Origin of the sequence: Amycolatopsis sp. PS_44_ISF1 (genome assembly GCF_032335455.1) — a bacterium.
Lineage (GTDB): Bacteria > Actinomycetota > Actinomycetes > Mycobacteriales > Pseudonocardiaceae > Amycolatopsis.
Genome location: NZ_JANUXO010000003.1, coordinates 171748 through 227362 on the forward strand (window position 1 = coordinate 171748; position 55615 = coordinate 227362).

Genomic DNA, 55615 nt, shown 5'->3' on the forward strand with positions numbered 1-55615 from the left:
GCGCCCGGTCCCAGCAGCTCACGCAGCCGCGAGCCCCAGCCCACATCGGTCAGCCGGCCCAGCACCTGACCCGGCTCGGCCTGCTCGCCCGCCGCGATCCGGCCCGACAGCGGCACGTCGAGGCCGCTCATCCCGCTCGGCCACTGCTTGCGCGCGGACACCGCGACGCCCGGCCGGTCCAGGCGTTCGCGCGTCGCGCCCGCGACTTCCTCCGACACCGAGGTGTCCCAGTGCTGCCCCGTGCAGTTGTCGCACCGGCCGCACGGCGCGGCGTCCGGGTCGTCGAGCTGGCGGCGCAGGTACTCCATCCGGCAGCCGGTGGTCGCGAGATAGCCGAGCATCGCGTCCTGCTCGGCCGTGCGCGCGGAGCTCACCCTCGCGTACCGCTCGCGGTCGTACTCCCACGGCTGCCCGGTGCTCTCCCAGCCGCCGCGCACCCGGCGCACGGCGCCGTCGACGTCCAGCACCTTCAGCACCATCTCCAGCCGGGAGCGCGACAGCTCCACCGTCGGCTCCAGGGCCGCTGTCGAAAGTGGACGGTCGGCGTACGCCAGCGACTCCAGCACCTGCGAGACCCGCAGCTCGTCCGGGAACGCCAGCGAGCCGAAGTACGCCCAGATGGCCCGGTCCTCGCGTCCCGGCAGCAGCACGACCTCGGCCCGCTCGACCCCGCGCCCGGCGCGCCCGACCTGCTGGTAGTACGCGATCGGCGAGGACGGCGCGCCCAGGTGCACCACGAATCCCAGGTCCGGCTTGTCGAACCCCATGCCCAGGGCCGAGGTCGCGACCAGCGCCTTGACCCGGTTGCCCAGCAGGTCGTCCTCCGCGGCCTGCCGGTCGGCCGGGTCGGTCTTGCCGGTGTAGGCCGCGACCGGGTAGCCCCGCTCGCCCAGTAGCGCCGCCACGTCGTGGGCCGCCGCGACGGTGAGCGTGTAGATGATCCCGGACCCGGGCAGCTCCGCCAGGTGCTCGGCGAGCCAGGCCAGGCGGGCCTGGTCGGTGGGCAGCTCCGCCACCGCCAGCCGCAGGCTTTCCCGGTCGAGCGGGCCGCGCAGCACGAGCGTGTCGCCGCCGTTGCCGATGCCCAGCTGATCGGCCACGTCGGTGGCGACGCGGTCGTTCGCTGTCGCGGTGGTGGCCAGTACCGGCACGCCGTCGGGCAGCTCACCCAGCAACGTGCGCAGGCGCCGGTAGTCCGGCCGGAAGTCGTGGCCCCAGTCGGAGATGCAGTGCGCCTCGTCGACCACCAGCAGGCCGGCGCTCGCGGTGAGCTTGGGCAGCACGGTGTCGCGGAAGTCCGGGTTGTTCAACCGCTCGGGGCTGACCAGCAGCACGTCGATCTCGCCCGCGACCACGGCGGCCTGCACCTGGTCCCACTCCTGCGCGTTCGCGGAGTTGATCGTCGCCGCCTGGATCCCGGCGCGCGCGGCGGCCGAGATCTGGTTGCGCATCAGCGCGAGCAGCGGCGAGACGATCACGGTCGGGCCCGCGCCCTGCTCCCGCAGCAGCGCCGTGGCCAGGAAGTACACGGCCGACTTGCCCCAGCCGGTGCGTTGCACGACGAGCGCGCGCCGGTGGTGCGCGACCAGGGCCTCGATCGCCGTCCACTGGTCCTCGCGCAGTTTCGCGTTGTCGCCGGCGAGCGCGCGGAGCAGGGTGTCGGCGCGTTCGCGCAGGGCTTCGGTGGTGTCCACGTCCCCGGTCTACCCCATCCCCCCGACAGATCGGGAGCCGGTGGTGACGTGAGCGGACCGTTCACCCACCGTATTGTGACGCCAATCACTACTGGTACTCACGTAAGGCCGTACGGGTTCGTCACTCTCCTGGGTGGCCGGTCCTTCTCGGGGGAGGAGACGGGTCGCCCGGCGATGGACCCCCTTGACCGCCGGGAGCGGAGCGCGGCCGGCCCCACCGGGGGGCGGGGAGGCCGGCCGCGCGCCGCGTAGGGGACATCGCAGCGCAGCGGCAGGACTACGCGCGCCCGCGCGTATAGGCTCGGGTGCTATGTCACCACGCCGCATCGGGGTCATGGGCGGCACTTTCGACCCTGTGCACCACGGCCACCTCGTCGCGGCCAGTGAGGTCCAGTCGCGCTTCGCCCTGGACGAGGTCATCTTCGTGCCCACCGGCCAGCCGTGGCAGAAGACCGCGCGCCGCATCACCCGTGCCGAGGACCGGTACCTGATGACGGTGATCGCCACCGCGTCGAACCCGGTGTTCTCGGTCAGCCGCGTGGACATCGACCGCAGCGGCCGGACCTACACCGTGGACACGCTCCGGGACCTGCACGAGGAGTACCCGGACGACCAGCTGTTCTTCATCACCGGCGCCGACGCGCTGGAACAGATCCTCACCTGGCACAAGGCCGACGAGCTGTTCGACTTCGCGCACTTCATCGGCGTCACGAGGCCCGGCTACCGGCTCAACTCCCGGCACCTGCCCAGCGGGAAGGTCAGCCTGGTCGAGGTGACGGCCATGGCCATCTCGTCCACCGCGTGCCGCGAACGGGTGGAGGGCGGGGAGCCGGTCTGGTACCTCGTGCCCGACGGCGTGGTGCGCTACATCGCCAAGAAGGACCTCTACCGCAAGGACCAGGGTGAGTGATCGAAGGCGCCCGGGTACCCTCGTCGGGCATACCCCGAATCCCGAAGGAGCATTGTGGCAGCGACGTCCCAGGCACGAGAGCTGGCCGTGGCGGCCGCACACGCGGCAGCCGACAAGAAGGCCAGCGACGTCGTCGTGCTGGACGTGTCCGACCAGCTCGTGATCACCGACGCCTTCGTGATCGCCTCCGCGCCCAACGAGCGCCAGGTCGGCGCGATCGTCGACAACGTCGAGGAGCAGCTGAGGATCGGCGGGCACAAACCGGTCCGCCGCGAGGGCGCCCGGGAGGGCCGCTGGGTCCTGCTCGACTACGTCGACGTGGTCGTGCACGTCCAGCACCAGGAGGAGCGCTCGTTCTACGGCCTGGAGCGGCTGTGGAAGGACTGCCCGCGCATCGAGGTCGAGGGTCTCGACCAGCCCCCGGCCGAAGAAGCCGACGACGACGCGGACGGCCTGGACACGTGAGCCCCCGACGGCTGCTCCTCTGGCGCCACGGCGAGACCGACTACAACGCCGCCGGCCGCATGCAGGGGCACCTGGACTCCGCGCTGACCCCGGTCGGCTGGAATCAGGCGCGGTTCGCCGTCCCCGCCCTCGCGCGGTTCGCCCCGGACCTGGTGATCGCCTCGGACCTGCGCCGCGCGACCGACACCGCCACCGTGCTGACCGAGGCCGTCGGCGTCCCGCTGCGCATCGACAAGCGGCTGCGCGAGACGCACCTGGGCGAGTGGCAGGGGATGACCGGGCCCGAGGTCGACGCCGCCTACCCCGGCGAGCGGGACCGCTGGCGGACCGACGCGGCCTGGGCGCCCCCCGGCGGGGAGTCGCGGGTGGACGTCGCCGGGCGCGCGGGCGAGGTCGTCAACGACCTGCTGCAGCCGAACTCCGACGTCGGCGACGCGGTGCTGCTCGCCTCGCACGGCGGCCTGATCGTCGCGCTCACCGCGAAGCTGCTGGAGCTGCCGGTCGGGATCTGGCCGTCGCTGGGCGGCATCATGAACTGCCATTGGGTGGAGCTGGGCCGCCGTGACGGCAAGTGGCGGCTGCACGCGTACAACGCGGGCATCACCGGCTGACCGATGTCGCCACACCTGCTCGTCTTCGGGGATTCACTGAGCTTCCACGGTCCCGAAGGACCTTGTCCCGCGGACGAGCCGCGCCTGTGGCCGAACGTCGCCGCCACCGGTCTGGGCGGTCGATCGGACCTGGTCGCGGGCATCGGCTGGACCGCCCGCGACGTCTGGTGGGCGCTGACCGGGGATCCGCGCGTGTGGGCCGACCTGCCCCGGGTCGACGTCGTGGTACTCGCGATCGGGAGCATGGACACCCTGCCCTCGCCACTGCCGACCTACCTGCGCACGGGGCTGCGCTACCTGCGGCCGGACGGCGTGCGCCGGGTTGTCCGGGGTGCTTACCTCGCCGCGCAGCCGAAGCTCTCCATCGCGCTGCGTGGCCGTCCGGCGGTCCTGCCCGCGAAGCTGACGGTGCACTACCTCGACCAGGCGGTGATCGCGTTGCGCGCACTGCGGCCGGACCTGCCGATCTTCGGAATGCTGCCGTCGGTGCACCGCGCTGACGCGTACGGCGGCGTACACACCGCGCGTCCGGGCGCGGAGACGGCGATGGCCTCGTGGTCCGCGCGGGCCGAAGTCCCGCTGCTCGACCTCGCCGGTGTCGTCGGCGAGCACGTGCTGAGCGGCGCGGGCAACCCGGACGGCATGCACTGGGGCTGGGCCGGCCACGCGGCGGTCGGCGCGGCGATGGCGGAACTGATGGCCCCGGCGCTGAGCGACGTAGGCTGACGGCGTGTCGGTCGCCGTGGTCACGGACTCCACCGCCCACCTGCCCGAAGGCTTCGCCGAACGGCACGCGGTACGGGTGGTGCCCCTGCACGTCCTCGTCGACGGCGCGGTTTCCCTGGACGGCGAGGAAATGGGCCCGATCGCGCTCGCGGAGGCGCTGGGGGAGCGCAAGATCGTCACCACGTCGAGGCCGACGCCGGCCGAGTTCGCCGCCGAGTTCCGCGCGGCGCTGGCCGCGGGCGCGGATTCGGTGGTGTCCGTGCACCTCTCCCGGGAGCTGTCGGGCACCTGGGAGGCCGCGGTGCTGGCGGCCCAGGAGGTCGGCCAGGACCGCGTGCGCGTGGTCGACTCGCGCACCACGGCGATGGGCCTGGGTTTCGCCGCGCTGCACGCCGCGGCCCTGGCCGCCGACGGTGGTTCTCCGGCCGCGGTCGAGGCCGCCGCCGTCGACGCCGCCCGGCGGTCGTCGACGCTGTTCGTCGTGGAGACCCTCGAACACCTCCGTCGCGGCGGCCGGATCGGCCCGGCGGCGGCGCTGCTGGGCACCGCGCTGGCGGTGAAACCGGTGCTGCACATGGCCGATGGCCGCATCCTGCCCCTGGAGAAGGTCCGCACGATGAACCGCGCGATGGGCCGCCTGGTGGAGCTGGCCGTCCAGGCCGCGGGCGACGGACCGGTCGAACTGGCCGTGCACCACCTCGCTTCCCCGCAACGCGCCGTCGAACTGGCGAACCGGCTGGAGGAGAAGATCCCGGGCTGCTCGGGCGGGTGCGTCGTTTCGGAGGTCGGCGCGGTGATCGGCGCGCACACCGGACCGGGCGTGCTGGGTGTGGTGGTTCAGCGGGCTTCTTAGTGAAGCCCGCTTGCCTATGTGACCGTTCGGTTCGCCTCTCATCACGACTGGTCTGCCCTAGACAGCCCGCTCCTCACCACAACAAGTCGGCCACTGGCCCGCAGCCGCCCGGTGCCCGGCCGAAACCCGGGCCACGCCGATCCGGACCGCCACCCCGGAACCCGCTGACCAGTTCCGCGCGGCGGCGTCGAGTCACTGCAGTCAAGCCGTCCTGCCGTGGTCCACCCGCATCCACCGGCAAAGCCCCGGCCGTCGAGCCTCTCACCCCACACCGACAAAAACCGCACCCGAACCCCACCCCGGGCCGAGTTGTCCCCAGCAGACCGGTTGTCCACAACCCCGGCCCTCAGACCTCGCACCCCACCGACACCCCGCCCTAACGTCGATCGTGTGTTCGAGCAGACCGCCCGAGATCCGGGCTCCCCCGTGAATGCCAGGTTCGCCTGGCTGGCCGACCAGCTGGCCGCAGGCCCGACGACGGCCGGGCCCGGTGGCCGGCTCGTACGTCGCTGGCTGCCGGCCGGGACCTCTCTCCCCGGCCGGTCCGGCCTGCGAGCCCATCCCGTCCTGCCCGGCCTTCCCACCCTCCCCGGCCCACGTGCCCTGCCCGCTCTTTCTGGACGTCGCTGGGTCTTCGTCGCGGCGGCGCTTGCAGCCGTGGTGACCCTGGCCCTGGCTGGAGTCGCGATCTTCGGCGGCAGCACACCCGCCGCGGAGGCGCCGCCGCCACTGCCACCCGCCCGGGCGCAGGTCTCGGCCCCCAGCTCGGGAAAGCTCGTCATCAGCGTGGTCGGTCACGTGCGCAACCCCGGGCTGATCAAGGTCCCGTCCGGCTCACGGGTCGACGACGCGGTGCGCGCCGCGGGTGGCGCCGTGCCGGGTACCGACCTGACCGGCCTCAACCTGGCCCGCAAGCTCACCGACGGCGAACAACTGGCGGTCGGCGTGACCGCGGCGGCCCCCTCCGGCGCGGCCGGCGCCGCTGCGTCCCCCGGGAAGGTCGACCTCAACTCGGCCACCCCCGAGCAGCTCGACACCCTGCCCGGGGTCGGCGAAGTCACGGCCAAGCGCATCGTCGACTGGCGCACCCAACACGGCGGCTTCGCCAGTGTCGAACAGCTCCGCGACGTCGACGGCATCGGCGCGAGCAAGTTCGACAAGCTGCGGGAGCAGGTGAGCGTCGGATGACCGGGCCCGAGGTCGTCCCGGCTTGGCGAGACCCGGACTTGCGCCTGGTTCCGGCCGCGGTGGCCGCCTGGGGTGGAACGCTCGCCGGGCTGCGGCTGGGCTGGTGGGCCGCATTGGCGACCGGCGCGGTGGCGGTGGTCCTGTCGGTGGTCCTGCTGGTGCGAGGCCGGTCGCGGTGGCTGGGAGCCGCCGGCGCACTCCTGCTGCTCGGGCTGATCGTGGCCGGGCCCAGCGCGCTGCGGATCCGGGCGGCTGAGCGGGACGCGCTCGGGACGGAGGCGCGGCAGGGGCGAACCGCGGTGGTGCGGGTGGAGGTCAGCGAACGGCCGCGGCCGATCCACCGCGCGGGATACGCCGACCAGCAGGCGGGAACCCGTTCCGTGGTCGTCGAAACCCTGGTGCGATCGGCCACAGTGGACGGTCGACCGGTTGCCTCCAGCGGGCGCCTGCTGGTGCTCGCGCCCACGGCCGGGTGGGCGGGCTTGCTACCCGGGCAGGGGGTGACGGTGTCCGGGCGGCTGGACCCGGCGCGCGGCGGCGACCTCACCGTGGCGGTGCTGTTCGTGCGCGACGCCCCGGCCGAAATCGGCGAGGCGCCCTGGTGGCAACGTGCGGCCGCGGCGCTGAGATCCGGTTTGCACCAGTTGTGCACCGTCCTTCCAGACGAACCCGCGGGCCTGCTGCCGGGCCTCGTACTGGGTGACACGAGCACACTCCCGCCTCAGATCGAGCGCGAGTTCAAGGAGTCCGGGCTCACCCACCTGATGGCGGTGAGCGGCGGAAACGTCGCCGTCGTCTGCGGCGCGGTCCTCCTGCTGTTCCGCTTGCTGCGCGCAGGTCCGCGGCTGTCGGCGTTCGCGGCGGGTTCTTGCCTGCTCGGGTTTCTCGTGCTCGTCGGCCCGGCGCCGAGTGTGCTTCGCGCTGGGCTGATGGGTGGGGTCGGGCTGCTCGCGCTGGCGCTCGGCCGGCGCGGGTCTGCCCTGCCTGCGCTTGCCTTCACGGTGTGCCTGCTCGTGGCGTGGGACCCGGCGATGGCCGCGGACTTCGGCTTCGCCCTCTCCGTGTTCGCGACCGCGGGGCTGGTCCTGCTCGCGCCCCGGTGGGCGGACTCCTTGGTCCGGAAGGGAATCCCGGCCGGGTACGCGGAGGGGCTCGCGGTTCCGCTCGCGGCGTTCGTCGTCACGGCTCCCGTGATCGCGGGCATGGCGGGCACGGTGAGCCTGGTTTCGGTGGTCACGAACGTGCTGGCCGCGCCGGTGGTGGCACCGGTGACGGTGTTCGGCGTGCTGGCCACCGTCGTCGGCCCCTGGTGGCCCGGGGCCGGGCGGCTGCTGGTCCACCTCGCCGACCCGGAGGCACGCTGGCTGATCACCGTGGCCCGGCACGGCGCCCGTGCGCCGGGAGCCGCGCTCGCCTGGCCCGGCGGCTGGTGGGGCGGGCTGTGCGCGGCCGCGCTGCTGGTGGTCGTGGTCTTCGCGCTGCGGTTCCGGCGGATGCGACTGCTGGTCGCGGTGGTGCTGGTCGCGGTGCTGCTGACCGTCGTGCCGGCCCGGGTGCTGGCGCCGGGCTGGCCGCCGCCGGGCTGGGCCATGGTGGAGTGCGATGTCGGGCAGGGCGACGCCCTGGTGCTGGCCACGGCCGAGCCCGGGCGGGCGGTGGTCGTCGACACCGGGCCCGAGCCCGGGCCGGTCGACGAATGCCTGCGACGGCTCGGAATCGACCGGGTACCGCTGGTAGTGCTCTCCCATTTGCACGCCGACCACGTCGGCGGGCTGTCGTCGGTGTTCGAGGGCCGGGCCGTCGGGGCGATCGCGGTCGGGCCCGGCCGTGCGCCGGGCTGGGCGTGGCAGCAGGTCTCACGCGAGGCGGCGCAGCACGGTGTGCCGCTGCTGGAACTGAGCCAGGGACAGCGGTTGTCCTGGCCGGGGCTCGCTCTTGACGTGCTCGGCCCGCGTTACGTCACCGCGCGCTCGCCCGCGCTTCAGGACGGCACGATGATCAACAACAGCTCGGTGGTGCTCCGCGCGCAGACCCCGGCGGGCCGGGTCCTGCTGCCCGGTGACGTGGAGCTGGCGGCGCAGGTCGATCTCTTGGCGGAAGGAGCAGACCTGCGGGCCGACGTGCTGAAGGTGCCGCACCACGGATCGAGGTTCTCCCTGCCCGGCTTCCTTTCGGCGGCGGCACCGCGGGCGGCGCTGGTGAGCGTGGGCGCGGGCAACAGCTACGGTCATCCGAGCCAGTCCACTATGGACGTGCTGAAGACCTTGGGCGCGCTGGTGACCCGGACCGATGTGGACGGTGACACCGCGGTCCTGCCCGGGACCGACGGACCCTCGGTCAGCCGCCGGGGCGAGCCCCGTGGGCCACCCCGTTAGCGGGCTCCCCGCCGCGGCAGACCCGGGCTGGGCTGGAGACCGAGGTCTCGTCTCCGGCCCAGCCGGGCTTCACGCTGGGGCTGGCCCGCACGAACGCGCGGGGCCAAGACTCAGAAGCCGAGTGCCTGGCTGACCGCTTCGGCGGACGGGGGAACGGTTGCCTTCGGGCCGACATGGTTCTCGATGGCGTCCAGCGTCTTGAGACCGTCGCCGGTGATGAGCAGCACGGTCTCGGCGTCGGGGTCGAGCTTGCCGGTCTCCACCAGCTTCTTCGCGGTGGCGACGGTGACACCGCCTGCGGTCTCGGTGAAGATGCCTTCGGTACGGGCGAGCAGCCGGATGCCCTCGACGACCTCCTCGTCGCTGACGTCCTCGATCGAGCCGCCGGTGCGGTTGACCACGTCGAGCACGTACGGGCCGTCGGCCGGGTTGCCGATCGCGAGCGAGCGGGCGATGGTGTCCGGCCTGACCGGCTGGACCACGTCGTGGCCGGCGCGGAAGGCGGCCGAAACGGGGGAGCAGCCGGTGGCCTGGGCCCCGAACACCTTGTACGGGCTGGCTTCCACCAGGCCGAGCTGGCCGAGCTCGCGGAAGCCCTTGTCCACCTTGGTCAGCTGCGAGCCGGAGGCGATCGGGACCACGATCTGCTCGGGGATGCGCCAGCCGAGCTGCTCGGCGACCTCGAAGGCGAGCGTCTTCGAACCCTCGGAGTAGTAGGGGCGGACGTTGACGTTCACGAACGCCCACGAAGCGTGCTCGGCGGCCAGCTGGGTGGCGAGGCGGTTGACGTCGTCGTAGTTGCCGTCGACCGCGATCAGCGCGCCGTCGTACACCGCGGTGGTGAGGATCTTGGCGCGCTCCAAGGTCTTCGGGATCAGCACGACCGACTGCCAGCCGGCCCGCGCGGCCGCGGCGGCCACCGCGTTGGCCAGATTTCCGGTGGAGGGGCAGGCCAGCACCTCGAAACCGAACTCGCGGGCGGCGGCCAGCGCGACGGCGACCACCCGGTCCTTGAACGAGTGCGTCGGGTTGCCGGTGTCGTCCTTGACCCACACCCGCTTGAGGCCCAGGGCCTTCGCCAGCCGGTCCGCGCGGACGAGCCGGGTGCCGCCGGGCTCGGTGTTGGGGATCTCCTCGACGTTCGAGGGGACGGGGAGGAGCTTCTTGTAGCGCCAGATGTTGTTCGGCCCGGCCTCGATGTCCTCGCGGCGCACGCGGCCGAAATCGTAGGCGACCTCGAGCGGGGAGAAGTCCTCGGCGGAGACGAATTCCGGGGCGAGCGGCTGCCGGTGGCCCTCTTCCTTCGACACCAGTTCGACGGCGGGACCCAGGTCCACGGTCTTGCCGGCGGAGGTCTTGCCGAGGGTAACGGTCATCACGAGGTTCCTTTCCTCATCTGCCCCGCCGAAGCGGGCCGGAATTGGCACCGTGGTCGTCAGCTATCCCGCGATCGCGGGATGACAGGCTGTACGCCGGTTGCCGGGGCTTCGTCGGGCCGTTCCCTCTGCCCCTCTGGATGAGCGGTATTCGGTTGTCGGCGCGGCCCTGCCGGGCGCTGCCTCGGCTACACCGTACGACATGGTGATCGCCTCGTGCCATGGTGGCCGCCCACCTCACCGGGACGGCCCGGCCGCCGGACGGGTGAGAGGATGGCCCGGTGACCATCGCCCCCGCGCCGCTCCAGCTCGTCCTCGGCGAGGAAGAACTGCTCATCGAACGGGCCGTCCGGGCCGCGCTGGACGCCGCAAGAACGGCCGATCCCACGGCCGACCTGACCCGTAACCGGGTGTCCGAACTCACACCGCCGGTGCTGGCCGAGCTGGTGAGCCCTTCGCTGTTCAGTGAAGGGCGGGTGATCGTGCTCGATTCGGCGCAGGACATCTCCCAAGACCTGGCCGACGCCGTGCTGGCGTATATCGCTTCGCCGGCGGAAGGCATCGTGCTGGTGGTCGTGCACAGCGGCGGAGGCCGCAGCAAGGCGGCGAAGGCGCTTCCCGCGGCGTTAAAAAAGGCGGGCGCGGAGATCATCGAGTGCCCGAAGCTGACCAAACCAGCCGAGCGCGAAGCGTTCGTGCGCAACGAGGTGCGCCGCTCCGGCGGAAAGATCGACGCCGCGGGCGTGATGGCCCTGCTCGACACCGTCGGCTCGGACCTGCGGGAGCTGGCCTCCGCCGCGACGCAACTGGTCGCCGACTCCGGGGGCGTGGTGGACGAGCAGGCGGTCCGCCGCTACCACACCGGCCGCGCCGACGTGACCGGCTTCGCAGTCGCGGAGAAGGCCGTGTCAGGCGACCGCGGGGCGGCGCTGGAGTCGCTGCGCTGGGCGATGCAGCTGGGCGTCCCGCACGTACTGGTGGCCGACGCGCTGGCCGACGCGGTCCGCACCATCGCCCGCGTCTCGGCCGCCGGCCGCGGCAACCCGAACCAGATGGCCGGCGAGCTGGGCATGCCGCCTTGGAAGATCCGCAAGGCCCAGGGCCAGTCCCGCGGCTGGGGCCAGGACGGCCTCGCCACCGCGATGCGCGTCGTGGCCCGCCTGAACGCCGAGGTCAAGGGCGCCGCCGCCGACGCGGGCTACGCACTGGAACGCGCGGTCACCGACGTGGTCGCCGCCAAGGGCGAACGCTGATCCGTCCGACCCGAGCGGCCCGATCCGCTTCACCGCCCGGCCAAGCCGGTCGTGCCGAGCCGGGTGGGCCTGGCCGGGCCATCGGGGTGAGCTGGGCTGAGCCCGACCGGGCTGGTCGACCGGGCTATTTCGGCTGGCTGGGGCGGGGCTCGGCCGCGCTGGCGCACCGGGCTGCCCGGGCTTTGCCTAGCCGGGCTGACTTACCGAGTTAGCCGCGCCGGGTTGGCTGGGCGAGGATCGGCCGGGCTGGCGTACCGGGCTGCTTGGTCTGGCCGGGCTGGCTTGTCGGGCTGGCTGGGCCAGGGCTCGGCCGGGCTGGTTCAGCGGGCTGCCTGGTCTTGGTCCGGTCGGGCTGACTTACCGAGGTAGTCGCGCCGGGTTGGTCGGGCCGGGTTGGCTGGGCCGGGGCCTCGGCCGGGCTGCCGGGCCCGGCCTGGCAGGGACTTGCCCGAGCCGGCGGCTGGGCTGGGACTGCCCGGGCTGGCGTACCGGATCGGCTGGGCCGAGGCTGGCCGAGTTGGCATACCGAGTTGGCCTGGTCTGGCTCACCGGGTTGACCGGGCCGGACTGGTGGGGCCTGATCGGGCTGACTGGGCTTGGCCGGTCTGGACTGGCTGGTCCGGATGGGGTCGAGCTGGGTGGGCCGGGCCGACGACTCGGCAATCGCGCAGCCCGCTCATCAACGGAGCCCGGTCGTCTGCGGCTGCGCGCTGCTCGCCTTCGGTCGATTCCCGATCTGCTCGCCGATGAGCGGCCCGCCCCCGGCTCAGATCGGTCCTGTCCGCAGGGTGTCCACCGCCCAGCGCGGAGAGCTACCGGCCGCAGGCGCTCCCCAGGTTTCCGATCCCGGCCGACCGGTGACCGGTGAACGCACGAAAAGGGCCCGGCGACCACTGGTCACCGGGCCCTTTTCCGGAGAAAAATCAGAGCGAGTTCACGCGCTTCGCGATCGCGGACTTCTTGTTCGCGGCCTGGTTGGCGTGGATGACGCCCTTGGTCACGGCCTTGTCCAGCTTCTTCGCGGCGTCGCGCTGGGCCTCGATGGCCTTGGCCTTGTCGCCGGAGTCGGCGGCGTCGCGGAACTTGCGGATCGCGGTCTTCACCGAGGAGCGGATCGACAGGTTGCGCTGGCGGGCCTTCTCGTTGGTGGTGATGCGCTTGATCTGGGACTTGATGTTGGCCATGGGGGCGCTCCTAGGTCGGTCTCGGTGAGGGTGCTGCCGCGTCGAAGATCGAAAGTGGCCCCGAGCGCCCATCGAGTGGGCACGGCCGGGTTTCCTCCAGGACGGAATGCCGCACGGCAACAGTGGGAAATGCTAACAGCCCTGCTCCGGGCGCCCGCAGGCGGCCCGCGGGCGCCGGTTCGGCTACGGTGGGAGACGTTAGTGCCTAGGGTTCCGCCGACCGGCCCGCGGCCCGCCCCGCGCGGGCCCACCCCACAACGAGGGCCGGGGGGACTGGTCCGAGCGGCACCGTCGGCGGGTCAAGATGGCCTGCCGTTCATCTGACGGGACAAAAGCCTGGAGGACCCGGTCTTCCGCACGCGCGGAAGACGCCCAAGGGGTCCGGTGAACACCACAGCTCTGTCCCTCGTCCTGGTCGCCGCGTTCCTGCACGCGGTGTGGAACCTCGCGGCCAAGCGCGTCACCTTCGGCGGGCCGCGATTCGTCTGGCTCTACAACACCGTTTCCGCCGTCGTGATGCTGCCGGTGATCGCTGTGGCGCTGGCCATCGAGCCCGAGCGTCCACAGTGGAGCTGGCTGGTCGCCGCCGCGGTCACGGCGGTGATGCACATCGCGTACGGCATCGTCCTCCAGCGCGGTTACGCCGTCGGCGACCTCTCCCTGGTCTATCCCCTCGCGCGCGGCACCGGGCCGTTGCTGTCGGTGCTCTTCGCGGTACTGGTGCTGAACGAGCACCCCGGGGTGCTCGGCCTGATCGGCGCGTTCCTGGTGATCGCCGGGGTGCTGGTGATCAGCGTCGGCGGCGGTACGGCGGACCGGGCCGCGCGTCGTGCCGGGGTCTTCTACGGCGTGCTCACCGGCGCCACCATCGCCGCGTACACGCTGTGGGACGCCCACTCCGTGACGACGCTGGGCGTCCCGCCGCTGGTCTACTTCGGCGGCGGCGCGGTCGGGCAGAGCCTGCTGCTGTCCCGCACGGCCTACCGGGGCCGCGCCGAAGCCGGCCGGCTGTGGAAGGAGCACCGCAAGGAGGTGCTGATCGTCGGGCTGCTTTCACCGGCGGCATACCTGCTGGTGCTCTACGCGCTGCGGATCGCGCCGGTCAGCCTGGTGGCCCCGGCGCGGGAGCTGTCGATCGTGGTCGGCGGGGTCGCCGCGTGGCTGATGCTCGGCGAGCGCAACGCCGTGCGCCGGCTGATCGGCTCGCTGGTGGTGCTGGCCGGGATCGCCGCGATTGCGGTGGCCTGAGCCGCTCGGGTAGGCAGTAGTCATGGAAGTACTGAGCAGCCGGGTGCTGATCCACCCCCGCGACCTGGAGGCCACCACCGCGTTCTACCGCGACACGCTGGGGCTGGCGATCGACAAGGAGTTCCCCGGGGGCATGGTCTTCTTCGCCGGTGGCGGGTCGATCGAGGTGGTCGGGCGGGCCGAGGCCGGGCCGACGCCCGATGTAGCGCTGTGGCTGCAGGTCCGTGACCTGCCGGCCGCGCTGGCCGAGCTGTCCGGGCGGGGGGTCATCCCGGTCCGCGGAGCGCAGCGTGAGCCGTGGGGGCTCGACGAGGCCTGGATCGAAGACCCCGATGGCACGCGCATCGTGCTGGTGGAGGTGCCTCCCGGCCATCCGCTGCGGACCGACCCGCGCTAGCCGGGCGGGCGGTCAAGCGGGCTTTACCGCCTTGAGCTGGGCGGCCAGCGGGGCGAAGCCCGGGGGCTGCCAGGTCCAGGTCTGGAGGTCGGTGAAGCCCGCGGCGGCGGCCTCGTCGGCCAGCTCGTGCCGGGACACCGGCAGCCCCTTCTCGTGCGCCGAAAGCAGCATCCTGCCACCCGGGCGCAGGACCCGGAACAGCTCGGCGAACGCGGCCGCGCGGTCCTCCCACAGCTCCACGTTGTTGACGGTCAGGACCACGTCGGCGGAGGCGTCGGCCGAGCCGGTGCGGGCGGCCGAGCCGTCGCGCAGCTCCACGCGGTTGCCGCAGCGTTCGAGGCACAGGGCGCGCATCTCGGCCGAGGGCTCGACCCCGATGACCTCGCCCGCCAGCCGTCCGGCGGCGTCCAGGCCGATGCCGGGACCCGGGCCGACGACCAGCACGATCTCGTCCGGTTCCAGCCGGGCCAGGTCGACGACGCGGTGTTCGGTGCCGGCGTTGCCGCGCGCCATGACCCACCCGCCGAGGCGCCCGAGCAGGCCGGCGGGGTGGCCGAACGCCCGGTCGAACGCGGTGTCGAGAGTGCCCGTGGCGGTCCGGGGAGCCGGCGCGGGCTGATGCGGAATGCTCATGATTCGAGGTCACCACGAGTCACGGCCGGCTCGCATCGGGGATGACCCCCACCCGCACCCGGAGCTCCATGGGACCATGGAAGGTGGCCAACCCCGATCGACGTTCCCGAGGACCCCACGAGTGACAGCGCCCAAGACGTTCGCCGACACCACCTTCACGCCGCCGGAGCTCATCCGCAACTTCTGCATCATCGCCCACATCGACCACGGCAAGTCGACGCTGGCGGACCGCATGCTGCAGCTCACCGGTGTCGTCGAGGCCCGGGCGATGCGCGCTCAGTACCTCGACCGGATGGACATCGAGCGTGAGCGCGGCATCACGATCAAGGCGCAGAACGTGCGCCTGCCCTGGCAGGTGGGCGGGCAGGACCACGTGCTGCACATGATCGACACCCCCGGCCACGTCGACTTCACCTACGAGGTCTCCCGCGCGCTCGAAGCGTGCGAAGGGGCGATCCTGCTGGTGGACGCGGCGCAGGGGATCGAGGCCCAGACCCTGGCGAACCTGTACCTGGCGCTGGAGAACAACCTCACCATCATCCCGGTGCTGAACAAGATCGACCTGCCCTCGGCCGACCCGGACAAGTACGCGGGTGAGATCGCGCACATCATCGGCTGCGAGCCCGAGGACGTGCTGCGGGTCTCGGCCAAGACCGGCGTGGGCGTCGACGCGCTGCTCGACGAGGTCGTCAAGCAGGTCCCGGCGCCGGTCGGCGACTCCGCCGCGCCCGCGCGGGCGATGATCTTCGACTCGGTCTACGACACCTACCGCGGCGTGGTGACCTACATCCGGGTGGTCGACGGCCGGATCACCCCGCGCGAGAAGATCCGGATGATGTCCACCGGCGCCACGCACGAGCTGCTGGAGGTCGGGATCATCTCGCCCGAGCCGAAGCCCAGCAAGGGCCTCGGCGTCGGCGAGGTGGGCTACCTGATCACCGGTGTGAAGGACGTCCGCCAGTCGAAGGTGGGCGACACCGTCACCTCCGAGCGCCACGGCGCGACCGAGGCGCTGGCGGGCTACCGCGAGCCGAAGCCGATGGTCTACTCCGGGCTGTACCCGGTGGACGGTTCGGACTACCCGGAGCTGCGCGAGGCGCTGGAGAAGCTCCAGCTGAACGACGCCGCGCTGGCCTACGAGCCGGAGACCTCCGTGGCGCTGGGCTTCGGCTTCCGCTGCGGCTTCCTCGGCCTGCTGCACCTGGAGATCACCCGCGACCGGCTGGAGCGCGAGTTCGGCCTCGACCTGATCTCCACGGCGCCGAACGTGGTCTACCGGGTGGTGCTGGAGGACCGCAGCGAGGTCGTGGTCACCAACCCGTCGGACTGGCCGTCCGGGCTGAAGATTTCGGACGTGTTCGAGCCGGTGTCCAAGGTGAGCATCCTGGCGCCGGCGGAGTTCGTCGGCACGATCATGGAGCTGTGCCAGACCAAGCGCGGGCAGCTGCTCGGCATGGACTACCTGTCCGAGGACCGGGTGGAGCTGCGCTACAACCTGCCGCTCGCGGAGATCATCTTCGACTTCTTCGACACGCTGAAGTCGCGGACGCGCGGGTACGCGTCGCTGGACTACGAAGAGGCGGGCGAGCAGGCCTCGGAACTGGTGAAGGTCGACATCCTGCTGCAGGGCGAGACGGTGGACGCCTTCTCCGCCATCGTGCACAAGGACGCCGCGTACGCCTACGGCAACCGGATGGCGACGCGGCTGCGCGAGCTGATCCCGCGCCAGCAGTTCGAGGTGCCGATCCAGGCGGCGGTGGGCTCGCGGATCATCGCGCGCGAGACCATCCGCGCGATCCGCAAGGACGTGCTCGCCAAGTGTTACGGCGGGGACATCTCGCGGAAGCGGAAGCTGCTGGAGAAGCAGAAGGAAGGCAAGAAGCGGATGAAGACCGTGGGCCGCGTGGAGGTGCCGCAGGAGGCGTTCGTCGCGGCACTGTCCACTGAGGACAACGGGAACCGCAAGAAGTAAGCCGAGTCGACCACACGTTCGAGTGAAGGAAGCCGCCCGCCTCGCCGCGGGCGGCTTTCCTGTCGGTGCCACCTGGTCTCCTCTGGTGTGACCGACGGAAGGAGAGCACCATGACGGTCATGACGGACACCCGGCGTCCCGAGGGGGCGGGTCCCATGACGGTGCGCGACCTCGAGGAGATGCCGGATGACGGCCGCCGCCGCGAGCTCATCGACGGGGTGCTGGTCGTGAGCCCCGCACCCGGGCTGAGACACCAGACCATCGCCTACCGGCTGTATCCCGTGCTGGACGCGGCCTGCCCACTCGGGTACTTCGTCGCCGGGGCCCCGTTCGCGGTGCGCATCGGCGACCACCTCGAGCTGCAGCCGGACCTGCTGGTCGGGCGCGGGGAGGGGTTCACCGAGCAGGACCTCCCGGAGCCACCGGTGCTCGCGGTCGAGGTGCTCTCGCCCAGCACCGCCATCCACGACCTGAACACGAAGAAGGCGGTCTACGAGCGCCTCGGTGTGCCGAGCTACTGGGTCGTCGACCCGGTGGAACCGGCGCTGGCCGTGTTCGAACTCGACGGCGACGGCGTCTACCAGCAGGTGGCGAAGGCCGCGGTCGACGAGGTGTTCGAGGCCCGCAATCCTTTCCCGGTCCGCGTGGTGCCCTCGGAACTGCTCGGCCGCCTCGGCTGAGGGCGGTCCGCGGGCTGGGGGCCAAGGGTTGGGGCGACGGCTGTCCAGCGCCATGACTGTGCGGGCCGAAGTGGACCGGGTCCGCACAGTCATGGTGGGAGAGCCGCGGTGCCGGTGACTGTTCTCGTGCTGGTGTCCAGCCTCCTCTGATCGGGGAAGGTCGTGCGAAATGGGAGGTGGAGGCGGGGACCGGCCCTTGTCGGAGGTCCCCCTGTCGGCGGACGCGACGGTCGGTGCGCAGGTTTCGGGTGCCGCTGGGCTGGTGCCCGAGTCGCTGGTGGACGCGGTGGTTGGTGGCTGGGCTGCCAGTGGACGTGGCGGTGGTAGCCGGGCTGCTGGTGAACGCTGGGGTTGGTGCCCGCTGGGGTAGTGCCCGGGTTGCGAGTGGACGGGCGGTGGTAGCTGGGCGGTTGGCGCCCGTTTGGCGGTGCCCCGGTTGCGGGTGGTTGCGGCGGTTGGTGCCTGCGGGGCGATGCCCGGGTCGCTGGTGGACGCGGTGGTGGTGGCCGGATTGCGAGCGATTGCAGCCCGGGTCCCCGGGTCCCCGGTCGAGTCGGTGGTCCCCAGGTTGCCGGTGGATGCGGCGGTGGTCCCCGGGTGGCCGGTCGAGTCGGTGGTCGGTGGTGTGAGTTGGCGGTGGGTCTAGCGGCCGGTCGCCTGGGCGGGGAGCCGGTTCAGCGGTTGCGGATGATGCGGTCCGCGCTGACGAAGACCGCGGCACGGCGTTCGGTGGCCATTACGCGGTCGTATTCGGCCCAGTCGTCGTGGGTGCCGGTGGCGGCTTGGAAGACCGCACGCAGCAGGTCCGGCAGACCGGCGGGGTCGAAGGCCGGGTCGGGTCGTCCGGGCCGATCAGGTGGGTCCGGCCGGTCACCGAGGCCCAGTCCCAGCCGCGGCGGAAGGTGATCGTCGCGTTGCCGGCGCGGCGGAGGAGGGTCAGTTTGCGGGCGTCGCCGCGGGCGATGAAGCCGAGGGACGGGGTGCCGGACACCGGGTCGTCGATCAGGCCGGCGTTCACGACGGAGGAGTGCACGGTGCCGTCCGCGCGGACGGTGGAGATGGTGGCGAGCCCGTTCTCCTGCCCGGCGAGCGCGCGGGTGTGCTTGAGGTCAGCGGTCATGACTAAGCCTAACCCCTCACGCGTTCTCGGCCGGTGTGCGTCCCATCCTGCGAGCTAGGCTCGGGGCATGTTCGAACACCTTGAATTCCCGGTGATCGTGGCGCCGATGGCGGGTGGTCCGACCACGCCCGAGCTGGTCGCCGCGGTGACCTCGGCCGGTGGCTTCGGGTTTCTGGCCGCGGGGTACCTCACGGCGGAGGCACTCGCGGCCAAGGTCGATGAAACGGCGCGTCGGACCGGCGGGCGGTTCGGCGTCAACCTCTTCGTGCCGGGCGGCCGGTCGGAGGTGGACCTCACCGCGCACCGCGAGCGGATGCAGGTCGAGGCGCGGCGTTACGGCGTCGAGCCGGGGGAGCCGCACTGGGACGACGACGAGTACTCCGCCAAGCTCGACCTGGTGGTGGCCCAGCGGGTGCCCGTGGTGTCGTTCACCTTCGGGGCGCCGACGACGGCGGAAGCCGGCCGGGTGCACGAGGCGGGCGGGCGGGTCGTGGTCACCGTGACCAGTCCGCAGGAGGCCGACATCGCCGTTGCGCGCGGTGCGGACGCCTTGGTGGTGCAGGGTTTCGAGGCGGGCGGGCACCGCGCGCTGTTCACCGACGACGCGGCCGACCCGGCCGGCGGCCAGGTGTACGGCCTGCTCTCGCTGCTGCGGCTGATCGGTGCCCGCACGAGCGTGCCGTTGATCGCGACGGGTGGGCTGGTGCACGGCGCCGACGTCGCGGCCGTGCTCGCCGCCGGGGCGTCTGCTGCGCAATTGGGCACGGCGTTCCTGCGGGCCGACGAGGCCGGGACGGCGGCGACGCAGCGCCGGGTGCTGGCCGAGGGGGACCGGGCGACGGCGTTCACCCGCGCGTTCAGCGGCCGGCCGGCCCGGGGGCTGGTGAACCGGGTGCTGAGCAGCCTGTCTGTCGGCGCACCGGCCGCGTACCCCCAGCTGCACCACCTCAGCAAGCCGGTCCGCGCGGCCGCGGGCCAGGCCGGGGACCCCGAGGCGATGTCCCTGTGGGCCGGCCAGGCCTATCCGCTGGCCACCGGCGGCCCGGCGGCCACGATCTTCGGCCGCCTCCGCGACGAGGCCCGCACCGCGGCGGCCCGGCTCGACCGGCTCCGCTGACCCGCGCACCGGCAACTCCGAGTGCGGCCGATGGCGGACCGGGCCCGAACCGGCCGGGCCACGCGGAAAAAGGCCCTGCGGAGAGGGCCGCGCGGAGAAGGACTGCGCGGAGAGGACCACGCGGAGAGGACCACGCGGAGAGGAGCCGCGCGGGAAGGACCGCGTGGAAAAGGACCGCGCTGGAGGGCCGCGCTGAGGAGAACCACACGGGAAGGGCCGCGGGGTAGGACCACGCGGGAAGGGCCGCGGGGTAGGACCACGCGGAGAAGGGCCATACGGGAACGGCCGCATGGAAAAGGGCCGCATGGAAAAAGGGCCGCGCTGAGAAGGGCTGCACCGAAGAGGGCCGCGCGGAAGGACCGCATGGAAAGGGCCGTGCGGAGAGGAGAAGAGTCGCGCGGAGGACCACAGGAAGAGGACCGCGCAGAAAAAGGCCGCCCCCGGAAAAATCCGGAGGCGGCCCCACCAGGAAACCGGTCAGTCCGAAGTGGATTCCGTACGCGGCTCGACCGGCCGGTTCAGCAGCGAGTGACGGCGGCTGTAGCTGAAGTAGATGCCCATGCCGATGATGAACCAGACGGCGAAGCGCACCCAGGTCTGCCACTGCAGGAAGGTGATCAGCCAGAGCGAGAACACCACGCCGATGATGGGCACCACCGGCATGCCCGGGGTCTTGAACGTACGGGGCAGCTCGGGATGCTTGTACCGCAGCACGATCACCGCGATGCAGACCACCACGAAGGCCAGCAGGATGCCGATGTTGGTCAGCTCCGCGGCCTCCTCGATCGGCAGCACGCCGGCGATCACCGCGGACGCGATGCCCAGCACCCAGGTCATCCGGTGCGGCACCTGGCGGGTCTTGTGGGTGCCGGAGAACCACTTCGGCAGCAGCCCGTCGCGGCTCATGGAGAAGCCGACGCGGGTGGCGCCCATCAGGAAGGTGAACAGCACGGTCAGGATGCCGATGATGGCGCCGACCGCGATCACCGCGCCCAGCCACTTCAGGCCGACGGAGGCGAAGGCGCTGGAGAACGCGCTCTCGGGGTCGATGTCCTTGAAGTTCACCATGCCGGTAAGCACCAGGCAGGCCAGCACGTACAGCACCATCGAGATGGCCAGCGAGTACAGAATCGCCTTCGGCATGTGCTTCTGGGAGTCCTGGGACTCCTCGGCGGCGGTGGACATCGCGTCGTAGCCGAACACCGCGAAGAACACCGTCGCGGCCCCGGTGAACGCGCCGCTGAGGCCGAACGGGAAGAAGTTGCTGTAGTTGCCCGTCTTGATGTGGAACGCGCCGACCACGATGACCAGCAGCACCAGCGCGACCTTCAGGTACACCAGCAGCGTCTCGAACCGGGCGGCGTTCTTCATCCCCTGGTTGAGCACGAACGCGATGATCAGGCACAGCAGCACGGCGAACAGGTTCACCTTGTAGGAGCCGGACGCGACCCCGGCCGGTTCCGTCCCGGGCGCGCCGAGCATCCACTGCGGCAGCGAGATGTGCAGGAAGCCGAGCAGGTCGTTGAAGTAGCCGGAGATGCCGATGGCGACCACCGAGACGATCGCGGTGTACTCCAGCAGCAGGTCCCAGCCGATGAACCAGCCGACGATCTCGCCGAGCACCGCGTAGCCGTAGGTGTAGGCCGAGCCGGCGCGCGGGATCAGCCCGGCGAACTCGGCGTAGGAGAACGCCGCGGCCGCGCTCGCGATGCCCGCGATCAGGAACGAGATCAGCACGGCCGGTCCGGCGGTCTTGTTGGCCACCGCGCCCGCGAGCGAGAAGATCCCGGCGCCGATGATGCCGCCGACCCCGATCGCGGTCAGCTGGCGGAGCCCGAGCGTCCGTTGTAGACCGCCGGCGGCGCTGGGGTCGATGGTCTCGATGGGTTTGCGCCGGAATATCCCGGAACCTGTGCCCAGGATGCGGGGAGCGGACATCGGTGTCTCCTCATGCGGTTGCCAGCGGATCCCGGGTCGACGGGCTCTGGGAGCGCACCGTACTAGGCGCTGTCCCCCCTGTCACCGATGCCGGGTGCGATGGACCGGATGGTGCCCGATCAGCCGGTCTCGGTGTTCGCCGGTACCCCGGTGGGGACCTCGGCCCGGTCCTGGGCGGCGGTGATCCGGATCGCGCCGGCGGCGAAGAAGGTGAGCAGCTCCGCGATCTCCGGCGGGTCGTCCAGCTGCGGGCAGTGGCCCCAGTCCTCCCGCACCAGCAGCCGGCTGTGCGGTACGAGGGTGTGCAGCCGCCGCCCGGAGGCGGAGGTGACCAGCTTGTCCTTGCCGCAGGCCACCACGAGCAGCGGCACCTGGACCCGGTCGAGCTGGTAGGCCTCGGCCAGCTCGGCGACGAGCTGACGGGCCTCCTCGAGCCGGGCGGTGGTGGCGCGGTAGTCCGGGAAGAGCCCGGTGAACCGCCGGATCTGGCTGATGTCGGCCCTGGCCGCGTCGGCGTAGAGCAGCCGCGGGACCACCTGCTCGGCCACCGCGCGGACCACGAAACCCGGCACGGGCACGGGTAGCGCGGAGAACAGGCGAAGCGGCAGCGGGTTGCGCGCGACCGCGCGGACCAGCCAGGAGTCGAGGAACCCGGGCGCGGCGATCGAGACCACTCCGGTGATCGGCAGCCGCGGGTTCTGCGCCGCCCGCAGGCTCATCGTGCCGCCGAGGGAGTTGCCCGCGAGCACCACCGGGCCGAGCACGGCCTGTTCGCGCACCACGGCGGCGGTGAACGCGTCGAGCTGCGGCAGGATCGGCCCGGGCCGCAGCGGTTGCGCCTCGCCGAAGCCGGGCAGGTCGACCGCGACCGCGGCGAATCCCGCCGCGGCGAACTCGGCCAGGACGGGACGCCACGTGTCGGCGCTGTCGCAGTAGCCGTGGAGGAGGACGAGCCGGGGCGCGCGGGGCTTTTCGGCCGCGCGTTTGCGGATGCGCTTCGGGCCTTCGGCTTCGACCACCGGCGGGCCCACCTCGAGCACGCGGGTGCGCACTCCGGCGAAGCGCCGGAATGAGACCCGCACCGGATCCGGTTCGCTACTGGGCCGGCCGCCCCGATCAGCGGGGGCGGGCCGCTTCGTCGCGGTCATGTCCTACAGGTTAACCGTCGAAGGTCGACTTCTGGTGGAATTTCGCGGATAACAAGCTGATTGCGAACCAGGGGTGTTGACGATTTACCAGACGTCCCGTAGAACCCCCTGGCCTGGGCGATCCGTGGCGGAAAGGCCCAGGCCAGGAGGCTCAGCGGGTGAAGACGATCTTGCCCGCGGTCTCTCCGTCGAGCATCGCGCGAAAGCCCTCGGCCGCGTTTTCCAGCGGAAGTTCGCGGCCGATCAGGGGCTTGATGCCCTTGAGGTCGAGGTAGCTCAGCAGATCGGCCAGCTCGTCGCGGGTGCCCATGGTGGACCCGGTGAGGCGCAGTTGCAGGAAGAACACCCGCTGCAGGTCCGCCGACGGGTCCGGTCCGCTGGTGGCGCCCGACACCACGACGATCCCGCCCGGTTTGAGCGACTTGAGGGAGTGGGCCCAGGTGGCCTTGCCGACCGTCTCGAACACCGCGTCGACCCGTTCCGGCAGCCGGGCGCCGGATTCGAACGCCTGGTGCGCGCCGACGCTTTCGGCCAGTGCGCGCTTCTCCTCGCTGCGGCCGGTGACCCACACGCGGAACCCGGCGGCGCGGCCGAGGGCGATCAGCGCGGTCGACACCCCGCCGGAGGCGCCCTGCACCAGCATCGTCTGGCCGGGCCGGAGCCCGGACTTCACGAACAGCATCCGGTACGCGGTGAGCCACGCCGTGCCCATGGTGGCGGCCTCGGGGAAGCTCAGCCCGCCCGGCTTCGGCACCACGTTGCGGGCCGGCACCACGATCTGCTCGGCGAAGGCGCCTTGGTGGACCTCGGTGAGCAGCGAGCGCTTCGGGTCCAGGGTGTCGTCGCCCTGCCAGCCCGGGGCGTTGACCACCGAGTGCAGCACGACCTCGGACCCGTCGTCGAGCGTCCCGGCGCCGTCGCAGCCCAGGATCATCGGGAACTTGTCCGGCTTGATCCCGACCCCGCGCAGCGTCCACAGGTCGTGCATGTTGAGGCTGGCCGCCTTGACGTGCACGCGGACCCAGCCCGGCGGCACCTCGGGCTCCGGCCGCTCGCCGACGACCAGCGAGTCGAGCGGGGAATCGGCGTTGGGTTCCTTCGCGTAAACAGCGAACATGAGGGCAACCTACCGCCCCTGGGCGGGGCGGCGCAGCACCGCGCGCGTAGGCTCACACCCGTGGTGAACGGGCTGGCCGACTGGTGGGACGGGGTCGAGCTGTGGCTCGCCCAGGCCTGGTTCCCGGTGCAGTTCGTGCTGGTGATGGTCGTGGTGGTGCCGCTGTGCCTGCTCGCGGCCTGGGCCATCGACAAGCTGGTGGGGCGGCTGGCGCACTGGTTCGGCCCGGCTCACGACGACGACCGCCCCTCCTCCTAGGCTGACCCACCATGGTCAACCGCAGGCGGATCACCGCCGCACTCGTCGGTCTCCTGGTCCTGGTGTTCGGGGGCTGGCTGGTCAAGGACGCCCTCGACGGTTCGTCTCCCGCCCCGGCGCCGGGCAGTTCCAGCTCGGCCAGCGGCGGCGCGTCCGGGGCGAAGCTGCCCGGCGCCGACTCCGGGCTGCGCGTCCAGGCCCTGTCCAGCCTGCCCGCCCAGGCGCGGGACACGTGGAAGCTGATCCAGTCCGGGGGGCCGTACCCGTATCCCCGCAACGACGGGGTGGTGTTCGAGAACCGCGAGAAAGTGCTGCCGCGCCGGCAGTCCGGGTACTACCACGAGTTCACGGTGAAGACCCCCGGCAGTCCCGACCGCGGGCCGCGGCGGCTGGTCAGCGGGCAGGCGAAAGAGCTGTTCTACACCGGCGACCACTACGCGTCGTTCGTGGTCGTGGACCCGGGCCGATGACGGCGGGCAGCGAGGCGAAGGCCGCCGCGGAAGCGGCTCTCGCGCGGGGGGCGCACCCGCACCAGGTCGACGGCGGGCGGACGCCGGACAAGGCGGGGGCGCTGGACGCGATCGCCGAGGCGATGTCCTTCCCGAGCTACTTCGGGCGCAATCTGGACGCGTTGTACGACCTGCTGACGGACCTGTCCTGGCTTCCGGCCGGGGAGCACGTGCTGATCTGGACCGGGTCCGAGCGGCTGCGCGGGGCGGAGCCCCAGGCCTACCTGGCCATCCGCAGCGTGCTTTCGGACGCGCAGCGGGCGCTGGCCGCCGACGCGACCCTGGGGGCTCGGCGGCTGACCGTGGTGCTGGCCGCCTCCTGAACGAGGTCCCGGGCCGGTGACGGCCCGGGACCCGCGCGCCTCAGTCCTCGGCGGGGACCCAGTTCGGCTTGCGCTTCTGGGCGAAGGCCAGGATTCCCTCCTGGCCCTCCTCGCCGGCGAAGAAGCCGGTGGACAGCTCGTTCATCGCGGCGAAGCCCTCGCTGGGGGTGGCCGGCCGGGGCCGGCTGAGCAGGGCCTTGGTGGCGGCCAGGGCCCGGGGGCCGCCCAGGGTCAGGGACTTCAGGTACGAATCGGCCTTCGCGTCCAGTTCCCCGGCGGGGACGGCGGCGTTCAGCAGGCCGATCTCGACCGCGCGGCGGGCGTCGAACACCTCGCCGGTGAGGAACAGCTCGTGGGCGGCACGGGGGTTCAGGCGCGGCAGCACGGTCAGCGAGATGATCGCCGGGACGACGCCGATCCGGACCTCGGAGAAAGCGAACGTGGCCTCGGGCACCGCTACCGCGATGTCGCACGCGGCGACCATGCCGATGCCGCCGGCGCGGGCGGGACCGGCCAGCCGGGCGACCACCGGCTTGGGGCTGGTCCAGAGCTGGTCCAGGATCTTCGGGAACTCGTTGACCCCCTGCGCCCCCGCGCCCGCGCCCCGGGCCTCCTTGAGGTCCATGCCCGCGCAGAAGACCGGACCGGTGTGGGTCAGCAGCACCACCCGCACGGCGTCGTCCTCGCGGGCGCTCTCCAGGGCGGCGCTGAGCTCGCGGCGCAGCTGCGCGGACAGCGCGTTGCGGTTGTGCGGGGAGTCGAGGGTGATCGTGGCGGTGCCGCCCACCACGTCGTAGTGCACCAGTTCGTCAGCCATGCGATCACCCTCGCACACCGGCGCGCTCCTCCGGTGTGACCTGCGTCCGGCCGAGGGTCCCGACCGGAGTCCGCCGGGCCCGGCGCGGCCGCTCGCTACCGGGCCGGTACGCGGTTTTGGGCGGCTTCGTAGCGGCGCAGCACGGCGGTGGCGACGCGCGGGTCCGGGCCGAGTGGCTCGGCCAGGAAGACCTCGCGATCGGCCTCGCGGGCCAGCGCGGCGATGCGGTCGGGCAGCCGCCCGGGCGCCAGGAACCAGGACGCGAGCGCGACCCGCCCCACCCCGCGGGCCCGCAGCCGCCGGACCGCCGAGGGCACGTCCGGCTCGGCCGCGCTGGCGAACGCCTCGGTCACCGGGATCCCCAGCCGGGCCTCCCACCGGGCGGCCAGACCGGCCACGGCCGCGTTCGCGCCCGCGTCGGACGAGCCCACGGCGCTCACCACCAGCCCGCTGCCCGGTCCGAGGCCCGCCCCGGCCAGCCGGTCGAGTGCGACCTGCTCCAGCACCGGGTCGACGCCGAGCACGTCGGACACCCGCACGTCGAAGCCCGGGCAGTCCGCCCGGACCCCGGCGACCAGCGCGGGCAGGTCCACCCGCGCGTGGAAGGCGCTGCCCAGCAGCAGCGGCACCACCACGGCGCGGCGGTGCCCCCGCTGGTGCAGCCGGCGCAGCACGTCGGTGACGAGCGGTTCCGAAAGGTCCAGGAACGACTCGTGCACCTCGGTTCCCGGCGCCTGCTCGCGCACGCGCTCCACGAGCTCCCGCACGGTCGCGGCCGAACGGGGGTCGCGGCTGCCGTGCGCGACCGGCACCAGGGGAGTGCTCACGGGAACCGTTCACCGGCCAGCCCGGCGGCGAGGGTGTCGCCGTCCTTGGGGTCGATCACCAGGAAGGCGCCGGTGCGGGGGTTGTCGGTGTAGTCGTCGATCCCGAGTCGTTCGGCCAGGCGGATGTCCACCTGGCCGATGTCGTTGAGGGCCAGCGTGCCGGGTGAGTCCACACTGGACAGGGTTTGCTCGTCGAAGCGGGCGGTGAGGCCGGTGACGATGGCCTGGACGGTGCGGGCGCCGTGTTTCACCAGCACGCGCGCGCCGGGTTTCGCCGGGGTGGAGGAGAGCCAGCAGAGGGTGGCGGTGAGTTCGTCGGTGACGCGGGGCGGGCGGTCGGCCGCGGCGATGAGGTCGCCGCGGGAGATGTCGACGTCGTCGGTCAGCAGCAGGGTGACCGACGCCCCGGCGCCGGCTTCGGCGAGTGGCCCGTCGGCGGTGTCGATGCGCTCGACCCGCGTGCGGATCCCGTGCGGGAGGACGACGATCTCGTCGCCGGGCCGCACGGTGCCGGAGGCGATCTGCCCGGCGTAGCCGCGGTAATCGGGGTATTCGGGGGTGCGGGGGCGGATGACGTACTGGACCGGGAAGCGGAACGCGGCCTCGTGCGGGTCCGGGGCGACCGGCACCTGCTCCAGGTGCTCCAGCAGGGTGGTCCCGGAATACCACGGGGTCCGCCCGGACCCAGTGGCCACGTTGTCGCCCTGCAGCGCCGAAACCGGGATGGCGGTGACCGATGCGGCGGGGTAGCCCAGCGATCCGGCGTGGGCGGCGAACTCTTCGGCGATCGCCGCGAAGATGGCTCCGTCGTAGCCGACGAGGTCGATCTTGTTGACCGCCAGCACCAGCCGGGGGACGCCGAGCAGGGCGAGGACGGCGGCGTGGCGGCGGGTCTGCTCGATCACGCCCTTGCGCGCGTCGACCAGCAGGACGGCGAGCTGGGCGGTGGAGGCGCCGGTGACGGTGTTGCGGGTGTACTGCACGTGGCCGGGGGTGTCGGCCAGCACGAACGAGCGCTTGGGCGTCGCGAAGTACCGGTAGGCCACATCGATGGTGATGCCCTGCTCCCGCTCGGACCGCAGCCCGTCGACGAGCAGGGAGAGGTCGGGAGTGGACAGTCCTTTGTCGACCGAAGCGCGGGTGACGGCGTCGAGCTGGTCGGCCAGGACGGACTTGGTGTCGTAGAGCAGGCGGCCGACCAGGGTGGACTTGCCGTCGTCGACACTGCCCGCCGTGGCCAGGCGCAGGAGGCTGGACATCAGAAGTAACCCTCTCGTTTCCGGTCTTCCATCGCTGCCTCCGACATCCGGTCGTCCGCCCGCGTCGCCCCGCGCTCGGTCAGCCGGGACGCCGAGACCTCGGCGATCACCTCGGAAACCGTAGCCGCCGTGGATTCGACCGCTCCTGTGCACGAACCGTCGCCCACCGTGCGGTAGCGGACGGTCAGGTCCCGGACCGCTTCGCCGGGACGGGGGCCACCCCACGGGCCTTCGGTGAGCCACATGCCGTCCCGCTGGTAGACCGGGCGCCGGTGGGCGTAGTAGATCGAGGGCAGCTCGACCTCTTCCCGGGCGATGTAGTTCCACACGTCGGCCTCGGTCCAGTTCGACAGCGGGAACACGCGGACCTGCTCGCCGGGGCGGTGGCGGCCGTTGTAGAGGTTCCACAGCTCCGGGCGCTGGCGCCGCGGCTCCCACTGGCCGAACGCGTTGCGCAGGCTGAAGATCCGCTCTTTCGCCCGCGCCCGCTCCTCGTCCCGGCGGCCCCCGCCGAACACCGCGTCGAACTTGTGCTCCGCGATCGTGTCCAGCAGCGGCGTGGTCTGCAGCGGGTTGCGCAGACCATCGGCGCGCTCTTCGAGGCGGCCGTCGTCGATCCAGTCCTGCACCTTCGCCACCACCAGGCGCAGGTGGTGGCGCTCGACCACCCGGTCGCGGAACTCGATCACCTCGTCGAAGTTGTGCCCGGTGTCCACGTGCAGCAGCGGGAACGGCACCGGCGCCGGCCAGAACGCCTTGATCGCCAGGTGCAGCAGCAACGTCGAGTCCTTGCCGCCGGAGAACAGGATCACCGGTCGGTCGAACTCGCCCGCCACCTCGCGGAAGATGTGGATGGCCTCCGACTCCAGCGCGGCCAGGTGGTCCCGTCCCGCGATCGCGGGCTCCAGAGTGGTCATGTTCGCTTCCGTGTCCGTCATCAGCCGTGCAGTCCGCACTCGGTCTTCGCCTGGCCGGCCCAGCGGCCGCTGCGCGGGTCCTGCCCCGGCTCGACCTTGGCCGTGCACGGGGCGCAGCCGATGGACGGGTAGCCGACCGCGACCAGCGGGTTCTCCAGGATGGCGTGCTCGCGGATGTAGCCCGCGAACTCCTCGTCGGTCCACGGCGCGATCGGGTTGACCTTGACCAGGCCGTTGCGCTCGTCCCAGGTGACGATCGGGGTGTTCGCGCGGGTCGGCGCGTCGACCCGGCGGACACCGGTGACCCAGGCGGAGTAGCCGCCGAGGGTCCGGCGCAGCGGTACCACCTTCCGCAGGTTGCAGCACAGCGTCGGGTCGCGGTCGTGCAGCTTCGCGCCGTACTCGGCGTCCTGTTCGGCGACGCTCTGCTCAGCCCGGGCGTTCACGATGCGCACGTCCGGGTACACCGTCTGCACCGCGTCACGGGTGCCGATGGTCTCCGCGAAGTGGTAGCCGGTCTCCAGGAACAGCACGTCCACATCGGACTTGACCCGGGTGGCCAGGTCGATCAGCACCGCGTCCTGCATGTTGGACGCCACGATGAAGTCGTCGCCGAACGTCTCGGCCGTCCAGCGCAGCGCCTGCTCGGCGGTGGCGTCGGCCAGCTCCCGCGAGGCTCGTTCGGCCAGGGTCCGGTGATCCCGGTAATCCGCTGTGGCGGTCATCCGCGTGACACCTCCGGTAGGGACAGTCCGTGGAACTTCACCGAGAACGTCCGGCGGCAGCCGGTGCACAGCCAGCCGCCGGTCTCCTCGGGACGCAGGTCCTCGTCGCCGCAGAACGGGCAGTAGTACGGCACCGCGCGCTCGGTCGAGGTCACTGCAGCACGCTTTCCTCGGCCCGGGCGACCCACTGCGCGAACCGCTCGCCGCTTTCCCGGCCTTCGAGGTAGGCGCGGACCACCCGCTCGACGTAGCCGGTCAGCTCGCTCGCGGTGACCTTGTGCCCGCGCAGCTTCCGGCCGAACCCGGCGTCGAGGCCGAGCCCGCCGCCGAGGTGCACCTGGAAGCCCTCGACCTGCCGGCCCTCGGCGTCGGTGACGATCTGGCCCTTGAGGCCGATGTCCGCGGTCTGGATCCGGGCGCAGGAGTTGGGGCAGCCGTTGAGGTGCACGCTCACCGGGGCGTCGAGATCGCCCTGGAGGCCGGCCAGCCGCGTCTCCAGCTCGGCCACCAGCGCCCGGGCCCGGGCCTTGGTCTCGACGATCGCCAGCTTGCAGAACTCCAGCCCGGTGCACGCCATCACACCGCGCCGCCACGGTGAGGGCCGGGTGTGCAGGCCCAGCTCGGCCAGCTCGCGCTCCAGGGCCGGCACCTCGGACCCGGCCACGTCGAGGACCACGAGCTTCTGCTGCGGGGTCAGCCGAACCCGGTCGGAGCCCGCGCGCTCGGCCGCCTTGGCCACGGCCAGCAGGGTTTCGCCGTTCACGCGCCCGGCGACCGGCGCGGCCCCGACGTAGTAACGGCCGTCGACCTGCTCGTGCACGCCGACGTGGTCGATCGGGGCGGGCGGCACCTCGGGCGCGGGGCCGTCGACGAGCTTGCGCTCGAGGTACTCGGATTCGAGGACTTCGCGGAACCTCTCCGCACCCCAGTCCTTGACCAGGAACTTGATCCGGGCCCGCGCGCGCAGCCGCCGGTAGCCGTAGTCGCGGAAGACGCTGATCACGCCCTCCCAGACGTCGGGCACCTCCTCGCGCGGCACCCAGGCACCGAGCCGCTGCCCGATCATCGGGTTGGTCGACAGTCCGCCGCCGACCCACAGGTCGAAGCCGGGACCGTGCTCGGGGTGGTGCACCCCGACGAACGCGATGTCGTGGATCTCGTGCGCCACGTCGGCCTGGCCGGAGATCGCGGTCTTGAACTTGCGCGGCAGGTTCGAGTAGCGCGGGTCGCCGAGGTAGCGGCGCTTGATCTCCTCGATCGCCGGGGTGCCGTCGATCACCTCGTCCTCGGCGATGCCGGCGACGGGGGAGCCGAGGATGACGCGCGGGCTGTCGCCGCAGGCCTCCATCGTGGTCATGCCGGCGTTCTCCAGCTTCTGCCAGATCGTCGGCACGTCCTCGATCCGGATCCAGTGGTACTGGACGTTCTGCCGGTCGGTGAGGTCGGCGGTGCCGCGGGCGTGGGTCTGCGAGATCTCGGCCAGCACGGCGAGCTGCCGGGTGGTGAGCACGCCGCCGTCGAGCCGGACGCGGAGCATGAAGTACCGGTCGTCGAGCTCTTCGGGTTCCAGCGTGGCGGTGCGGCCGCCGTCGATGCCCGGCTTGCGCTGGGTGTAGAGGCCGAACCAGCGGAACCGGCCGCGCAGGTCACCGGGGTCGATCGAATCGAAGCCCCGGTGGGCGTAGATGTTCTCGATCCGCGCGCGGACGTTGAGCGGGTCGTCGTCCTTCTTGGCGCGTTCGTTCGGGTTCAGCGGTTCCCGGTAGCCGAGCGCCCACTGGCCCTCGCCGCGCTTCGGCCGGGCGCGGGGCGCGGGGGTTTCACGCGTGGGTGAGGCCATGGGGCGGGTCCTCCGGGGGCGGTCGTGGCACCGGTCACCGCACGGGCCCCCTCGATCAGGGCGGGCCGGTGCGCGGCGGTCCGGCGCCGGCGGTCCAGACGTGGTGGGCTGGTCGGGCGTCGGGAGTCAGCGGAGCGGCCGGCAGAGCGCGCTGGCCACGCGCACCAAGTCGACGTGGCGGCGCGCCACGAGCGGAACACCGGCGGGACTCACACCCGTGAGCGTGCCACGCGTCCACCATGTGGTCCAGGCTTGCCCGGATGGTGGGAGCAGCCCCATCTTGAGGGGACAATGCGACCGGGTGGGGCCGGTACAAGCCCGCCCGGCGCCGGACCGGCCGGGAGCGCGGTGGGCCGCGGTGGACAATGGACGTCGTGCCCGCGACCAGCCAGACCACCGAGCCCGTAGCCGCCGGACTGCCCCGCAGCGCCCTCGAAGGACTGGGGACCCGGCCGTTCGGCGTCTACGTGCACGTGCCGTTCTGCGCCACCCGCTGCGGGTACTGCGACTTCAACACCTACACCGCCGGCGAGCTCGGCTCCGCGGCCTCGCCGCGGTCGTGGCTGGACGGGCTGCGCCGGGAGCTGGAGCTGGCCGCGCGGGTGCTGGAGGCGCCGCCCGCGGCGGAGACCGTGTTCGTCGGCGGCGGGACGCCCTCGCTGCTCGGGGCGGACGGGCTCGGCGAGGTGCTCGACATCGTGCGCGGGGTGTTCGGGCTGGCGCCCGGCGCCGAGGTGACCACCGAGTCCAACCCGGAGTCGACTTCGCCGGAGTTCTTCGCCGGGATCCGCGCGGCCGGTTACACCCGGGTGTCGCTGGGCATGCAGAGCGCGGCCCGGCACGTGCTCCAGGTGCTCGACCGCGTCCACACGCCGGGACGGCCGGTGGACGCCGCCCGTGAGGCGCGGGCCGCGGGCTTCGAGCACGTGAACCTCGACGTGATCTACGGCACTCCGGGCGAGCGCACGGAGGACCTGCGGGCCTCGCTGGACGCCGTGCTCGCCGCCGGGGTCGACCACGTTTCGGCGTACGCGCTGATCGTCGAGGAGGGCACCGCGCTCGCCCGCCGGGTCCGCCGCGGCGAGCTGCCCGCCCCGGACGACGAGGTGCTGGCCACCGGCTACGAGCTGATCGACGCCACCCTCGCCGCCGCGGGCCTGGGCTGGTACGAGGTCTCGAACTGGGCGTCTTCGGACGCCGCGCGCTGCCGGCACAACCTCGGCTACTGGCAGGGCGGCGACTGGTGGGGCGCCGGGCCCGGCGCGCACAGCCACGTCGGCGGCGTGCGCTGGTGGAACGTCAAGCACCCGGCGCGGTACGCGGCCCGGCTCGCCGAGGGCGAAAGCCCCGAAGCGGGCCGTGAACTGCTGACGGGTGAAGACCGGCACCTGGAACGGATCATGCTCGAACTCCGGGTCGCCGAAGGGCTTCCCCTCGACGCGCTCGATGCCGCGGGGGTGGCGCAGGCGCGGGCCGCCGCGGCCGAGGGGCTGCTGGATCAGTCCGCTTTGGACGGTCGCGGTCGCGCCGTGCTGACCGACCGCGGCCGGCTGCTCGCCGACGGCGTCGTGCGCCGCCTGGCGGGCTGACCGACGCCGGATCACGCGGGAATTTTCGCCTCGCGGGCATAAACGCGGCCGATAGTTGGTTGGTGCAAGTGTCCACGAGTGAGGGAGTCGCGCATGCCGCAGGCGGTCAGGTACAGCGAACACGGCGGGATCGACGTGCTGCGGGTCGCGGACGTGCCCCGGCCCCACCCCGGTCCCGGCGAAGTCCTGGTCGAGGTCAAGGCCGCCGGCATCAACCCCGGCGAGGCCGCGATCCGCGAGGGCGCGTTCGCCGGGCAGTGGCCGTCCACCTTCCCCTCCGGGCAGGGCAGTGACCTGGCCGGGGTCGTGGCCGAGCTGGGGCCCGGTACCGAAGACATCCAGGTGGGCGACGAAGTCCTCGGCTTCGTGGACACCCGCGCCAGCCACGCCGAGTACGTCGTGGCCGAGGCCGCGAAGCTGGTCCCGAAGCCCAGCGGGCTCTCCTGGGAGGCCGCCGGCGCGCTGGCCGTGGCCGGCACCACCGCGTACGCCGCCGTGCGCGCCGTCGGTGTCCGGGAAGGCGACATCCTGGTCGTCTCCGGAGCGGCGGGCGGCGTCGGCTCGCTGACGGTGCAGCTGGCCAAGCTCACCGGCGCGACCGTGATCGGTCTCGCGAGCGAAGCCAACCACGCGTGGCTGCGTGAACAGGACGTGATCCCGGTGGCCTACGGCGAGGGCGTCGAGGAGCGGATTCGCGTGGCCGCCGACGGCGAGGTGGACTCCTTCATCGACACCTACGGCGACGGCTACGTGGAGCTGGCCCTGCGGCTGGGCGTCTACACCGGGCGCATCAACACGGTGATCGACTTCGCCGCCGTGGAGAAGTACCGGGTCAAGGCCGAGGGCAACGCGGCCGCCGCGAACGCCGAAGTCCTGCGCGACCTGGCCGCGCTGGCGGGCAAGGGCCTGCTCGAAGTCCCGGTCGCCGCCGTCTACCCGCTGGCGCAGGTGCAGGACGCGTTCCGCGAGCTGGAGCGGCGCCACACCCGCGGCAAGCTCGTGCTCAAGCCCTGACCAGGGTCTTCATCCCGGTCACGACCACCTCCGGCGCGAACTCGAAGCGGGCCACGCTCGCCTCGGCGGTGAAGAATTCCCCGGGCGCGTAGCCAGGACTCCCCGATCCGACGTCCGCGTACAGCGACGCCACCGAGGGCTCGGTTTCGCGGTGCCGCCGACGGAACTGGAGCCGGAACCGGTCTAGTCGAACCGGGTGGGAGGCGCGTACGGTGGAGGCGATATTAGGTAAGCCTTACTGAAGAGGATGGTTTCCGATGGCCGATGCTCCGGCGCGCAAGGGGAGGCCGGCGGTGCGGCTCCAGGTCCTCCGCAAGGAGCGCCTCAGCCCGCACATGATCCGCATCGTCGCGGGCGGCGACGGCCTGCGGGACTTTTCGCCGAACGAGTTCACCGACGCCTACGTGAAGGTCGTGTTCAAGGTGCCCGGGGTCGAGTACCCGGAGCCGTTCGACCTGCAGCAGGTCCGCGCCGAGCTGCCGCGCGAGCACGCGCCGCGACTGCGCACCTACACCGTCCGCTCCTACGACGAGGCCGCCGGTGAGCTGGTGATCGACTTCGTCGTGCACGGGGACGAGGGGCTGGCCGGCCCGTGGGCGCTGCGCGCCGAGCCCGGTGACGAGCTGCTGCTGGCCGGACCCGGTGGCGGTTACGCGCCGAGCGCCGACGCGGACTGGCACCTGCTGGTCGGGGACGAGGCCGCGTTGCCGGCCATCGCCGCCGCGCTCGAGGCCATGCCGGCCGGTGCGCCCGCGCGGGTTTTCGTGCTGGTCGCCGACTCGGCCGAGGAGCAGCCGCTGGCCACCAAGGCCGACGCGCAGATCACCTGGCTGCACCGGGCCGAGGGCGGCGACCTCACCGCGGCGGTGAAGGCGCTGTCCTGGCGGGAGGGCGACGTGCAGGCGTTCGTGCACGGTGAGGCCGGGTTCGTCCGCGAGCTGCGCCGGTACCTGCTCGACGAGCGTGCCGTCTCGCGCGAGTCGCTTTCCCTGTCCGGGTACTGGCGCGAGGGCAAGGACGACGAGGCCTGGCGCGAGGAGAAGGCGGCCGAGCGGGCCCGCGAAAAAGCGTAATCTCGCCGCATGGCGACTGAGATCAAGGTGGACACCGATCCGGCCGAGGCCGGGTTCGACCGTGGGCGGCTGCACCGCATCGACCGGCATTTCGACCGGTACGTCGACGACGGGCGGCTGCCCGGCTACCTCGCCGTGGTGAGCCGGCACGGCCGGATCGTGCACGTCGCCGCCCACGGCCACCGCGATCTCGAAGCGGGCGCCCCGGTGGAGACCGACACGATCTGGCGCATCTTCTCGATGTCGAAGCCGATCACCTCGGTGGCGGCGATGACCTTCGTCGAAGAGGGCCTGATCGACCTCACCGACCCGATCTCCCGCTGGCTGCCGGAGTTCGCCGGGCCACGCGTCCACACCAAGGGCTCGGCGCTGGCTCCGGTCACGGAGCCGGCGACCGAGCCGATCCGGTTGTGGCACCTGCTCACGCACACCTCCGGGCTCACCTACGGCTTCCACCACTCGCACCCGGTCGACGCGATCTACCGCGCGGCCGGGCACGAGTGGGGCACCCCCGCCGGGATGGACCTGGCCGCGGTCAGCCGCGCCTACGCCGGGTTCCCGCTGGTGTTCCAGCCCGGCAGCGAGTGGAACTACTCGGTGTCCACCGACGTGCTCGGCCGGCTGATCGAGGTGCTCGCCGGCCGGCCGCTGGACGAGGTGCTCGCCGAGCGGGTCTTCGGTCCGCTGGGCATGGCCGACACCGGTTTCCGGGCCGAGGACACCGAGCGGCTGGCCGCGCTGTACGTGCCGGAGCCGGGCACGAAACGGGCCGTGCGCAACGACGTCTTCGGCCGCGTGGGCACCGTCCGCCCGGACGCCTTCAGCGGGGGCGGCGGCCTGGTCTCCACCGCGGGCGACTACCACCGCTTCACGCAGATGTTGCTGCGCGGCGGCGAACTCGACGGCACGCGGGTGCTCGGACCACGCACGGTGGAGCTGATGACCGGCAACCACCTGCCCGGCCACGTCGACCTCGAAGCCTACGGCCGCCCGCTGTTCGCCGAGATGCTGTTCGACGGTTTCGGCTTCGGGCTGGGCTTCTCGGTGCTGGAGGACCCGGTGAAGGCGAAGACCCTGTCCAGCGCGGGGGAGTACGCCTGGGGCGGCGCCGCGTCCACCGCGTTCTGGGTGGACCCGCGCGAGGAGCTGACGGTGGCGTTCTACACCCAGTTGCTGCCCTCCAGCGTGCACCCGATCCGCCAGCAGTTGCGCCAGCTCGTCTACCAGGCCCTGATCGGCTGAGCCGCAGCCCGCGGGCGTTCGCTCCACCGCGGCCGAGGGCATCCACCGGGCTCCGGCGTCAGACGGTCAGCTTCCCCACCACCTGCTCCCCGTAAGCGCTCAACGTCTCTTCCCGCTCGTCGTGCATCAGGTACAGGGCGAACTGGTCCACCCCCAGCTCCGCCAGCTCCTGAAGCCGCGAGACGTGCGCCGAGGCGGGGCCCAGCAGGCAGAAGCGGTCCACGATCCCGTCCGGGACGAAGTCGGTGGACGGGTTGCCCGCGCGGCCGTGGTGGCGGTAGTCGTAGCCCTCGCGGTCGCGGATGTAGTCGGTCAGCTCGCGGGGCACCGCGCTCGAAGTGCCGTAGCGCGAAACGAGGTCCGCGACGTGGTTGCCGACCATCCCGCCGAACCACCGCAGCTGCTCACGCTGGTGGGCCAGGTCCTCGCCGACGTACGCGGGGGCGGCGGCGCAGATGGTGATGCCGGCCGGGTCCCGCCCGGCCGCCCGGGCGGCGTCGCGCACCGCGCCGATCGTCCAGCGGGCGATGGCCGGGTCGGCGCACTGCAGGATGAAGCCGTCGGCGTGCTCGCCGGCGGTCTTCAGCGCCTTCGGGCCGTAGCCGGCCATCCACATCTCCAGCCGCCCGCCCCGCACCCACGGGATCCGCACGGCCGTGTCGTTCATCGTCACCTCGCGGCCTTCGGCCAGATCCTTCACCACCCGCATGCAGTCGCGCACCGTGGCCAATGTGGACGGTGGGCGGCCGACCACCCGGTGCGCCGAGTCACCGCGGCCGATGCCGCAGACCGTGCGGTTGCCGTACATGTCGTTCAGCGTGGCGAAGGTGGAGGCCAGCACCGACCAGTCGCGGGTGCCCGGGCTGGTCACCATCGGCCCGACCACCAGCGACGAGGTCTCGGCCAGGATCCGCGAGTAGACGACGAACGGCTCCTGCCACAGCACGGCCGAGTCGAACGTCCAGCCGTAGCGGAAACCCTGGTCCTCGGCCGCCTTCATCAGCCGCACGACCTCGGCGGCCGGCGGGTCGGTCTGCAGCACGATCCCGAAATCCACGCTTCAGCCCTTTCAGTTCAGGTACTGGTTGAGACCGCGGGAGAGGAACTTCCCGTGGCCGGCGCCCCCGCTGAAGCCCTCCGGCGAGACCACGACGCGGCCGCGCGAGAGCACCGTGTGGACCTTCCCGCTGAGCTCGAACCCCTCGTAGGCCGAGTAGTCCACGTTCATGTGGTGCGTCTCGGCGGACAAGGTCTGCTTCGCCGCCGGGTCGTAGATCACGATGTCCGCGTCCGAGCCCGCGGCGATCACGCCCTTGCGCGGGTACAGCCCGAACATCCGCGCGGGCGTCGCCGAGCAGGTTTCGACCCAGCGCCCGAGCGAGATCTCCCCGGCGACCACGCCCTGGTGCAGCAGGTCCATCCGGTGCTCGACCCCGGGGATGCCGTTCGGGATCGCGCGGAAGTCGCCGCGGCCCAGCTCCTTCTGGTCCTTGAAGCAGAACGGGCAGTGGTCGGTGGACACCACGGACAGGTCGTTGGTGCGCAGCCCGCGCCACAGGTCGGCCTGGTGCGGCTTCTCCCGCAACGGCGGCGAGGCGACGTACTTCGCGCCCTCGAAGCCCGGCTTGGCCAGGTCCTCGATGGACAGGTAGAGGTACTGCGGGCAGGTCTCGGCGAAGACGTTCTGCCCCTCGTCACGCGCTTGCGCCACCGCGGCCAGCGCTTGCGCCGCGGACAGGTGCACGATGTAGAGCGGCGAGCCGGTCACCTCGGCCAGCCGGATCGCGCGCGAGGTCGCCTCGCCCTCCAGCTCCGGGGGCCGGGTGCGCCCGTGCTCGACCGGTCCGACCCGGCCCGCGGCGTAGGCCTGCGCCGCCAGCTCGTCGATCGCGATGCCGTTCTCCGCGTGCATCATCACGGTGGCGCCGATCTCGCGCGCCTGCTGCATCGCCCGCAGGATCTCGCCGTCGGTGGAGTAGAAGACGCCCGGGTAGGCCATGAACATCTTGAAGCTGCCCACCCCGGCCTCGACGCAGGCCCGCATCTCCTTGAGCGAGGCGTCGTTGACGTCCGAGACGATCATGTGGAAGCCGTAGTCCACGGCGCAGTGGCCGTCGGCCTTACCGTGCCACTTGTCCAGTGTGGACAGCAGTGAGGTGCCCTTGGCCTGCACGGCGAAATCGATGATCGTCGTGGTGCCGCCCCAGGCCGCGGCCACGGTGCCGGTCTCGAAGCTGTCGGCCGACTGCGTGCCGCCGAAGGGCATCTCCATGTGCGTGTGGGCGTCGATCCCGCCGGGCAGCACGTACTTCCCGGCGGCGTCGATCGTCTCGTCGCCGGTGAGCACGCCGGGCGCGGCGACGGCGGTGATGCGCTCGCCGTCGACCAGCACGTCGGCCTCGACGGCGCCGGCCGGGGAAACCACCTGGCCGCCCTGGATGAGCGTGGTCATCAGGCCTCCGTCAGCGGGCCGTAGCTGTCCGGGCGGCGGTCGCGGTAGAACGCCCACAGGTCGCGCACCTCGGCGAGCAGGCCCAGGTCGAGGTCGCGGACGACGATTTCCTCGTCGGTGTCCGAAGCGGCCTCGCCGACCAGCTGCCCGCGCGGGTCCGCGAAATAGGACTGGCCGTAGAATTCGTTGTCTCCCAACGGTTCCACGCCGACCCGGTTGATCGTGCCGACGAAGTACTCGTTCGCCGCGGCGGCCGCCGGCTGCTCCAGGCGCCACAGGTACTCCGAGAGCCCTCGGCTGGTCGCCGAGGGGTTGAACACGATCTTCGCCCCGGCCAGCCCGAGCGCGCGCCAGCCTTCGGGGAAGTGCCGCTCGTAGCAGATGTACACGCCGATGCGGCCCACAGCGGTGTCGAACACCGGGTAGCCGAGGTTGCCGGGCCGGAAGTAGAACTTCTCCCAGAACCCCTTCACCTGCGGGATGTGGTTCTTGCGGTGCTTGCCCAGGTAGGTGCCGTCGGCGTCGATCACCGCGGCGGTGTTGTAGTAGACGCCGGGTTGCTCCTGCTCGTACATCGGCACCACCAGCACCACGCCGTGGCGCTCGGCCACCTCCTGCATGAGCTTCGTGGTGGCGCCGTCGGGGATGGCCTCGGTGTAGGAGTAGTAGTCGGCGTCCTGGACCTGGCAGAAGTACGGGCCGTAGAACAGCTCCTGCAGGCAGACGACCTGGGCGCCCTGCGAGGCCGCCTGGCCGATGGCTTCGACGGCGCCTTCGATCATCGAGTCCTTGTCACCCGTCCACCGCTGCTGGATCAATCCGGCTCGGACCAGGTCGCTCACTTGTCTCCTCCTTCGTGACGGACCGGGAGGTCAGGACGTAGACGGCGAACGCGCCGGCCAGGCCCACCACCCAGTTGTAGTCGTAGAGCGGTTTGAGGAACGGGATGAGGCCGCCGGCCGGGAACGGGCCGCCGTAGGCCCCGCCGACCGCGAGCACCGCGCCGGCCAGCGTCGCGGCCACCGCGCGCCAGTTCCAGCCCCCGGCGAACCAGTACACCCCACCGGGTGTGTAGAGGTCCTTCAGATTCAGCTCGGTCCGGGCGACGACCCAGTAGCCGGCCACCAGCACCCCGGCCACGGCGCCGAGCAGTCCGCCGTAGAAGCCGAGCCAGGCGAAGATGTAGATGCCGGGGTCGGAGTAGAGCCGCCACGGCTGGATCAGGATCCCGACGACGCCGGTGATCAGCCCGCCGAGCGCGAAGGTGATGCGCCGGGGGAAGGCGTTGGAGAAGTCGTAGGACGGGCTGACCACGTTCGCCGCCAGGTTGGCCGAGATCGTCGCCAGCACCAGCGCGGCCAGCGCGACCACCACCACGACCGGGCTGGAGAACCGGTCGGCCAGTTGCGCCGGGTCCCAGATGTCCTGGCCGTAGAGCACGTGCCCGCCCGAGGTGGTCAGGATGGCCACGACCGCGATGAAGGTCATCGTGGTGGGCAGGCCGAGGATCTGCCCGCGCACCTGCTTGCGCTGGCTGCCGCCGAAGCGGGTGAAGTCCGGCATGTTCAGCGAGAGCGTGGACCAGAACGCGATCATCGCCATCAGCGAGGGCGCGAACACCTTCCAGAACCCGGGGCCCCAGCCGAGCTTGCCCGGGTCGGCCAGGATCGGGCCGAGACCGCCCGCCTTGACCAGCACGTAGCCGAGCAGGATCAGGAAGCCGGCCGAAACCAGCGGGGCGGTCCAGTTCTCGAACTTGCGGACCGCTTCCATCCCGCGCCAGATGATCAGCATCTGCACCAGCCAGAACACCGCGAAGCTCAGCCACAGCGTCCAGTGCTGGCCGAGCACCACCGCCGAATCGCGCCAGCCGGACCCGGCGAGCCGGCTGGTGATCACGTAGATCGACTCGCCGCCCACCCAGGTCTGGATGCCGAACCAGCCGCAGGCGATGAACGCGCGCAGCAGCGCGGCCAGATTGGCCCCGCGCAGGCCGTAGAAGGCGCGCGCGAACACCGGGAACGGGATGCCGTACTTCGTGCCGGCGTGGCTGTTGAGCAGCATCGGGGCGAGCACCACGAGGTTGCCGATGGTGATCGTGATCAGCGCCTGCAACCAGTTCATGCCGAGCGCGATCAGGGACGCGGCCAGCGCGTAGCTGGGGATGTTGTGCGCCATCCCCATCCAGAGCGCGAAGTAGTTGTACGTGCTCCAGGTCCGCTTCCCGATCGGGACCGGGGCCAGCTCCTCGTTGAAGAACCGGCTGCCCCGCAGGGACCGGACGTCGCCGAGTTCGACCCGGCCGTCGGCGTGCACCCGTGTGGTCGGCTCCATGGCGGAATCCTGCGCGCCGGGTGCGCGCGGGTGGCAGAGGCAGACTGTTCACCGATCGCCCGCCCTCGGCGCAGTCTGTCGATTGCGCGGACCACCACCGGAGTGCATGACCTGGGTCACAATCTGCCGGTAGCATTCGCGCAAAGTGCACGAAACCCGAGCGGAGCCCTCCACCGGATCTCCACAGCTCATCCGGATGGCCTCCACGCCGGTTCCCTAGAGTCGTCGGCATGGACAGAGGGGGACGGCGGGTGCTGGTCGTCGAGGACGACCTCACCATCGCCGCTTCGATCACCGCCCGGCTGCGGGCCGAGGGGTTCACGGTGGACCTGGCCCACGACGGGCCGGCCGCGGTGGCGGCGGAGGCCGCGGCCGGACCGGACCTGGTGGTGCTCGACGTGATGCTGCCCGGGTTCGACGGGCTCGAGGTGTGCCGCCGGATCCAGGCGCGGCGGCCGGTGCCGGTGCTGATGCTCACCGCGCGCGCCGACGAAACCGATCTGCTGGTCGGGCTGGGGGTCGGCGCCGACGACTACCTGACCAAGCCGTTCTCCCTGCGCGTGCTGACCGCGCGGGTGCACGCCCTGCTGCGGCGCGTGGAGCGCTCGTCCGCGGAACCGGCGCCGGAGCGGATCGTGCTCGGGGAGCTGGAGATCGACCTCGACGAGCGGCGGGTGACCCGGGCCGGGGAGCCCGCGCAGCTCACGCCCATCGAGTTCGACCTGCTGGTGCACTTCGCGCGGCGGCCGCGCTCGGTGCAGCCGCGGGAACGGCTGCTGGCCGAGGTGTGGCACTGGGACGTGCACGCCGGCGCGACCACCCGCGCGGTGGACAGCCACATCAAGGCGTTGCGGCGCAAGCTCGGCGCCGACCTGATCCGCACGGTGCACGGGGTCGGCTACGCGCTGGAGGTGCCGGCGTGAGGGTGTTCCTGGGCCGGCTCGTGGACCTGCTGCCGCGCCCGCTCGACCCGATCCGGTCGATCAAGCTGAAACTGGCCGTCCTGCTGCTCGCCTCGGGCGGGATCGCGTTCGCCTTCTTCAACTGGCGAATCGGCTGGCTGCCGCCGAGGACCACGGTGACGGCGATGCTGATCGCGCTGGTCACCTCGCAGATCCTGGCCCACGGCATGACGCGCCCGCTGCGCGAGATGACGGCGGCGGCCCGCGCGATGGCGAAGGGCGACTACACCCGGCGCGTGCGCGCCACCGCCCGTGACGAGGTGGGCTCGCTGGCCCACGCGTTCAACCAGATGGCCGCCGACCTCGCCGCGGCCGACCAGCAGCGCCGCGAGCTGATCGCGAACGTCTCGCACGAGCTGCGCACGCCCATCACCGCGTTGAACGGGGTGCTGGAGAACCTGGTCGACGGGGTCGCCGCACCGGACCCGGCCACCCTGCGCACGGCACTGCACCAGACGGAGCGGCTGGGGCGCCTGGTCGCGGAACTGCTGGACCTCTCGCGCATCGACGGCGGAACCCTGGCCCTGGACTTCTCCCAGGTGGACCTGGCGGAACTGCTCGCCGAGGTCGCGGCGGAAGCCGAGGCCATGGCCACCGCGGCGGGCCGGGGCGTGCGGTTCGCCGTGGCGGTGTCGCCCCCGGGCGCGGCGGTGACGGCGGACCGCGCGCGGCTGTACCAGGTCGTGGTGAACCTCCTGGAGAACGCGGCCCGCCACGGCCCGGCGGGCGGCTCGGTGGAGCTCCGCGCGGTGGTCGACGCGGACCTGGCCCACATCGAAGTCCGCGACGAGGGACCGGGCATCCCGCCGGCCGATCGAGCCCGCGTCTTCGAACGCTTCACCCGAGGCGAACGCGCCGACGGCGGCGGGACCGGCCTGGGCCTGGCCATCGCCCGCTGGGTGGTGGAACTGCACGGAGGATCGATCGCGGTGCTCGCGCCCGGCACCCCGGCGCTGACCGGTGGAGCCGAGATCGCCGCGACACCGGCCGCGGGCCCGCCTTCGGAGGGATGCCGGATCCGGGTAACCCTGCCCGCCTGACCTCCGGCCCGCCTGACCTTCGGACCTCCGGTCTGCCGGTCTTCTGGCCCGCCTGACCTTCGGCTCTCCGATCTCCGGGTCTGCGGCCTGCTGGTCTTCTGGTCCGGCCGATCTCCGGGTCTGCGGCCTGCTGGTCTTCTGGCCCGGCCGATCTCCGGGTCTGCGGCCTGCTGGTCTTCTGGCCCGGCCGATCTCCGGGTCTCCGGTCTGCTGGTCTTCGGGCCCGGCCGATCTCCGGGTCTCCGGTCTGCGGGACTTCCGGCCCGCCAGTCCCTCTGGCCCGTCTGGTCTCCGCTCCGCCTGGTAGCTGGCCTGCCGGTCCTCCGGCCCACTGGTCCCCGGCCCGCCTGACTTCCGGCCCTCTGGCCCCAGCCCCTGACCCCCGCTCCTCCTTGGCTTCTTCCCGGCCACTACGAGCTGGTCGCTCCATCTCCGCTGAAGCGACCATGGCGTTCACCGCAAAGAAGCGCAGCGGACCTCACCCGAACCAGGTCCCGCGGCTGCACCGGCCGCTGAGGCGAGCTTCGCGGCGGCCGTACCCGCGGCCGAGCCGCCGCCGTCGGCCCGGCTGTCCGCTGTGGACTGTGCCTAGAGCGCGAAGACGCCGGCGGACTGGGCGTCCGCCGAGCACTTGTTCGCGTACGTGGTGTGGAACGACACCGGCCGGCCCGCCCAGGTGCCCACGGCCGACACCTCCACCGGCGAATAGATCATCGTGCAGCGCTGCAGCCGCGGCTTGATCCGGGCGAAGTCGCCGTCCGCGGCGATCAGCGTGCCGCACGCGGCGTCGCGCTTCGGGTGGCTGCCCCCGGTGGGGAGGCAGGTCAGCGAGGCGGTCGCGGTCCGGCCGGAGGTCTCGTGCGTGGTCAGCTGCAGCATCGAGGCCGGCACAACCGGCAGCGGAGGGGTGACCGCTCCGGCGAGCCCGCTGAGGCCCAGCACGCACGCGGCGGCCGGGGCGAAAGTGGAAAGAACCATACTGGAGTCATCGGCCGCCGAAGCCCGTTTACTGTGCTCCTCTTCCGGGTGAGGTTTCCTCGCTCGTCCGAGTGCCCTCGGCCAGGTCGTGCGCGAGCAACGCGACGTACAGCGACAGCATCGACTCCGGGTCCTCCAGTCGCACGCCGAGCACCTGCTCGATCCGTGCGAGCTGCTGGTAGTACGCCGTGCGCGAGGTGTGGGCGGCGACCGCGGCGGCGGACTTGTTCCCGCCGTTCGCGCAGTAGTGCCGAAGCGCCTGGACCAGCCGGCTGCCCGAGGCGGCGTCGCGCTGCAGCAGCGGCCCCAGCTCGCGCGCGGCGAACGCGCTCACCCGCTCGTCGCCTTCGAGTAGCTGCAGCAGCCCGCGGAGCCGCACGTCGTGCAGCCGGTGCAACGGCCGGTCCACGCTCTCGCCCAGCGCGGCGGCGGCCACCTGCGCGGCCTCGACCAGCGTCCGACGGGCCTCCGCGGGCCCGGTCACGGTCGTGCCGACGGCGATCACGCACGGAGCGCTCGCGCGGGCCTCGTGGATGTCGGCGGCCAGCCGTGACAGCACCGCCTCCGCCGCGGCCTCGGGCGAAAGCGCGATCAGGGCACGCACGCCGGTCTCGTCCGTCGTCACCAGCGCCGACACCTTCGCCCGCCGCGCGGCCAACGCCGTCGCCTCCGCGAGTTCGCGCAGCAGCGGCGGTGTGGACAGCGCCGGCCGGCTGGTCGCGGTGACCCTCGGCCGCACGGCCAGCCCGATCAGCCGACACCCGGCGAGCGGCACGGCGAGCGCCGAGGCCCGGGCCAGCACCTCCGCCGACGGCGCGGGCGAGGCCAGCAGCTCGGCCAGCACGGCGCGGTGGGCCTGGCGTTCGAGCGAATCGGAATCGCGGGCCAGGAGCCGGTGCACGGCCAGCGCCGAGGCGGCCCGCTCGGCGACCACGCGGTACCGGTGCGGCGGCGGCTCCGCGCAGACGAGCACGAGCCGGCCCCAGTCGTGCCCGCGCGCGCCGACCACGGTGACCAGCCGGCCCGCCGCCGCGTGGTAGCCCGTGCGCTCGCCGAGCTGCACCACGCGCGAGCGCGCGGGCCAGCCCGTGAGCAGCTCTGCGGGGTCGAGCCCGGCGGCGTCGTAGGCCAGCACCTCGTGCTCCAGGGTCTCCAGCACCACCGGCTGCCCGGCCAGCCGCGCGACCTCGCCCAGCACCACCCCCGGTTCGGCGCCCGCGACGGTGAGCGCGGTGAACGTCTCGTGCACGCGTTCCGCGACGCGCAGCTCGGCCACCTGAGCGTCGACGATCAGCCCGTTCACCGCTTCGGTGACGGCGACGTAGCGGGTTTCGCGCGACAGCGTGACCAGCGGCAGCCCGTGCTTCTCGGCGGCCTCGACCAGCACGCGCGGCAGCCGGTCGCTCCAGTGCCGCACCAGCTCCACCACCAGCCCGGCGACGCCGACCTCGGCCAGGTCCGCGACGTAGCGGGTGAGCGCGGCGCCGTCGTCCGGCAGCGCGACGCCGGTGGTCAGCACCAGCTCGCCGCCGCGGAGCAGGGGCGCGATCTCGGCGATCTCGGCCACGTGCGCCCACCGCACGGGCCGGTCCAGCCCGGCACTGCCCGCGACGACGCGGGCCCGGCCGTGGCGCAGCACCGGCAGCGCGAGCACCTCGGCGACGGTCGGGTACATCGGGTTCTCGACTCTCCTTCCGCACCGGCAGGCACAGACTGTACGGCCGGGCGGGGTTGTCCGTACACGTTGCCGATGGCGCCCGCGTGGCGCCCGGCCGGAGACTCGGGTGGACCGTGAGCCCGGGACCCGAAGGAGCCGACGTCGTGACCGACCGCATCAGCCACTGGATCGACGGCAAGCCGTTCACCGGGTCCGCCGCGCGCACCGGGGACGTGTTCGACCCGGCGACCGGCGAGGTCCGGGCGAAGGTGGACTTCGCCGGGCGGGCCGAGGTGGACCAGGCGGTGGCCGCCGCCGCGGCCGCGCTGCCGGGCTGGCGCGCGACGTCGCTGGCCGGGCGCACCCGGGTGCTGTTCGCCTTCCGGGAGCTGCTCTCGGCGCGCCGGCACGAGCTGGCGAAGATCGTCACGGCCGAGCACGGCAAGGTCGAGTCGGATGCGGGGGGCGAGGTCGCGCGGGCGATCGAGAACGTGGAGTACGCCTGCGGCGCGGCGCAGCTGCTCAAGGGCGGCTTCAGCGAAAACGCGTCCACCGGCGTCGACGTCTACTCGATCGCGCAGCCGCTGGGCGTGGTCGGGGTGATCTCGCCGTTCAACTTCCCGGCGATGGTGCCGCTGTGGTTCGTGCCGAACGCGCTGGCCTGCGGTAACACCGTGGTCCTCAAGCCGAGCGAGAAGGACCCTTCGGCCGCGTTGTTCATCGCGGAGCTGTTCGCCGAAGCCGGGCTGCCCGCGGGGGCGCTGAACGTGCTGCACGGGGACAAGGAGGCGGTCGACGGGCTGCTGGAACACCGCGACGTCAAGGCGATCTCCTTCGTCGGCTCGACGCCGATCGCGCGCTACGTGTACGAGACCGGTACCCGGCACGGCAAGCGCGTGCAGGCTCTCGGCGGGGCGAAGAACCACCTGGTCGTGCTGCCCGACGCGGACCTCGACCTGGCTGCGGACGCCGCCGTGTCCGCCGGCTTCGGCTCGGCGGGGGAGCGCTGCATGGCGGTCTCGGTGGTGGTCGCCGTGGACCCGGCCGGCGACGAACTGGCGGCCAAGATCACCGAGCGCATGGCCCGGCTCCGGGTCGGCGACGGCCGTGACCCGGAGTCGGAGATGGGCCCACTGGTCACCCGGGCCCACCAGGCCCGGGTGAAGTCCTATGTGGACGCGGGCGTCGAGGAGGGCGCCACCCTGGTGGTGGACGGCCGCGGGCTCGAGGTCCCCGGCAACGGCTTCTGGCTCGGCCCGACCCTGTTCGACCACGTCCGCCCGGAGATGTCGATCTACACCGACGAAATCTTCGGCCCGGTGCTCTCGATCGCGCGCGCCGCCTCCTACGACGAGGCCCTGGCCTTGATCAACGCCAACCCCTACGGCAACGGCACGGCCATCTTCACCGGCGACGGCGCCTCCGCGCGGCGCTTCCAGAACGAGGTCGAGGTCGGCATGGTGGGCGTCAACGTGCCGATCCCGGTACCGGTCGGGTACTACTCGTTCGGCGGCTGGAAGGACTCGCTGTTCGGGGACAGCCACGCCTACGGCCCGGAGGGATTCCACTTCTACACGCGGACGAAGGTGGTCACCTCGCGATGGCCCGACACCTCGCACGCGGGGGTGAACCTGGGGTTCCCGGGGAACTCCTGAGCGGCTCAGGAGGGGATGACGTTGACCACCACCTTGGTCCGGGGCAGCACGCAGAGCGTGTTGTTCCGGTCCGGCTGGAGCCGCGCCCACATCTCCCGGGTCAGCTGATAGGTCTTTCCTCCGGCGCGCACTTCCCGTCGTTCGGCGGTTTTGTACGCTTGCGGTCGGAACCGCATTCCGATCGGATACTCGTCCGTCAACCGGCCGCCGCCGAAATCGTGCGTCCACCCGCCGATCACGGTCAGCGGCCGGTTCAGGTCCCGGTACCGCCGCCAGCAGAGCAGGAGGCAGGCGACCACCAGGAGCACGCCGAAGGGCAGTGCCGCGTAGCTCTCCCCGGCGTGGGCGCCGGAAAACGCGTCCGTGGTGAGCGGGAGGAAGATCAGCAGCAGGACCATCAGCACCCCGGCCACGAGCGAGGTCCAGAAGTACCCGTCCAGCACTTCTCCGCGCTGGGACGGGTGCAGGCGACCGGCCAGGTTCGCCGCGTTCACTTCCGTCGGGCTTGCCGGAGTCGTCACTCCTCGGCACCTTCCATTCCTGTACTGGACATTCCTGTGCTGGCACCATGCGTCACGGTGGCGGCCTCACCCGTGCCCGACGGTCACTCTGGCTTCTCGCTCCCGCCGCCTTCCTCGCCGTGCTCTTTTTCGTAGGCTTCGGCGCTCTCGTGGCTCCGGGCGATTTGCTCGTTCTCCTGACGGCGCGCTTCGGTCGCAGCGCCCACCGTGTCCGCAGTGTTCCACCGGGGGGTTTCCCCGTCGTGTTCGCGCCACTTCTTCTGGTCGAGGAAGCTCCGGCCGTGCTCGGAGACCTTGTCGCCCGCGCCTTCGAGGTGTTCGCGGCCCGGGACCTTGTTCTCCCACGCCGTGCCCCAGCGCTCGTTCTTGTCCGCGACGCTTTCGTCCACATGGGACTTCCCGGCGGCGCGGGCGGAGTCGGTGAGCTCGTTGCCCTTCTTCTCCAGGCTCGCGGCGAGGTCGACGCTCTTGTCGGTCACCTTGTCCGCGGCTTTGCCGAGCTTCTTCAGCGCGTTCGCGGCGTTCTCGATGGCCGCCTTGGACTTGCCGGCGCTCTGGGCGAGCTTCTCCAGTTGTTCCACGACCTTGGCGATGCGGGTGCCGATCTTCTCGGCCAGGATGCCGCCTTCGACCACGGTGTCGGCGATGAAGGCCGCGATCGTGCCGCCGAAGGTGCACCACGAGGCGGCCAGTGCGGCCAGGCCCTTGACGATCAGCTCGCCCACGAAGGACGAGATCATGTCGCGGATCAGCCCGCGCTCGGTGCCGACCAGGGCGGCCGCCACGTTCATGCCGATCCCGGCGGCGTGGGCCTGCCCCGAGGCCCCGCGCAGCGTCGCGGCGTACCCCTTGGCCGTGTCCTGGTACGCCTGCCCGCCCTGGCCCTGGAACTCGGGCGCCACCTTCGCCGCCGCCTGGTCGTACGCCTCGGCGCTCTGGGCGAGCTGCTTGGAGACGTTCTCCCAGGTCGTGGCCTTCGCCGTGACCGCTTCGGGGTTGCCCGCGAGCTGGTCGAGGCCGTCCTTGAGGAAGCTGATGTGCTCGATCAGCCAGCCGACGCCCGCGCTCGCGAGGGTGCCGAGCGGGTCCATCGCCGCGCCGAGCAGGTCGAGGCCGTCCGTGGCGACGTCCACGCCGAGGTTGAGCCAGTCGCCGTTGCGGAAGTCGGTGATGGACGAGGCGACGTCGTTGAGGATGCCCGCGCCGGAGGTCTGGGCGTTGAGGTTGTCCCACTCGTTGTCGGACGAGCCCAGGTTCGTCATCGAGCCGCCCGGCGACTCGGACTTCGCGACCAGGGGGTTTTCCTGCGTCTCGGTCATCGCGGCAGCTCCTTTCCGAGACCGTTGATGTGACCGGCCGTCTGCTTGTCGTGGTCGTCGTACATGTCGTGGGCCTGCTGGAGCTTGCCGGCGATGTCCTCGGCCGAGCTCGCGACGTCGCCGATGAACGAGGACGCGATCGCCGTCCAGATCTCCATGGCCGCGCCGAAGGGCGCTCCGACCAGGCCGAACGCGTTGTCGCCCATCGCCTGCCCGGCCCCGGCGGTCGCCTGGGCCCCGGCCCGGACGCCTTCGCCGATGTCCTGCACCTCACCCTTGTGCGCCTGCAGCGCCGTCAGGTTGACCTTCTGCCCTCCGGCCATCAGTTACCCCTCCCCAGGAACGAGCCGCCGTTGTAGTAGTCGTCGTCATCGGTGGTGCCTGCCGGGGGCCGGGTGGGCCGGGGCGGGCGCGGGGGGACCGGTGGGGCCGGGGGCGCGGGCGGGCCCGGCCGGGCCGGCGGCGGGACTTCCTCGTCGCGGTCGAAGAACTGCCGCCGCGGTTCGGCCGGCGGCGGTTCCTCTTCGACCTCCGGGGCGGGAATCTGCTCTTCCAGGAATTTCATCGCGTCGCTGTTCTCCCCGATCAGCGGCGCCATGATCGCGGTCAGCTGCTGGGCCGCCTGCACCTGCGCGCGGTGCGCGGTGGTGACCACGGAGGCGGCCAGCGCGGCGCGCGGGAGCTCATCGGCCCGGGGGCCGAAAGCCAGCTGTTGCAGGGCCCCGGCGGTGTTCACCGTGACGGTGACCGCCCCGTCGGCGCTCGTGGCCGTCGCGGAGACGTGCTTCAGCCGGTCCTGGGCCTCGGCGGCCCGCTGTCCGATCTCGGCGATGTCGGCGTTGTTGGGTGCGCCTGCGTTCATGTCCACGACTGACCTCGGGTCCTCGGTTCCACCATGCTCGTTCTGAGGCAGCAAACCCGGTTCCGGTTCCCTCGGCAAGCGAAGTCGTGATTTGTCCGGTTCGCTGCCTTTAAGAGGATTTTGCCATTCGTTTAACAATGGTTCTGGGCCCGTGCTGCGGCGGCGAGCCCGGCGGGTTGAGCACCGGGCCCTCAGGCTTCCGTAAACTCTCGGTGGGCAGCAGGGCCAGACCAGGGAGGTGCGGGTGGCGAACACGGACGAACGTCGCTTCCAGGTTCTTCGCGCGATCGTCGCCGACTACGTCTCCAACCAGGAGCCGGTGGGCTCGAAGACGATCGTCGAGCGGCACAACCTCGGTGTCTCCAGCGCCACGGTCCGCAACGACATGGCGGTGCTGGAGGAGGAGGGTTACATCGCCCAGCCGCACACCAGCGCCGGGCGCATCCCCACCGACAAGGGCTACCGGCTGTTCGTCGACCGGCTCTCGGAGATCAAGCCGCTGTCCACGGCCGAACGCCGCGCGATCACCAGCTTCCTCGACTCCGGCACCGACCTCGACGACGTGCTCCGCCGCTCGGTCCGGCTGCTCGCGCAGCTGACCCGGCAGGTCGCGGTGGTGCAGTACCCGATGCTGACCAACGCCGCGGTCCGCCACCTCGAGGTGGTCCCGCTCACCCCGGCGCGGCTGATGCTGGTGCTGATCACCGACTCCGGCCGGGTCGACCAGCGCACCGTGGACCTCGGCGACGTGGTCGCCGAGGAGGTCGTGCTGCGGCTGCGCGCGGTGCTCAACGGCGCGCTGGCCGGGCGCCGGCTGGCCGAGGCCGCGGCCCGCGTGGCCGAACTGCCGGAGGCGGCCCCGGCCGAGCTGCGCGACAGCCTCATCCGTATCTGTACGGTGCTGGTGGAAACCCTCGTCGAGCACCCCGAGGAACGGCTGGTGCTCGGCGGCACGGCCAACCTGACCCGCAACGTCGCGGACTTCCCCGGATCCCTGCGGCAGGTGCTGGAGGCGCTCGAGGAGCAGGTGGTCGTGCTGAAGCTGCTGGCGGCGGCGCGTTACCCCGGTGCGGTCACGGTCCGCATCGGTGGGGAAAATGAGGACGAACAGATGCGCAGCACCTCGGTGGTGTCGATCGGCTACGGCGCCGACGACATGATCCTGGGAGGCATGGGCATCGTCGGACCGACCCGGATGGACTACCCGGGCACCATCGCGGCGGTCCGCGCGGTGGCCAACTACGTGGGGCAGATCCTGTCCGCCCGCTGACCAGCGGGCCGGGCGGAGCAGAAGGAGAAGGCGAAGACGGTGGCGAGGGACTACTACGGGATCCTCGGGGTGGCCAAGAACGCGTCCGATCAGGAGATCAAGCGCGCGTACCGCAAGCTGGCCCGTGAGCTTCACCCCGACGTGAACCCGTCGGAGGACGCGCAGCACAGGTTCGGCGAGGTGACCACCGCCTACGAGGTGCTCTCCGACCCGCAGAAGCGCAAGGTGGTCGACCTGGGCGGCGACCCGATGGACTCCGGGGCGCGCGGGGGCGGCGGCGATCCGTTCGCCGGCTTCGGCGGCCTCGGCGACATCATGGACGCGTTCTTCGGCGCGGCCGGGGGCGGTGGTGGCCGCGGGCGGGGCCCGCGCAGCCGCGTGCAGCCCGGCTCCGACGCGCTGATCCGGCTCGCGCTCACGCTGGAGGAGTGCGCCACCGGCTCCGACCGTGAGATCACGGTCGACACCGCGGTGGTCTGCGACCTGTGCCGCGGCGCGGGCGCCGCGGAGGGCACGACCACCAAGACCTGCGACACCTGCGGCGGCGCCGGCGAGGTGCAGTCGGTGCAGCGCTCATTCCTCGGCCAGGTCGTCACGGCCCGGCCGTGCCCGGTCTGCCGCGGGCTCGGCGAGGTCATCCCCGACCCGTGCCGCCAGTGCGGCGGCGACGGCCGGATCCGCGCGCGGCGCAACGTCACGGCGAAGATCCCGCCCGGCGTCGGCGACGGCATGCGCATCCGGTTGTCCGGCCAGGGCGAGGTCGGCCCCGGCGGCGGCCCGGCGGGCGACCTGTACGTGGAGATCGACGAGACCCCGCACGAGGTGTTCGTCCGCGAGGGCAACGAACTGCACTGCAACTTCCGCATCCCGATGACCACCGCCGCGCTCGGCGCCACCGTGCCGATCACCACCCTGGTCGACGGCGACTACGAGCTGGACATCGAGCCCGGCACCCAGCCCAACACCGAGCTGGTGCTCACCGCCAAGGGCATGCCGCGGCTGCGCTCGTCCGGCCGCGTGGACGGCCGCGGCGACCTGCACGTGCACGTCGACGTCGTGGTCCCGACCAAGCTCGACGAGGCCCAGCGCGAGCTGCTCGTGGACCTGGCCCAGCAGCGCGGTGAGGAGGTGCCCACGCTGGCGTCCAACGGCAGCAAGCACGGCGGCCTGTTCTCCAAGCTCCGCACCAAGAACCGCTGAGCCGGAACCGTGCCCGACACGACGCTGCCGGTCTTCCTCGCCCCCGTCCTGCCCGAAACCGGGCGGGCGGTGCTCGACGGCGAGGAAGCCCGGCATGCGGCCACCGTCCGCCGGTTGCGCGTGGGCGAGCAGCTCGTGCTCTCCGACGGCGCCGGTGCGATGGCGCGCTGCACCGTCGACTCCGTCCAGTCCGGGCGGGAAGCCCAGCTCACCCTGACCGTCGTCGAACGCTGGACCGAGGAATTGCCTGCGTTGCGCGTGCACGTCGCGCAGGCGCTGGCCAAGGGCGACCGCGGCGAGCTGGCGGTCGAGCTGGCCACCGAGGCCGGTGCCGACGCCGTGGTGCCCTGGCGCGCGGCCCGCAGCGTCGCGCGCTGGGAAGAGGGCACCCGCGGCGGCAAGGCCCTGGCCCGCTGGCGCGCCACCGCCCGTTCGGCCGCCAAACAGGCCCGCCGCGCCCACGTCCCGGACGTCACCGAGCCCGTCGACACCCGCGAGCTCGCGCAGCTCGCCGCCACCATGTCCCGCACCCTGGTGCTCGAATCCGGGGTCACCCGCCGGCTCATCGACGCCGAACTCCCCGACACCGGCGACATCCTGCTCGTCGTCGGCCCCGAAGGCGGCATCACCGACGAGGAGCTGGCCACCCTGCAGTCCGCCGGCGCCATCGCCGTCCGGCTCGGCCCGGCCGTGCTCCGCACCTCCACCGCCGCCGCCGTCGCCCTCGGCGCTCTCGGCGCGCTGACCGGCCGCTGGCACTGAGCCGGGAACACCGCACCGGAGACCCTGAGCCGGGCCAGGGAAACCGCCACGCATTTGCGCCGAGTTATGGCGCGATCACGCTCCGGGCGGCTACGCTCGTGACCAACGCGCGAGAAACCAGATCTCGGCGCGCCACTGGGTGAAAGTGCTCTGGTGCGCGCGTACCCGAAAACCCCGCCGGGCACCTCCCCCCTCGGTCCGGCGGAGCCGCGGTGCGGTGGAGCGACCCCCAGGCTCCACCGCCCGCGGCGTCTTCGCCGATACGCGGTGCGTGACGGCACCGGCCAGCGTGGTCGATGGGTCGGAGTGGGTTTGTAGGGTGGGGCCCATGAGTGACGCGGAGACGGTGTTCGAGCGGATCATCAACGGGGAGATTCCGGCTCAGGTGGTGTACCAGGACGAGCGGACGTTCGCCTTCCGCGACGTGAACCCGCAGGCCGAGGTGCACGTGCTGGTGGTGCCGCGGGTGCGGTACCGGAACCTGGCGGAGCTGGCGGAAGCGGATGGCGGGCTGCTGGCGGACGTGGTGAAGGCGTGCCGTCGGGTGGCCGAGATCGAGGGGATCGCGGAGAGCGGGTACCGGGTGGTGTTCAACACCGACGGGGACGCGGGGCAGACGGTGTTCCACGTGCACGCGCACGTACTGGGCGGGGAGCCGCTGGGGTCGTTCGGGCGGAGCTGAGCCCTCGGCGGCCGGGCCCGCGGGGGGTGGGGAAACCGGCCTGCGGTGGTGGGGGCGGTGCCAGTAGCATCGGGGGAGAACTATTCGTTGTCCGTGAAGTCGATGTAGTCGACCGAGCCGTGCAGAAGCGCAGAAAGCAGGCCAGAGGCCACGTGGCCGGAACCGCACCGGGTGGAGCCGCCCGACCCGACAATCCCGCGTCGAAGGCATCGAAGGCGTCGAAGAGCTCGGCGTCGAAGGGCGGGGAGCCGGCTGCTGCCGAAGGCGTCGCGGCCCAGGCTCAGGCCCGTTTCCCCATCCCCGACGGGGCGGCGCTGAGCCTGCTCGGCTCGCGTGACGAGAACCTGCGCGTGGCCGAAGAGCTGCTCGCCGCGGACGTGCACGTCCGCGGCAACGAGGTGACGCTCACCGGGCCGGCCGCCGACGTGGCCTTCGCCGAGCGCGTCTTCACCGAACTGCTGCAGCTCGCCGCGGGCGGCCAGCAGGTCGGCCCGGACACGGTGCGCCGGACCGTCGGCATGCTCTCCTCCGGCGACGCGTCCCCGGCCGAGGTGCTCAGCCTCAACATCATCTCCCGCCGCGGCAAGACGATCCGGCCCAAGACGCTGAACCAGAAGCGCTACGTCGACGCCATCGACAAGCACACCATCGTCTTCGGCATCGGCCCGGCCGGTACCGGCAAGACCTACCTCGCCATGGCCAAGGCGGTGCAGGCGCTGCAGGCCAAGCAGGTCAGCCGGATCGTGCTGACCCGCCCCGCGGTCGAGGCCGGCGAGCGGCTCGGCTACCTGCCCGGCACGCTGAACGAGAAGATCGACCCGTACCTGCGCCCGCTCTACGACGCGCTGCACGACATGGTCGAGCCCGAGTCGATCCCGCGGCTGATGCAGGCCGGGACCATCGAGATCGCCCCGCTCGCCTACATGCGCGGGCGGGCGCAGCCGCTGTCCACCCAGGTAATGACGCCGGACGGCTTCCGGCCGATCGGTGAACTCCAGGTCGGCGACCTGGTGACCGGTTCAAACGGTGAGCCGACCCCGGTGCTGGGCGTCTACCCGCAGGGCGAGAAGGACATCTACCGGGTCACGGCCAGTGACGGCTCGTCCACGCTGTGCTGTGGGGATCACCTTTGGGCGGTCAAGACCCATGCCGACAAGCGCCGGAACAAGCCCTGGCGGATCCTCGAGACCAAGCAGATGATCGGCAAGCTCCGCGCTGCTCACACCCGGCGGTATGAGTTGCCGATGCTGACGGCGCCGGTCTGCCACCCGGAGCGCGGCGTACCGATGGATCCGTACGCCCTGGGTCTGCTGATCGGCGACGGGTGCCTGACCGGCTCGACCACCCCCGCCTTTAGCAGCGAAGACGAGGAGCTGGCTGCTTCGCTGGCCGTTGCCCTTCCTGGCACCCAGGTGGTCCGGAAATCCCTGGTCGACTACGTGATCAAGCGGGAGCGCCACCGCGGCGAGGCCATCACCCTCGAAAACCCGGTGACAGGGGCTTTGCGAGCGCTGGGACTCATC

53 protein-coding genes, 2 pseudogenes and 1 riboswitch (1 of these 56 cut by a window edge) are annotated in these 55615 nt (G+C 72.1%); of the genes and pseudogenes, 28 read left to right on the forward strand and 27 right to left on the reverse strand.

Annotation, left to right across the window (positions count from 1 at the left end):
- Positions 1 to 1694 carry the 5' portion of a RecQ family ATP-dependent DNA helicase gene (locus NYF13_RS27130; RefSeq protein ID WP_315660586.1) on the reverse strand. The gene continues 415 nt to the left of window position 1, outside the view, so 1694 of the gene's 2109 nt are visible here — the first part of the coding sequence; its start codon is at positions 1692 to 1694; its stop codon lies off the left edge, out of view.
- Positions 1695 to 2028: 334 nt separating this feature from the next.
- On the opposite strand from NYF13_RS27130, the gene nadD reads away from it, so the two are divergent.
- From nadD to NYF13_RS27165, 7 genes are all read left to right on the forward strand, one after another.
- The gene (gene nadD, locus NYF13_RS27135) at positions 2029 to 2604 is read left to right on the forward strand and encodes a nicotinate-nucleotide adenylyltransferase (protein ID WP_396287752.1); all 576 of its coding nucleotides are present in this window, start codon (positions 2029 to 2031) and stop codon (positions 2602 to 2604) included.
- A 54-nt stretch (positions 2605 to 2658) separates the two neighbouring features.
- On the forward strand, positions 2659 to 3069 hold the full coding sequence (gene rsfS / locus NYF13_RS27140) for a ribosome silencing factor (protein ID WP_315660589.1): 411 nt from the start codon (positions 2659 to 2661) through the stop codon (positions 3067 to 3069).
- Positions 3066 to 3680, forward strand: coding sequence for a histidine phosphatase family protein (locus NYF13_RS27145; RefSeq protein ID WP_315660590.1), 615 nt, complete (start codon positions 3066 to 3068; stop codon positions 3678 to 3680). Before rsfS ends, NYF13_RS27145 begins: the two co-directional genes overlap by 4 nt.
- A gap of 3 nt (positions 3681 to 3683) precedes the next feature.
- A complete protein-coding gene (gene octT / locus NYF13_RS27150; RefSeq protein WP_315660591.1) occupies positions 3684 to 4406 on the forward strand; it encodes a diglucosylglycerate octanoyltransferase in 723 nt (240 codons plus the stop codon).
- A gap of 4 nt (positions 4407 to 4410) precedes the next feature.
- Positions 4411 to 5259 (forward strand): DegV family protein, encoded by an 849-nt coding sequence (locus tag NYF13_RS27155; protein WP_315660593.1) that lies wholly within the window; start codon positions 4411 to 4413, stop codon positions 5257 to 5259.
- Positions 5260 to 5649: 390 nt separating this feature from the next.
- Positions 5650 to 6447: a helix-hairpin-helix domain-containing protein gene (locus tag NYF13_RS27160; RefSeq protein WP_396287722.1), complete on the forward strand. Its 798-nt coding sequence runs from the start codon at positions 5650 to 5652 to the stop codon at positions 6445 to 6447.
- Positions 6444 to 8822: a ComEC/Rec2 family competence protein gene (locus tag NYF13_RS27165; RefSeq protein WP_315660595.1), complete on the forward strand. Its 2379-nt coding sequence runs from the start codon at positions 6444 to 6446 to the stop codon at positions 8820 to 8822. Before NYF13_RS27160 ends, NYF13_RS27165 begins: the two co-directional genes overlap by 4 nt.
- 110 nt (positions 8823 to 8932) lie before the next feature.
- Here the strand turns inward: NYF13_RS27165 and thrC are convergent, their stop codons facing one another.
- Positions 8933 to 10198, reverse strand: a complete 1266-nt coding sequence (gene thrC / locus NYF13_RS27170) for a threonine synthase (RefSeq protein ID WP_315660596.1) — start codon at positions 10196 to 10198, stop codon at positions 8933 to 8935.
- A gap of 13 nt (positions 10199 to 10211) precedes the next feature.
- Positions 10212 to 10345: riboswitch (SAM riboswitch) on the reverse strand.
- A gap of 134 nt (positions 10346 to 10479) precedes the next feature.
- On the opposite strand from thrC, the gene holA reads away from it, so the two are divergent.
- Positions 10480 to 11451, forward strand: coding sequence for a DNA polymerase III subunit delta (gene holA, locus NYF13_RS27175; RefSeq protein WP_315660597.1), 972 nt, complete (start codon positions 10480 to 10482; stop codon positions 11449 to 11451).
- Between the two features lie 923 nt (positions 11452 to 12374).
- On the opposite strand, the gene rpsT is transcribed toward holA, so the two are convergent.
- The gene (gene rpsT, locus NYF13_RS27180) at positions 12375 to 12635 is read right to left on the reverse strand and encodes a 30S ribosomal protein S20 (RefSeq protein WP_315660598.1); all 261 of its coding nucleotides are present in this window, start codon (positions 12633 to 12635) and stop codon (positions 12375 to 12377) included.
- 384 nt (positions 12636 to 13019) lie between these two features.
- Here rpsT and NYF13_RS27185 point away from each other — a divergent pair, with 384 nt between their 5' ends.
- Positions 13020 to 13883, forward strand: coding sequence for a DMT family transporter (locus NYF13_RS27185; protein WP_315660599.1), 864 nt, complete (start codon positions 13020 to 13022; stop codon positions 13881 to 13883).
- 22 nt (positions 13884 to 13905) lie between these two features.
- On the forward strand, positions 13906 to 14280 hold the full coding sequence (locus tag NYF13_RS27190; RefSeq protein WP_315660600.1) for a VOC family protein: 375 nt from the start codon (positions 13906 to 13908) through the stop codon (positions 14278 to 14280).
- Positions 14281 to 14292: 12 nt separating this feature from the next.
- Here NYF13_RS27190 and NYF13_RS27195 read toward each other — a convergent pair whose 3' ends face one another.
- Complete coding sequence (locus tag NYF13_RS27195; protein ID WP_315660601.1) at positions 14293 to 14913, reverse strand: class I SAM-dependent methyltransferase; 621 nt, start codon at positions 14911 to 14913, stop codon at positions 14293 to 14295.
- Positions 14914 to 14989: 76 nt separating this feature from the next.
- Here NYF13_RS27195 and lepA point away from each other — a divergent pair, with 76 nt between their 5' ends.
- Together lepA and NYF13_RS27205 are read left to right on the forward strand one after the other, a co-directional pair.
- A complete protein-coding gene (gene lepA / locus NYF13_RS27200) occupies positions 14990 to 16885 on the forward strand; it encodes a translation elongation factor 4 (protein WP_315660602.1) in 1896 nt (631 codons plus the stop codon).
- A gap of 110 nt (positions 16886 to 16995) precedes the next feature.
- On the forward strand, positions 16996 to 17565 hold the full coding sequence (locus NYF13_RS27205) for a Uma2 family endonuclease (protein ID WP_315660603.1): 570 nt from the start codon (positions 16996 to 16998) through the stop codon (positions 17563 to 17565).
- A 674-nt stretch (positions 17566 to 18239) separates the two neighbouring features.
- Here NYF13_RS27205 and NYF13_RS27210 read toward each other — a convergent pair.
- Positions 18240 to 18685, reverse strand: a pseudogene (locus NYF13_RS27210) (pyridoxamine 5'-phosphate oxidase family protein).
- 67 nt (positions 18686 to 18752) lie between these two features.
- Between NYF13_RS27210 and NYF13_RS27215 the strand changes: the two are divergent.
- Positions 18753 to 19802 carry a nitronate monooxygenase gene (locus tag NYF13_RS27215; protein ID WP_315660604.1) on the forward strand — a complete coding sequence of 350 codons (1050 nt, stop codon included), beginning with the start codon at positions 18753 to 18755 and terminating at the stop codon, positions 19800 to 19802.
- Between the two features lie 477 nt (positions 19803 to 20279).
- Here the strand turns inward: NYF13_RS27215 and NYF13_RS27220 are convergent, their stop codons facing one another.
- The 3 genes from NYF13_RS27220 to NYF13_RS27230 form a co-directional block, all read right to left on the reverse strand.
- Complete coding sequence (locus NYF13_RS27220; protein WP_315660605.1) at positions 20280 to 21740, reverse strand: amino acid permease; 1461 nt, start codon at positions 21738 to 21740, stop codon at positions 20280 to 20282.
- Positions 21741 to 21859: 119 nt separating this feature from the next.
- Complete coding sequence (locus NYF13_RS27225; RefSeq protein ID WP_315660606.1) at positions 21860 to 22888, reverse strand: alpha/beta fold hydrolase; 1029 nt, start codon at positions 22886 to 22888, stop codon at positions 21860 to 21862.
- Positions 22889 to 23039: 151 nt separating this feature from the next.
- Positions 23040 to 24005: a zinc-binding dehydrogenase gene (locus tag NYF13_RS27230; protein ID WP_315660607.1), complete on the reverse strand. Its 966-nt coding sequence runs from the start codon at positions 24003 to 24005 to the stop codon at positions 23040 to 23042.
- 60 nt (positions 24006 to 24065) lie between these two features.
- Here NYF13_RS27230 and NYF13_RS27235 point away from each other — a divergent pair, with 60 nt between their 5' ends.
- From NYF13_RS27235 to NYF13_RS27245, 3 genes are read left to right on the forward strand one after another with little or no spacing between them, the layout of a single operon-like run.
- A complete protein-coding gene (locus tag NYF13_RS27235; RefSeq protein WP_315660608.1) occupies positions 24066 to 24263 on the forward strand; it encodes a hypothetical protein in 198 nt (65 codons plus the stop codon).
- A gap of 11 nt (positions 24264 to 24274) precedes the next feature.
- On the forward strand, positions 24275 to 24733 hold the full coding sequence (locus NYF13_RS27240; protein ID WP_315660609.1) for a ribonuclease domain-containing protein: 459 nt from the start codon (positions 24275 to 24277) through the stop codon (positions 24731 to 24733).
- Complete coding sequence (locus NYF13_RS27245; RefSeq protein ID WP_315660611.1) at positions 24730 to 25095, forward strand: barstar family protein; 366 nt, start codon at positions 24730 to 24732, stop codon at positions 25093 to 25095. The genes NYF13_RS27240 and NYF13_RS27245 overlap by 4 nt, the downstream gene beginning before the upstream one ends.
- 40 nt (positions 25096 to 25135) lie before the next feature.
- Here the strand turns inward: NYF13_RS27245 and NYF13_RS27250 are convergent, their stop codons facing one another.
- From NYF13_RS27250 to NYF13_RS36815, 8 genes are all read right to left on the reverse strand, one after another.
- Complete coding sequence (locus NYF13_RS27250; protein WP_315660612.1) at positions 25136 to 25912, reverse strand: enoyl-CoA hydratase-related protein; 777 nt, start codon at positions 25910 to 25912, stop codon at positions 25136 to 25138.
- A gap of 95 nt (positions 25913 to 26007) precedes the next feature.
- Positions 26008 to 26739 (reverse strand): sirohydrochlorin chelatase, encoded by a 732-nt coding sequence (locus tag NYF13_RS27255; protein WP_315660613.1) that lies wholly within the window; start codon positions 26737 to 26739, stop codon positions 26008 to 26010.
- Positions 26736 to 27998 (reverse strand): GTP-binding protein, encoded by a 1263-nt coding sequence (locus NYF13_RS27260; protein ID WP_315660615.1) that lies wholly within the window; start codon positions 27996 to 27998, stop codon positions 26736 to 26738. Before NYF13_RS27260 ends, NYF13_RS27255 begins: the two co-directional genes overlap by 4 nt.
- Complete coding sequence (gene cysD / locus NYF13_RS27265; RefSeq protein WP_315660616.1) at positions 27998 to 28915, reverse strand: sulfate adenylyltransferase subunit CysD; 918 nt, start codon at positions 28913 to 28915, stop codon at positions 27998 to 28000. Before cysD ends, NYF13_RS27260 begins: the two co-directional genes overlap by 1 nt.
- A 20-nt stretch (positions 28916 to 28935) precedes the next feature.
- The gene (locus NYF13_RS27270; protein WP_315660618.1) at positions 28936 to 29640 is read right to left on the reverse strand and encodes a phosphoadenylyl-sulfate reductase; all 705 of its coding nucleotides are present in this window, start codon (positions 29638 to 29640) and stop codon (positions 28936 to 28938) included.
- Positions 29637 to 29795, reverse strand: coding sequence for an Insertion element protein (locus NYF13_RS27275; RefSeq protein WP_315660619.1), 159 nt, complete (start codon positions 29793 to 29795; stop codon positions 29637 to 29639). The genes NYF13_RS27270 and NYF13_RS27275 overlap by 4 nt, the downstream gene beginning before the upstream one ends.
- Entirely contained in the window at positions 29792 to 31480 is a 1689-nt protein-coding gene (locus NYF13_RS27280; protein WP_315660620.1) for a nitrite/sulfite reductase, read from the reverse strand. The genes NYF13_RS27275 and NYF13_RS27280 overlap by 4 nt, the downstream gene beginning before the upstream one ends.
- Before the next feature lie 126 nt (positions 31481 to 31606).
- On the reverse strand, positions 31607 to 31759 hold the full coding sequence (locus NYF13_RS36815) for a putative leader peptide (protein WP_396287724.1): 153 nt from the start codon (positions 31757 to 31759) through the stop codon (positions 31607 to 31609).
- 95 nt (positions 31760 to 31854) lie between these two features.
- On the opposite strand from NYF13_RS36815, the gene hemW reads away from it, so the two are divergent.
- Both hemW and NYF13_RS27290 read left to right on the forward strand, forming a co-directional pair.
- Positions 31855 to 33069: a radical SAM family heme chaperone HemW gene (hemW, locus tag NYF13_RS27285; RefSeq protein WP_396287725.1), complete on the forward strand. Its 1215-nt coding sequence runs from the start codon at positions 31855 to 31857 to the stop codon at positions 33067 to 33069.
- A gap of 93 nt (positions 33070 to 33162) precedes the next feature.
- Positions 33163 to 34083 carry an NADP-dependent oxidoreductase gene (locus tag NYF13_RS27290; protein ID WP_315660622.1) on the forward strand — a complete coding sequence of 307 codons (921 nt, stop codon included), beginning with the start codon at positions 33163 to 33165 and terminating at the stop codon, positions 34081 to 34083.
- Here the strand turns inward: NYF13_RS27290 and NYF13_RS27295 are convergent.
- Positions 34073 to 34216, reverse strand: a complete 144-nt coding sequence (locus NYF13_RS27295) for a hypothetical protein (protein WP_315660624.1) — start codon at positions 34214 to 34216, stop codon at positions 34073 to 34075. The genes NYF13_RS27290 and NYF13_RS27295 overlap by 11 nt on opposite strands.
- Before the next feature lie 124 nt (positions 34217 to 34340).
- On the opposite strand from NYF13_RS27295, the gene NYF13_RS27300 reads away from it, so the two are divergent.
- Entirely contained in the window at positions 34341 to 35156 is an 816-nt protein-coding gene (locus tag NYF13_RS27300; protein ID WP_315660625.1) for a siderophore-interacting protein, read from the forward strand.
- A gap of 9 nt (positions 35157 to 35165) precedes the next feature.
- Positions 35166 to 36398 (forward strand): serine hydrolase domain-containing protein, encoded by a 1233-nt coding sequence (locus NYF13_RS27305; protein WP_315660626.1) that lies wholly within the window; start codon positions 35166 to 35168, stop codon positions 36396 to 36398.
- Positions 36399 to 36456: 58 nt separating this feature from the next.
- Here the strand turns inward: NYF13_RS27305 and NYF13_RS27310 are convergent, their stop codons facing one another.
- The 4 genes from NYF13_RS27310 to NYF13_RS27325 are packed head-to-tail and all read right to left on the reverse strand — an operon-like array spanning position 36457 to position 41184.
- Positions 36457 to 37455, reverse strand: coding sequence for a TIGR03842 family LLM class F420-dependent oxidoreductase (locus NYF13_RS27310; protein WP_315660627.1), 999 nt, complete (start codon positions 37453 to 37455; stop codon positions 36457 to 36459).
- 12 nt (positions 37456 to 37467) lie between these two features.
- Positions 37468 to 38850: a dihydropyrimidinase gene (gene hydA, locus NYF13_RS27315; protein ID WP_315660628.1), complete on the reverse strand. Its 1383-nt coding sequence runs from the start codon at positions 38848 to 38850 to the stop codon at positions 37468 to 37470.
- Complete coding sequence (locus NYF13_RS27320; RefSeq protein ID WP_315660629.1) at positions 38850 to 39692, reverse strand: nitrilase-related carbon-nitrogen hydrolase; 843 nt, start codon at positions 39690 to 39692, stop codon at positions 38850 to 38852. Before NYF13_RS27320 ends, hydA begins: the two co-directional genes overlap by 1 nt.
- The gene (locus tag NYF13_RS27325; protein ID WP_315660630.1) at positions 39643 to 41184 is read right to left on the reverse strand and encodes an NCS1 family nucleobase:cation symporter-1; all 1542 of its coding nucleotides are present in this window, start codon (positions 41182 to 41184) and stop codon (positions 39643 to 39645) included. Before NYF13_RS27325 ends, NYF13_RS27320 begins: the two co-directional genes overlap by 50 nt.
- A gap of 230 nt (positions 41185 to 41414) precedes the next feature.
- Here NYF13_RS27325 and NYF13_RS27330 point away from each other — a divergent pair, with 230 nt between their 5' ends.
- Both NYF13_RS27330 and NYF13_RS27335 read left to right on the forward strand, forming a co-directional pair.
- A complete protein-coding gene (locus tag NYF13_RS27330) occupies positions 41415 to 42107 on the forward strand; it encodes a response regulator transcription factor (RefSeq protein WP_315660631.1) in 693 nt (230 codons plus the stop codon).
- 20 nt (positions 42108 to 42127) lie between these two features.
- Positions 42128 to 43186, forward strand: coding sequence for an ATP-binding protein (locus NYF13_RS27335; protein WP_396287754.1), 1059 nt, complete (start codon positions 42128 to 42130; stop codon positions 43184 to 43186).
- A gap of 588 nt (positions 43187 to 43774) precedes the next feature.
- Here the strand turns inward: NYF13_RS27335 and NYF13_RS27340 are convergent.
- A complete protein-coding gene (locus NYF13_RS27340) occupies positions 43775 to 44164 on the reverse strand; it encodes an SSI family serine proteinase inhibitor (RefSeq protein ID WP_315660633.1) in 390 nt (129 codons plus the stop codon).
- Positions 44165 to 44192: 28 nt separating this feature from the next.
- Positions 44193 to 45839, reverse strand: a complete 1647-nt coding sequence (locus tag NYF13_RS27345) for a PucR family transcriptional regulator (protein WP_315660634.1) — start codon at positions 45837 to 45839, stop codon at positions 44193 to 44195.
- 146 nt (positions 45840 to 45985) lie between these two features.
- On the opposite strand from NYF13_RS27345, the gene NYF13_RS27350 reads away from it, so the two are divergent.
- Complete coding sequence (locus NYF13_RS27350; RefSeq protein WP_315660635.1) at positions 45986 to 47476, forward strand: CoA-acylating methylmalonate-semialdehyde dehydrogenase; 1491 nt, start codon at positions 45986 to 45988, stop codon at positions 47474 to 47476.
- Positions 47477 to 47481: 5 nt separating this feature from the next.
- On the opposite strand, the gene NYF13_RS27355 is transcribed toward NYF13_RS27350, so the two are convergent.
- From NYF13_RS27355 to NYF13_RS27370, 4 genes are all read right to left on the reverse strand, one after another.
- Entirely contained in the window at positions 47482 to 47997 is a 516-nt protein-coding gene (locus tag NYF13_RS27355; protein ID WP_315660637.1) for a hypothetical protein, read from the reverse strand.
- A gap of 83 nt (positions 47998 to 48080) precedes the next feature.
- A complete protein-coding gene (locus tag NYF13_RS27360; RefSeq protein ID WP_315660638.1) occupies positions 48081 to 49316 on the reverse strand; it encodes a hypothetical protein in 1236 nt (411 codons plus the stop codon).
- Entirely contained in the window at positions 49313 to 49639 is a 327-nt protein-coding gene (locus tag NYF13_RS27365; protein ID WP_315660639.1) for a type VII secretion target, read from the reverse strand. The genes NYF13_RS27360 and NYF13_RS27365 overlap by 4 nt, the downstream gene beginning before the upstream one ends.
- Entirely contained in the window at positions 49639 to 50178 is a 540-nt protein-coding gene (locus NYF13_RS27370; RefSeq protein ID WP_315660641.1) for a YbaB/EbfC family nucleoid-associated protein, read from the reverse strand. The genes NYF13_RS27365 and NYF13_RS27370 overlap by 1 nt, the downstream gene beginning before the upstream one ends.
- Positions 50179 to 50422: 244 nt before the next feature.
- On the opposite strand from NYF13_RS27370, the gene hrcA reads away from it, so the two are divergent.
- From hrcA to NYF13_RS27395, 5 genes and pseudogenes are all read left to right on the forward strand, one after another.
- Positions 50423 to 51448, forward strand: a complete 1026-nt coding sequence (gene hrcA, locus NYF13_RS27375) for a heat-inducible transcriptional repressor HrcA (protein ID WP_315660642.1) — start codon at positions 50423 to 50425, stop codon at positions 51446 to 51448.
- A 39-nt stretch (positions 51449 to 51487) separates the two neighbouring features.
- Positions 51488 to 52648 carry a molecular chaperone DnaJ gene (dnaJ, locus tag NYF13_RS27380; protein WP_315660643.1) on the forward strand — a complete coding sequence of 387 codons (1161 nt, stop codon included), beginning with the start codon at positions 51488 to 51490 and terminating at the stop codon, positions 52646 to 52648.
- 9 nt (positions 52649 to 52657) lie between these two features.
- The gene (locus tag NYF13_RS27385) at positions 52658 to 53410 is read left to right on the forward strand and encodes a 16S rRNA (uracil(1498)-N(3))-methyltransferase (RefSeq protein ID WP_315660644.1); all 753 of its coding nucleotides are present in this window, start codon (positions 52658 to 52660) and stop codon (positions 53408 to 53410) included.
- Between the two features lie 328 nt (positions 53411 to 53738).
- Positions 53739 to 54092 (forward strand): histidine triad nucleotide-binding protein, encoded by a 354-nt coding sequence (locus NYF13_RS27390; RefSeq protein ID WP_315660646.1) that lies wholly within the window; start codon positions 53739 to 53741, stop codon positions 54090 to 54092.
- 152 nt (positions 54093 to 54244) lie between these two features.
- A pseudogene (locus tag NYF13_RS27395) lies at positions 54245 to 55027 on the forward strand (PhoH family protein); the annotation flags it as partial.
- Positions 55028 to 55615: the final 588 nt, after the last annotated feature.

Excerpts from the sequence above, each read along its gene's own strand:
- NYF13_RS27225 (WP_315660606.1), bottom strand. The coding sequence starts at position 22,888 with ATGACCGCGACGAAGCGGCCCGCCCCCGCTGATCGGGGCGGCCGGCCC.
- NYF13_RS27305 (WP_315660626.1), top strand. The coding sequence starts at position 35,166 with ATGGCGACTGAGATCAAGGTGGACACCGATCCGGCCGAGGCCGGGTTC.
- NYF13_RS27245 (WP_315660611.1), top strand. The coding sequence starts at position 24,730 with ATGACGGCGGGCAGCGAGGCGAAGGCCGCCGCGGAAGCGGCTCTCGCG.
- NYF13_RS27370 (WP_315660641.1), bottom strand. The coding sequence starts at position 50,178 with ATGAACGCAGGCGCACCCAACAACGCCGACATCGCCGAGATCGGACAG.
- NYF13_RS27300 (WP_315660625.1), top strand. The coding sequence starts at position 34,341 with ATGGCCGATGCTCCGGCGCGCAAGGGGAGGCCGGCGGTGCGGCTCCAG.
- thrC (WP_315660596.1), bottom strand. The coding sequence starts at position 10,198 with ATGACCGTTACCCTCGGCAAGACCTCCGCCGGCAAGACCGTGGACCTG.
- NYF13_RS36815 (WP_396287724.1), bottom strand. The coding sequence starts at position 31,759 with ATGGGGCTGCTCCCACCATCCGGGCAAGCCTGGACCACATGGTGGACG.
- NYF13_RS27280 (WP_315660620.1), bottom strand. The coding sequence starts at position 31,480 with ATGGCCTCACCCACGCGTGAAACCCCCGCGCCCCGCGCCCGGCCGAAG.
- NYF13_RS27205 (WP_315660603.1), top strand. The coding sequence starts at position 16,996 with ATGACGGTCATGACGGACACCCGGCGTCCCGAGGGGGCGGGTCCCATG.
- NYF13_RS27250 (WP_315660612.1), bottom strand. The coding sequence starts at position 25,912 with ATGGCTGACGAACTGGTGCACTACGACGTGGTGGGCGGCACCGCCACG.
- rpsT (WP_315660598.1), bottom strand. The coding sequence starts at position 12,635 with ATGGCCAACATCAAGTCCCAGATCAAGCGCATCACCACCAACGAGAAG.
- NYF13_RS27340 (WP_315660633.1), bottom strand. The coding sequence starts at position 44,164 with ATGGTTCTTTCCACTTTCGCCCCGGCCGCCGCGTGCGTGCTGGGCCTC.
- NYF13_RS27330 (WP_315660631.1), top strand. The coding sequence starts at position 41,415 with ATGGACAGAGGGGGACGGCGGGTGCTGGTCGTCGAGGACGACCTCACC.
- NYF13_RS27165 (WP_315660595.1), top strand. The coding sequence starts at position 6,444 with ATGACCGGGCCCGAGGTCGTCCCGGCTTGGCGAGACCCGGACTTGCGC.
- NYF13_RS27240 (WP_315660609.1), top strand. The coding sequence starts at position 24,275 with ATGGTCAACCGCAGGCGGATCACCGCCGCACTCGTCGGTCTCCTGGTC.
- NYF13_RS27260 (WP_315660615.1), bottom strand. The coding sequence starts at position 27,998 with ATGTCCAGCCTCCTGCGCCTGGCCACGGCGGGCAGTGTCGACGACGGC.
- NYF13_RS27325 (WP_315660630.1), bottom strand. The coding sequence starts at position 41,184 with ATGGAGCCGACCACACGGGTGCACGCCGACGGCCGGGTCGAACTCGGC.
- NYF13_RS27390 (WP_315660646.1), top strand. The coding sequence starts at position 53,739 with ATGAGTGACGCGGAGACGGTGTTCGAGCGGATCATCAACGGGGAGATT.
- NYF13_RS27345 (WP_315660634.1), bottom strand. The coding sequence starts at position 45,839 with ATGTACCCGACCGTCGCCGAGGTGCTCGCGCTGCCGGTGCTGCGCCAC.
- NYF13_RS27215 (WP_315660604.1), top strand. The coding sequence starts at position 18,753 with ATGTTCGAACACCTTGAATTCCCGGTGATCGTGGCGCCGATGGCGGGT.
- NYF13_RS27230 (WP_315660607.1), bottom strand. The coding sequence starts at position 24,005 with ATGTTCGCTGTTTACGCGAAGGAACCCAACGCCGATTCCCCGCTCGAC.
- NYF13_RS27360 (WP_315660638.1), bottom strand. The coding sequence starts at position 49,316 with ATGACCGAGACGCAGGAAAACCCCCTGGTCGCGAAGTCCGAGTCGCCG.
- NYF13_RS27290 (WP_315660622.1), top strand. The coding sequence starts at position 33,163 with ATGCCGCAGGCGGTCAGGTACAGCGAACACGGCGGGATCGACGTGCTG.
- NYF13_RS27365 (WP_315660639.1), bottom strand. The coding sequence starts at position 49,639 with ATGGCCGGAGGGCAGAAGGTCAACCTGACGGCGCTGCAGGCGCACAAG.
- octT (WP_315660591.1), top strand. The coding sequence starts at position 3,684 with ATGTCGCCACACCTGCTCGTCTTCGGGGATTCACTGAGCTTCCACGGT.
- NYF13_RS27190 (WP_315660600.1), top strand. The coding sequence starts at position 13,906 with ATGGAAGTACTGAGCAGCCGGGTGCTGATCCACCCCCGCGACCTGGAG.
- nadD (WP_396287752.1), top strand. The coding sequence starts at position 2,029 with ATGGGCGGCACTTTCGACCCTGTGCACCACGGCCACCTCGTCGCGGCC.
- NYF13_RS27270 (WP_315660618.1), bottom strand. The coding sequence starts at position 29,640 with ATGACCGCCACAGCGGATTACCGGGATCACCGGACCCTGGCCGAACGA.
- lepA (WP_315660602.1), top strand. The coding sequence starts at position 14,990 with ATGGAAGGTGGCCAACCCCGATCGACGTTCCCGAGGACCCCACGAGTG.
- NYF13_RS27220 (WP_315660605.1), bottom strand. The coding sequence starts at position 21,740 with ATGTCCGCTCCCCGCATCCTGGGCACAGGTTCCGGGATATTCCGGCGC.
- NYF13_RS27195 (WP_315660601.1), bottom strand. The coding sequence starts at position 14,913 with ATGAGCATTCCGCATCAGCCCGCGCCGGCTCCCCGGACCGCCACGGGC.
- hydA (WP_315660628.1), bottom strand. The coding sequence starts at position 38,850 with ATGACCACGCTCATCCAGGGCGGCCAGGTGGTTTCCCCGGCCGGCGCC.
- cysD (WP_315660616.1), bottom strand. The coding sequence starts at position 28,915 with ATGACCACTCTGGAGCCCGCGATCGCGGGACGGGACCACCTGGCCGCG.